Annotated in this window: 52 protein-coding genes and 6 pseudogenes (2 of these 58 only partly in view); 26 read left to right on the forward strand and 32 right to left on the reverse strand. The window is 67.6% G+C overall.

The annotated features are described in order from the left end of the window. The 5 genes and pseudogenes from L6444_RS07615 to L6444_RS07640 all read right to left on the reverse strand — a co-directional run. On the reverse strand, positions 1-729 hold the 5' portion of the coding sequence (locus L6444_RS07615) for an amidohydrolase family protein (protein WP_236981563.1). The gene continues 501 nt to the left of window position 1, outside the view; 729 of the gene's 1230 nt are visible here — the first part of the coding sequence; the start codon lies at positions 727-729; the stop codon falls past the left edge of the window. Positions 730-894: 165 nt separating this feature from the next. Continuing rightward, positions 895-2640: pseudogene (locus L6444_RS31005) on the reverse strand (serine/threonine-protein kinase). Between the two features lie 26 nt (positions 2641-2666). Further along, the gene (locus L6444_RS07630) at positions 2667-3530 is read right to left on the reverse strand and encodes a phytanoyl-CoA dioxygenase family protein (RefSeq protein ID WP_236981564.1); all 864 of its coding nucleotides are present in this window, start codon (positions 3528-3530) and stop codon (positions 2667-2669) included. Between the two features lie 52 nt (positions 3531-3582). Next, positions 3583-4371 carry a carboxymuconolactone decarboxylase family protein gene (locus tag L6444_RS07635; protein WP_236981565.1) on the reverse strand — a complete coding sequence of 263 codons (789 nt, stop codon included), beginning with the start codon at positions 4369-4371 and terminating at the stop codon, positions 3583-3585. 23 nt (positions 4372-4394) lie between these two features. Next, positions 4395-5168 (reverse strand): SDR family oxidoreductase, encoded by a 774-nt coding sequence (locus L6444_RS07640; protein WP_236981566.1) that lies wholly within the window; start codon positions 5166-5168, stop codon positions 4395-4397. A 168-nt stretch (positions 5169-5336) separates the two neighbouring features. Between L6444_RS07640 and L6444_RS30470 the strand changes: the two are divergent. From L6444_RS30470 to L6444_RS07665, 6 genes and pseudogenes are all read left to right on the forward strand, one after another. Then, positions 5337-5555 (forward strand): annotated as a pseudogene (locus L6444_RS30470) (aldehyde dehydrogenase family protein); the annotation flags it as partial. Positions 5556-5643: 88 nt separating this feature from the next. Then, complete coding sequence (locus L6444_RS07645) at positions 5644-6792, forward strand: aldehyde dehydrogenase (RefSeq protein WP_459551912.1); 1149 nt, start codon at positions 5644-5646, stop codon at positions 6790-6792. Continuing rightward, positions 6789-7592 (forward strand): SDR family NAD(P)-dependent oxidoreductase, encoded by an 804-nt coding sequence (locus tag L6444_RS07650; protein WP_236981567.1) that lies wholly within the window; start codon positions 6789-6791, stop codon positions 7590-7592. The genes L6444_RS07645 and L6444_RS07650 overlap by 4 nt, the downstream gene beginning before the upstream one ends. Then, positions 7589-8407 (forward strand): NAD(P)-dependent oxidoreductase, encoded by an 819-nt coding sequence (locus L6444_RS07655; RefSeq protein ID WP_236981568.1) that lies wholly within the window; start codon positions 7589-7591, stop codon positions 8405-8407. Before L6444_RS07650 ends, L6444_RS07655 begins: the two co-directional genes overlap by 4 nt. Beyond that, the gene (locus L6444_RS07660) at positions 8404-9054 is read left to right on the forward strand and encodes a TetR/AcrR family transcriptional regulator (RefSeq protein WP_236981569.1); all 651 of its coding nucleotides are present in this window, start codon (positions 8404-8406) and stop codon (positions 9052-9054) included. The genes L6444_RS07655 and L6444_RS07660 overlap by 4 nt, the downstream gene beginning before the upstream one ends. 43 nt (positions 9055-9097) lie before the next feature. After that, positions 9098-9802, forward strand: coding sequence for a zf-HC2 domain-containing protein (locus tag L6444_RS07665; RefSeq protein WP_236981570.1), 705 nt, complete (start codon positions 9098-9100; stop codon positions 9800-9802). A 22-nt stretch (positions 9803-9824) separates the two neighbouring features. Here the strand turns inward: L6444_RS07665 and sigC are convergent, their stop codons facing one another. Next, complete coding sequence (gene sigC / locus L6444_RS07670; protein WP_236981571.1) at positions 9825-10385, reverse strand: RNA polymerase sigma factor SigC; 561 nt, start codon at positions 10383-10385, stop codon at positions 9825-9827. A 115-nt stretch (positions 10386-10500) separates the two neighbouring features. Between sigC and L6444_RS07675 the strand changes: the two genes are divergently transcribed. Then, on the forward strand, positions 10501-12744 hold the full coding sequence (locus L6444_RS07675) for a heavy metal translocating P-type ATPase (RefSeq protein ID WP_236981572.1): 2244 nt from the start codon (positions 10501-10503) through the stop codon (positions 12742-12744). On the opposite strand, the pseudogene L6444_RS07685 reads toward L6444_RS07675, so the two are convergent. From L6444_RS07685 to L6444_RS07710, 6 genes and pseudogenes are all read right to left on the reverse strand, one after another. Continuing rightward, positions 12697-16790 (reverse strand): annotated as a pseudogene (locus L6444_RS07685) (AMP-binding protein). The gene L6444_RS07675 and the pseudogene L6444_RS07685 sit on opposite strands and share 48 nt — an antisense overlap. Further along, positions 16787-17026 (reverse strand): acyl carrier protein, encoded by a 240-nt coding sequence (locus L6444_RS07690; protein ID WP_236983906.1) that lies wholly within the window; start codon positions 17024-17026, stop codon positions 16787-16789. Before L6444_RS07690 ends, L6444_RS07685 begins: the two are co-directional and overlap by 4 nt. Before the next feature lie 4 nt (positions 17027-17030). Then, on the reverse strand, positions 17031-18596 hold the full coding sequence (gene fadD10 / locus L6444_RS07695; RefSeq protein WP_236981574.1) for a fatty acid--CoA ligase FadD10: 1566 nt from the start codon (positions 18594-18596) through the stop codon (positions 17031-17033). Between the two features lie 25 nt (positions 18597-18621). After that, positions 18622-19182: an FcoT family thioesterase gene (locus L6444_RS07700; RefSeq protein WP_236981575.1), complete on the reverse strand. Its 561-nt coding sequence runs from the start codon at positions 19180-19182 to the stop codon at positions 18622-18624. Next, positions 19179-20048: a (3R)-3-[(carboxymethyl)amino]fatty acid oxygenase/decarboxylase gene (gene scoE / locus L6444_RS07705; protein ID WP_236981576.1), complete on the reverse strand. Its 870-nt coding sequence runs from the start codon at positions 20046-20048 to the stop codon at positions 19179-19181. The genes L6444_RS07700 and scoE overlap by 4 nt, the downstream gene beginning before the upstream one ends. Before the next feature lie 54 nt (positions 20049-20102). Further along, a pseudogene (locus tag L6444_RS07710) lies at positions 20103-21540 on the reverse strand (PPE domain-containing protein). Positions 21541-21668: 128 nt separating this feature from the next. Here L6444_RS07710 and L6444_RS07715 point away from each other — a divergent pair. The 4 genes and pseudogenes from L6444_RS07715 (at position 21669) to L6444_RS07730 (ending at position 25605) form a co-directional block, all read left to right on the forward strand. Further along, a pseudogene (locus tag L6444_RS07715) lies at positions 21669-22479 on the forward strand (class I SAM-dependent methyltransferase). Positions 22480-22489: 10 nt separating this feature from the next. Continuing rightward, positions 22490-23371, forward strand: coding sequence for a TIGR03854 family LLM class F420-dependent oxidoreductase (locus L6444_RS07720; protein WP_236981577.1), 882 nt, complete (start codon positions 22490-22492; stop codon positions 23369-23371). 117 nt (positions 23372-23488) lie between these two features. Continuing rightward, the gene (locus L6444_RS07725) at positions 23489-25159 is read left to right on the forward strand and encodes a hypothetical protein (protein WP_236981578.1); all 1671 of its coding nucleotides are present in this window, start codon (positions 23489-23491) and stop codon (positions 25157-25159) included. Next, the gene (locus tag L6444_RS07730) at positions 25099-25605 is read left to right on the forward strand and encodes a hypothetical protein (RefSeq protein ID WP_236981579.1); all 507 of its coding nucleotides are present in this window, start codon (positions 25099-25101) and stop codon (positions 25603-25605) included. The genes L6444_RS07725 and L6444_RS07730 overlap by 61 nt, the downstream gene beginning before the upstream one ends. Before the next feature lie 86 nt (positions 25606-25691). Here the strand turns inward: L6444_RS07730 and L6444_RS07735 are convergent, their stop codons facing one another. Further along, on the reverse strand, positions 25692-26537 hold the full coding sequence (locus L6444_RS07735; protein ID WP_236981580.1) for a mycofactocin-coupled SDR family oxidoreductase: 846 nt from the start codon (positions 26535-26537) through the stop codon (positions 25692-25694). A 54-nt stretch (positions 26538-26591) separates the two neighbouring features. Further along, positions 26592-27167 (reverse strand): peptidoglycan recognition protein family protein, encoded by a 576-nt coding sequence (locus L6444_RS07740; RefSeq protein WP_236981581.1) that lies wholly within the window; start codon positions 27165-27167, stop codon positions 26592-26594. Positions 27168-27548: 381 nt separating this feature from the next. Here L6444_RS07740 and L6444_RS07745 point away from each other — a divergent pair, with 381 nt between their 5' ends. From L6444_RS07745 to L6444_RS07755, 3 genes are all read left to right on the forward strand, one after another. Next, entirely contained in the window at positions 27549-28169 is a 621-nt protein-coding gene (locus L6444_RS07745) for a hypothetical protein (RefSeq protein ID WP_236981582.1), read from the forward strand. Between the two features lie 8 nt (positions 28170-28177). Next, positions 28178-29017, forward strand: a complete 840-nt coding sequence (locus tag L6444_RS07750) for an NAD(P)-dependent oxidoreductase (RefSeq protein ID WP_236981583.1) — start codon at positions 28178-28180, stop codon at positions 29015-29017. 95 nt (positions 29018-29112) lie between these two features. Continuing rightward, positions 29113-30570 carry a phospholipase D-like domain-containing protein gene (locus L6444_RS07755; RefSeq protein ID WP_236981584.1) on the forward strand — a complete coding sequence of 486 codons (1458 nt, stop codon included), beginning with the start codon at positions 29113-29115 and terminating at the stop codon, positions 30568-30570. On the opposite strand, the gene L6444_RS07760 is transcribed toward L6444_RS07755, so the two are convergent. Beyond that, a complete protein-coding gene (locus L6444_RS07760; protein ID WP_236981585.1) occupies positions 30567-31220 on the reverse strand; it encodes a TetR/AcrR family transcriptional regulator in 654 nt (217 codons plus the stop codon). The two genes, L6444_RS07755 and L6444_RS07760, sit on opposite strands and share 4 nt — an antisense overlap. Before the next feature lie 172 nt (positions 31221-31392). Between L6444_RS07760 and L6444_RS07765 the strand changes: the two genes are divergently transcribed. Beyond that, complete coding sequence (locus L6444_RS07765) at positions 31393-32178, forward strand: spirocyclase AveC family protein (protein WP_236981586.1); 786 nt, start codon at positions 31393-31395, stop codon at positions 32176-32178. Positions 32179-32200: 22 nt separating this feature from the next. Here the strand turns inward: L6444_RS07765 and L6444_RS07770 are convergent, their stop codons facing one another. Then, the gene (locus L6444_RS07770; protein WP_236981587.1) at positions 32201-33907 is read right to left on the reverse strand and encodes an NAD-binding protein; all 1707 of its coding nucleotides are present in this window, start codon (positions 33905-33907) and stop codon (positions 32201-32203) included. A 373-nt stretch (positions 33908-34280) separates the two neighbouring features. Here L6444_RS07770 and L6444_RS07775 point away from each other — a divergent pair, with 373 nt between their 5' ends. Together L6444_RS07775 and L6444_RS07780 are read left to right on the forward strand one after the other, a co-directional pair. Then, a complete protein-coding gene (locus L6444_RS07775) occupies positions 34281-34751 on the forward strand; it encodes an LppP/LprE family lipoprotein (protein WP_236981588.1) in 471 nt (156 codons plus the stop codon). 188 nt (positions 34752-34939) lie between these two features. Next, positions 34940-35821, forward strand: coding sequence for a lytic transglycosylase domain-containing protein (locus L6444_RS07780; protein ID WP_459561274.1), 882 nt, complete (start codon positions 34940-34942; stop codon positions 35819-35821). A gap of 8 nt (positions 35822-35829) precedes the next feature. Here L6444_RS07780 and L6444_RS07785 read toward each other — a convergent pair whose 3' ends face one another. Beyond that, a complete protein-coding gene (locus L6444_RS07785) occupies positions 35830-36054 on the reverse strand; it encodes a hypothetical protein (RefSeq protein ID WP_236983907.1) in 225 nt (74 codons plus the stop codon). A 141-nt stretch (positions 36055-36195) separates the two neighbouring features. On the opposite strand from L6444_RS07785, the gene L6444_RS07790 reads away from it, so the two are divergent. From L6444_RS07790 to L6444_RS07810, 5 genes are all read left to right on the forward strand, one after another. After that, positions 36196-37116: an oxygenase MpaB family protein gene (locus tag L6444_RS07790; protein ID WP_236981590.1), complete on the forward strand. Its 921-nt coding sequence runs from the start codon at positions 36196-36198 to the stop codon at positions 37114-37116. Positions 37117-37131: 15 nt separating this feature from the next. After that, positions 37132-37383 (forward strand): hypothetical protein, encoded by a 252-nt coding sequence (locus L6444_RS07795; protein WP_373877415.1) that lies wholly within the window; start codon positions 37132-37134, stop codon positions 37381-37383. A 238-nt stretch (positions 37384-37621) separates the two neighbouring features. Continuing rightward, on the forward strand, positions 37622-38644 hold the full coding sequence (locus tag L6444_RS07800) for a TIGR03617 family F420-dependent LLM class oxidoreductase (protein ID WP_236981592.1): 1023 nt from the start codon (positions 37622-37624) through the stop codon (positions 38642-38644). Continuing rightward, positions 38641-39798 (forward strand): acyl-CoA dehydrogenase family protein, encoded by a 1158-nt coding sequence (locus tag L6444_RS07805; protein WP_236981593.1) that lies wholly within the window; start codon positions 38641-38643, stop codon positions 39796-39798. The genes L6444_RS07800 and L6444_RS07805 overlap by 4 nt, the downstream gene beginning before the upstream one ends. A gap of 8 nt (positions 39799-39806) precedes the next feature. Then, on the forward strand, positions 39807-40766 hold the full coding sequence (locus tag L6444_RS07810; protein ID WP_236983908.1) for an LLM class F420-dependent oxidoreductase: 960 nt from the start codon (positions 39807-39809) through the stop codon (positions 40764-40766). A 30-nt stretch (positions 40767-40796) separates the two neighbouring features. Here the strand turns inward: L6444_RS07810 and L6444_RS07815 are convergent. After that, a pseudogene (locus tag L6444_RS07815) lies at positions 40797-41878 on the reverse strand (NAD(P)H-dependent amine dehydrogenase family protein). A 13-nt stretch (positions 41879-41891) separates the two neighbouring features. Next, entirely contained in the window at positions 41892-42920 is a 1029-nt protein-coding gene (locus L6444_RS07820; protein ID WP_236981594.1) for a Rieske 2Fe-2S domain-containing protein, read from the reverse strand. Between the two features lie 91 nt (positions 42921-43011). Here L6444_RS07820 and L6444_RS07825 point away from each other — a divergent pair, with 91 nt between their 5' ends. Continuing rightward, the gene (locus L6444_RS07825) at positions 43012-43653 is read left to right on the forward strand and encodes a TetR/AcrR family transcriptional regulator (protein ID WP_236981595.1); all 642 of its coding nucleotides are present in this window, start codon (positions 43012-43014) and stop codon (positions 43651-43653) included. On the opposite strand, the gene L6444_RS07830 is transcribed toward L6444_RS07825, so the two are convergent. Beyond that, entirely contained in the window at positions 43646-44980 is a 1335-nt protein-coding gene (locus tag L6444_RS07830) for a phenylacetate--CoA ligase family protein (RefSeq protein WP_236981596.1), read from the reverse strand. The two genes, L6444_RS07825 and L6444_RS07830, sit on opposite strands and share 8 nt — an antisense overlap. Positions 44981-45006: 26 nt before the next feature. Continuing rightward, positions 45007-45618 carry a TetR/AcrR family transcriptional regulator gene (locus L6444_RS07835; RefSeq protein WP_236981597.1) on the reverse strand — a complete coding sequence of 204 codons (612 nt, stop codon included), beginning with the start codon at positions 45616-45618 and terminating at the stop codon, positions 45007-45009. Positions 45619-45708: 90 nt separating this feature from the next. On the opposite strand from L6444_RS07835, the gene L6444_RS07840 reads away from it, so the two are divergent. Together L6444_RS07840 and L6444_RS07845 are read left to right on the forward strand one after the other, a co-directional pair. Further along, a complete protein-coding gene (locus tag L6444_RS07840) occupies positions 45709-46689 on the forward strand; it encodes a tocopherol cyclase family protein (RefSeq protein WP_236981598.1) in 981 nt (326 codons plus the stop codon). A gap of 43 nt (positions 46690-46732) precedes the next feature. Next, a complete protein-coding gene (locus L6444_RS07845; protein WP_236981599.1) occupies positions 46733-47647 on the forward strand; it encodes a DUF808 domain-containing protein in 915 nt (304 codons plus the stop codon). Here the strand turns inward: L6444_RS07845 and L6444_RS07850 are convergent. From L6444_RS07850 to L6444_RS07875, 5 genes are all read right to left on the reverse strand, one after another. After that, complete coding sequence (locus L6444_RS07850) at positions 47623-48078, reverse strand: GAF domain-containing protein (protein ID WP_236981600.1); 456 nt, start codon at positions 48076-48078, stop codon at positions 47623-47625. The two genes, L6444_RS07845 and L6444_RS07850, sit on opposite strands and share 25 nt — an antisense overlap. Positions 48079-48114: 36 nt before the next feature. Continuing rightward, entirely contained in the window at positions 48115-49776 is a 1662-nt protein-coding gene (locus L6444_RS07860; protein ID WP_459561275.1) for a protein adenylyltransferase SelO, read from the reverse strand. Positions 49777-49798: 22 nt separating this feature from the next. Then, complete coding sequence (locus L6444_RS07865; protein ID WP_236981602.1) at positions 49799-50365, reverse strand: hemerythrin domain-containing protein; 567 nt, start codon at positions 50363-50365, stop codon at positions 49799-49801. 74 nt (positions 50366-50439) lie between these two features. Beyond that, complete coding sequence (locus L6444_RS07870; RefSeq protein WP_236981603.1) at positions 50440-51204, reverse strand: LLM class F420-dependent oxidoreductase; 765 nt, start codon at positions 51202-51204, stop codon at positions 50440-50442. 7 nt (positions 51205-51211) lie between these two features. Then, positions 51212-51826 carry a TetR/AcrR family transcriptional regulator gene (locus tag L6444_RS07875; RefSeq protein ID WP_236981604.1) on the reverse strand — a complete coding sequence of 205 codons (615 nt, stop codon included), beginning with the start codon at positions 51824-51826 and terminating at the stop codon, positions 51212-51214. A 70-nt stretch (positions 51827-51896) separates the two neighbouring features. Here L6444_RS07875 and L6444_RS07880 point away from each other — a divergent pair, with 70 nt between their 5' ends. Then, on the forward strand, positions 51897-53087 hold the full coding sequence (locus L6444_RS07880; RefSeq protein ID WP_236981605.1) for a spirocyclase AveC family protein: 1191 nt from the start codon (positions 51897-51899) through the stop codon (positions 53085-53087). A gap of 70 nt (positions 53088-53157) precedes the next feature. Here the strand turns inward: L6444_RS07880 and L6444_RS07885 are convergent, their stop codons facing one another. The 6 genes in view from L6444_RS07885 to L6444_RS07905 are tightly spaced (at most 34 nt apart) and all read right to left on the reverse strand, a layout consistent with a single transcriptional unit that may run on beyond the window. After that, positions 53158-54228, reverse strand: coding sequence for an NAD(P)H-dependent amine dehydrogenase family protein (locus L6444_RS07885; RefSeq protein ID WP_236981606.1), 1071 nt, complete (start codon positions 54226-54228; stop codon positions 53158-53160). Further along, positions 54225-54653, reverse strand: a complete 429-nt coding sequence (locus tag L6444_RS07890; RefSeq protein ID WP_236981607.1) for a hypothetical protein — start codon at positions 54651-54653, stop codon at positions 54225-54227. The genes L6444_RS07885 and L6444_RS07890 overlap by 4 nt, the downstream gene beginning before the upstream one ends. A gap of 34 nt (positions 54654-54687) precedes the next feature. Further along, positions 54688-55389 carry a hypothetical protein gene (locus L6444_RS07895; protein ID WP_236981608.1) on the reverse strand — a complete coding sequence of 234 codons (702 nt, stop codon included), beginning with the start codon at positions 55387-55389 and terminating at the stop codon, positions 54688-54690. Next, positions 55386-55517 carry a hypothetical protein gene (locus L6444_RS30060; RefSeq protein WP_255731148.1) on the reverse strand — a complete coding sequence of 44 codons (132 nt, stop codon included), beginning with the start codon at positions 55515-55517 and terminating at the stop codon, positions 55386-55388. Before L6444_RS30060 ends, L6444_RS07895 begins: the two co-directional genes overlap by 4 nt. Before the next feature lie 14 nt (positions 55518-55531). Then, on the reverse strand, positions 55532-56329 hold the full coding sequence (locus tag L6444_RS07900) for a CbbQ/NirQ/NorQ/GpvN family protein (RefSeq protein ID WP_236981609.1): 798 nt from the start codon (positions 56327-56329) through the stop codon (positions 55532-55534). A 16-nt stretch (positions 56330-56345) separates the two neighbouring features. Then, positions 56346-57671, reverse strand: the 3' portion of a protein-coding gene (locus tag L6444_RS07905) for a nitric oxide reductase activation protein NorD (RefSeq protein ID WP_370653156.1). The gene runs 177 nt beyond the window's last position; 1326 of the gene's 1503 nt are visible here — the last part of the coding sequence; its start codon lies beyond the right edge, outside the window; it ends in the stop codon at positions 56346-56348.

Here is a 57671-nt window from a genome sequence, read left to right on the forward strand (position 1 = left end):
GCCGGGCTCCCAGTCGTTGAGGTATTCGGAGTAGCCGCTGTCCGAAGCGTGCATCGACACCGGGATCCCGGCCTTGACGCAGGCATCCCAGAACGGGTCGAATTCCGGCAGTCCGAGCGAGCGGGTGCCGCGGAAGCCGGGCACCGGCGCGGGCCGCACCAGGATGGTCTTGGCGCCGCGCTGCAGGCACCAGTCGAGTTCCTCGAGGGCGCGGTCGACGATGGCCAGGTTGATCACCGGAGTGGAGAAGATGCGGTCCTCGTAGTTGAACTGCCAGGTCTCATACATCCACTGGTTGAGCCCGTGGATGATGTCCAGAATCAGTTCGGGATCGTCCTTGAGGCGTTCCTCGACCAGCGAGGCCAGCGTAGGGAACATCAGCGTGTAGTCCAGGCCGAGGCTGTCGAGGACCTCGAGACGGGCCGCGGGATCGCGGAACGCCGGAATGGCCTTCATCGGCTTGCCCATCACCTCGCGGAAGCTCTTGCCGCCGCTGCCGTGCCGGAAGTACTCCTCCTGGGCGCCGGGCCGGGCGACCACCTCGAACGTCGGGTTGGGGATGTAGTCGCTGACCACGTTGCGAACCATGATCTTGGTGCGGCCCCGGACGTCGATGTAGTCGATCACACCTTTGCGGTGGTCCGGCAGGAACTGGGTCAGCGCTTCCTTGGGCTCGTAGAAGTGGTTGTCGGCGTCGAACACCGGGTAGGGAAGGTGGCGTGACGGCATGGCTGTCTCCTGGCGGTCTTGATGGCGCGGAGCGGTAATGGCTGGACGCCGCTCCGGTAATGAGGTTACCACTCCGGGTGGCGATGCAATGCGGGTGTAGGGCAATTTCCGAACGCTATTGACGTAGCGAGAATTGTGTTACCGGCGGATGACCGGTCGGGGGGTTCAGCCGGCGGCCTGCAACGTGATCTCGGAGATCTGCGTACGGCTCTGGCCGTTGGTGGTGCCCAGGGTGGAGATCCATACCAACACGTTGGAAGAAGTCTTGACGCGGCCGTGCACTTCGATCCGGTTGTGGCCCGGCTGCAACGTCGTCGTCGGGGTCAGCTCGGTGGTGTCGGACAGCTTGGCGGGGGACTCCGACGGCGAGGAACGGATCTGCACCTGGGTGCCGGTGCTGGGGACGTCAATGGTCACCACACTCAGCGCCGTCGGTTCGGACAGGTGCAGCAGCAGGCCCATTCCCGAGATGAATTTCGGGAACGGAACGCTGTCCTGATAGGTGACCGTCGACCAGGCCGTGTCGGGGTTTCCGTCGATCGCCAGCTTGGCGTCCTGCGGGTTGTCGGGGGCGCCGTCGGGGGAGAACACCGTGGCGCTGACCGGCTTGACCATCGGTCCCGGACGCGCAGCGGTGCCGAAGAAGTCGGTGAAATAAAGCACCGCGACAGCGGTCAGCGCAAGCACTGCGACGACGGCGCCGACGACCGCGATCCGGGTCCCCCAGCGCGTCGGTGGCTTGCGCGGGGCGTCGTCGGCCGGCGGGAGCCGCGGTTTCGAGCGGTCGGCGGCGGAGAGGTTGACGACTTTATCTGCGTCGAGGGTGTCGCCGTCCCAGACGCCGCTGACCTCGATCTGGTCACCGTCCTCGAGGCGGCCGCCCAGATCGGTCGGCATCTCGACCGGCAGGGGAGCGCGGCGGGATCCCGGGAGATCGTGCTGGACGATCTGGAACGTCAGGACCCCGATCTGATCGTGGCCACCGACGGCGCTCTGCTGCACGTGGCGGGCGGTGCCCTGCACAACGACACGCTCGAGGGGTTGGGTGTGCGGACGGTCGGCGCGGGCGCCACTGCGCAGCGCCGCGGCGAACTCGACGCAACTGGGGTAACGGTCGTCGGGGTCTTTGGCCAGCGCCCGCGCCAGCACCGCGTCCAGATGCGCGAGTTCGGGCCGGCGGTCCGATATCCGCGGCGGCGGCGTGCTGAGGTGGTGGCTGACGACGACGGCGCGATTGGTGTCCTGGAACGGCGGCGCCCCGGTGAGCAGATGAAACGTCGTCGCCGCCAGCGCGTACTGGTCCGCGCGGCCGTCCAGCTGCTCAGCTGCTTGCCCAGCAGCTGTTCGGGCGCCACGTAGCTGATGGTTCCCATGGCGACGTTGGCGTCGGTGAGGTTGCTGACGTCGTCGATCCGGCGTGCGATGCCGAAGTCGGTCAGCAGCACCCGGCGGCGGTTGCCGTTACCCGCGGTGACCAGGATGTTCTCCGGTTTGACGTCGCGGTGCAGCAGTAGCCGCTCGTGCCCGAAGTCGAGTGCCTCGGCCACCGCCGACACGATTTCGACGACGTCGTTCTCCGGCATGCCGTCGCGGTAGTGCTCCCGGATGAGCCGGCCGGCGTCGGTGCCGTCGACGTATTCCATCGAGATCCACAACCGGCCGTTGAACTCGCCGCGGTCCAGGACGCTGACGATGTGTGGTGGGTTCCACAGCGTGGCCGCCAGTTCGGCTTCCCGGTTGAACCTGGCCCGGAACTCCACATCGTCGGTGGCGGCCAGCGACAAGACCTTGAGGGCGTCGTGTCGGGGGAGGCGGGGATGGTGGGCCGAGGTACACCTCGCCCATGCCGCCGGCGCCGAGTAGGCGCTCGATGGTGTAGCCGGCGAAGACCTCGCCGTTGGTCAACGGCATGCCCGAAAGCCTACAAACCGGCGCGGCTACGCGTCGGGGCCGGTTTCCAACAGCCGTAACGGGTGCAGGCCGTCGACGGCGCCGACGAACGGCGGGTGGATGCTGTAGCCGATCATGCGGCGGATGTCCGCGGAGACCGTTCGGGCGATGTCGCGTGAGATCGACAGGGTGTAGGCCTCCATCGGTCGCAGCCACGGCTGGCAGTACTGCGCGGTGATGGCAAGACGCTCACGGTCGGTGGCGTTGGCGCCGCCGCCATGCCAGAGGGTGCCCACGAAGAAGACGCAGGACCCCGCGGGCATCACCACCGGGACCGCGCGGTCACCGGCGCCCGGACGGCGCTTGCCCCAGCGGTGGCTGCCCGGATACAGCACGGTGGCGCCGTTGTCCGCGGTGAAGTCGTCGATCGCCCAGATCGTCGCCGCCGCCAGCGGCCCGCGCGGCCGCGGAATCGGGTAGAACCCGTCGTCGTGGTGGGCCAGCTGCGCGGCCTCGCCGGGCAGGATGTTGATCGCCTGCAACGCCGACAGCAGGTAGTTGGGCATCAACAACCGGTCGAGGCAGGCCAGCACCCGCGGATGGTCGGCGAGCCGGTCGCAGACCCGGGTCCGGCTCAGCACGCTGTAAATGCGCTGGGTGCGCCGGCCTTCGAAGGAATTGCGTCCGGTATGTCCCAACCACGGGCCGACCACCGCGCGGATCTGCCCGCACTGATCGGCGCTGAGCAGGTTCTCCCAGATCACATAACCCTCGCGGTCCAGGGCGGTCAGGTCGGCATCGACGATCGCGGTGTCGACAGAGCTTCCGCCCGTTGGCGTCCGCCGGTGGCGCTGCGCCAGATCGCCGCGCAGATCCTCCAGTGTGGTGACGGGTTCGTCGTCGATCGTCATCGTCAGTCCTACGTCGCAATCAACTGCTCTCCTGCGACCACACTAGGCCCGACTACGGCTTGGCGGTGCCCGCCACGGCGACCAGCAGATCATCCAGTCGCCGCGCCAGGTTCCAGCCTTGATAGACGGCGAAGTGAATCACCAGCTCCGCCAAATCCTTTCGAGTCATATCGCCGAGTTCCAGTGCCGCGCGTAGATGCTCGCGGACCTCTTCGTCGATCGCGCTGGACGCCGCGCTGCAGATGCTGATGATGCGCCGGTCGCGCCGAGTCAGGTACTTGTCCCGGCTCCAGACCTCGCCGTAGAGGTAGTCCAGGCGGGCGCACCCCTGGAAGGCGGTCGAGGCGTCGGGTGGCAACGCGCCATGGACCTGCTGGTAGGCCGCGATCCCGCGGGCCCGGCGCACATCGTCGTCCACCGGTTCGGCCCAGAGCTCGAAGTCGTTGGGGCCCAACGCTTGTCCGGATTCTTCCTGGATCTTATAGGCCGCCATCATCCCGTACATCTGCAGCACCGACGCTTTGGGCCAGCCGGCCTGGGTGGCGAAGTGCAGCACGAACTCGTCGTACTCCGGGTAGCTGACGTCGCCGCTTTTCAGGGCGGCGTAGACGTGCGTCTCGATCGGGACGACGGCGCCGGCCAGCCCGACGCAGGTCAGGGTGATCCAGCGGCGGTCCCGGGGCGTCAGGACGCCTCGGCGCCACATCTCACCGAAGACGAATCCGATCACCCCCGACTCGATGTAGGCGCCGCTGGGCTCGGGGCTCGGGGTGGTCATGATGTGCTCGTACTCGGCTCGCGCGACCGCCTGCCGCTCTTCGCGAGTTGTCCACTCCGCCAACGTTTTTCCTTTCCTAGAAGCCCTCAGAGCCGCATGATCCAGCCGCCGTCGACCGAGATGGTCTGCCCGTTGATCCATTCGCCGGCCGGGGAGCACAGCAACAGCATGGTGCCGACCAGGTCGGCCGGCGGCCCGGAGGTCTTGCCGGGGATCTGCGCGGCGAGAATGTCGCGGAACGGCGAATCCCTGGGCAGGCTGACGTATCCGCTTTCGCTGGCCACCAGACCCGGCGCGATCCCGTTGACGTTGATGCCGCGCGACCCGAGTTCGGTGGCCAGGTTGCAGGTCAAGCCGTGCAGCGCATACTTCGACACACCGTAGATCCCGCCCGGCATGAACGCCCCGGCCGACAAACCGTTGACGACCCGCCCGCCGCCGCGCCGGGTCATCGACTCGATCACGGCCTGTGTGCATACCAGCGGTCCGCGCAGGTTCACGTTCAGCACCCGGTCCCAGTCCGGCATCGGCATGTCGGACAGGCCGAACGGAGGCAGGTCGGTCATGACCGCCGCGTTGTTGATCAGGATGTCGATGCCGCCGAAGGCCGCTACCGCGGCGTCCGCCATCGCCGCCGCCGACTCCGGCGACGTGACGTCCAAGCGCACGGCGATTGCCGAAAATCCCTGTTGCACAAGCCCGTCGGCGCATTCCCGGGCGGCGTCGAGGTTGATGTCGGCGACCACCACCGATGCCCCGGTCGCGCACAGCGCCTCGGCGTAGGTCCGGCCGATGTCGCCGGCGCCGCCGGTGACCACGGCGACCTTGCCGGTGAGGTCGAACAGTTGCGTCACATCCATTCGAGCATTAAGCACCCCTTGACCAATGAAGTCAAGTGCCTTAATGATAAGTAATCTGTCTTAAAAACCGTCCGTTGATTCTGCGCCGAGGGCGTGCTCCATTCGCACCTTTGCGCCGTAGCCGCAGAGTCAACGGCCTTGAGCCCCCTGGGATCGGAGGACCGAACGATGACCGTTGACCTGACCGTTCCCGAAGTGCATCTGCACATCGGCGGCGAGGCACGAACGCAGGGCTCGGGCGGCGTGCACCAGCACGTGTTTCCGGCCACTGGTCAGATCCAGGGACCGGTGCCGTTGGCCGGTCCCGACGACGTCGACGCCGCCGTGCGCGCCGCGCACACCGCGTACCCGACGTGGCGCGGCTGGCGGCCTGCGCAGCGGGCCCGGGTGCTGCGCCGGCTCGGTGAGCTGATGGAGCGCGACGCCGCGGAAATCGCCCGGCTCTCGGTGCTCGACAACGGGGATGTCGGTGACCATGAGCCGGCCCCTGGTCGACATCATGGCCAACTGGACGTCCTACTACGCCGGCTGGGCCGACAAGATCGAGGGCCGGGTCACCTCGTTCCCCGCCAACCAGCGCGAATTGGCCTACTCGATGCCCGAACCGTATGGCGTCGTCGGCATCATCCTGACCTGGAACGGCCCGGTCGTCTCGATCGGCATGAAACTCATCCCGGCGCTGGCCGCCGGCAATACCGTGGTGATGAAACCGTCCGAGCTGACGCCGTATGCCACCGAGCACCTGATGGGCCTGATCAAGGAGGCCGAAATCCCGGACGGCGTGGTCAATCTCGTGCTCGGTGGCCCCGACACCGGCGACGCACTGGTGCGCCACCCGCTGGTGCAGAAAGTCAGCTTCACCGGCGGGCCCGCCACCGCCCGCAAGATCCTGGCCGCCTGCGCCGAATCGCTCAAGCCGGCCGTCCTCGAACTCGGCGGCAAGTCCGCCAACGTGCTGTTCCCCGATGCCGACCTGGACACCGCGGTCGCCGTCAACGCCTTCAGTGTGCTGGGCACCCTGGCCGGGCAGGGCTGTGCGATTCCGTCGCGGATGATCGTGCACGACGACATCTACGACGACGTCGTGGGGCGGGTGCTGGGGATCGTCGCGGCCATGCGCTGCGGTGACCCGTTCGACCCGGCGGTGGTGATCAGCCCCGTGGTGACCCGCGCCGCCCAGCAACGGATTCTGGCCATGATCGAGCGGGCCGAGTCCGACGGCGCGAAGCTGCTGACCGGGGGCCGGGCTCCCAGCCAGCTACCGGATGGCTTCTTCGTCGAACCGACCGTGCTCGGGGACGTCGACCCCGATTCCGAACTCGGTCAGGTCGAGGTGTTCGGGCCGGTGCTCTCGCTGATGCGGTTCGACACCGAGGAACAGGCAATCGCGATGGCGAACTGCACCGACTACGGCCTGGCCTCCTACCTGTACACCAAGGACGTGGACCGTATCCAGCGGATGGTGACGGCGTTGCGGGCCGGCGGGGTGTACGTGAACGGCGCCAGCCCGGTGGTCGGCTGCGAGCTCGCATTCGGCGGCATCGGCATCTCCGGGTTCGGCCGGGAAGGCGGGCAGGAAGGCCTGTTCGAATTCCTGCGCACCAAGGCGGTCGGCATCGCATGAGCAGGCCACTACAGCTCGACGGCGCGGTGGCCGTGCTGACCGGCGCAGGCAGCGGCATCGGCCGCGCAACCGCGCTGGAATTCGCTCGGCGCGGCGCATCGGTGGTGGTCAGCGACCTGTCGGCGGACCGCGTCGCCGAGGTCGTCGAGCAGCTCCGGGCGCTCGACCGGCCGGTCGCCGGGCTGCCGGCCGACGTCACCGTCGAAGCAGATCTGGTGCGCCTGCGCGACGCGACCCTCGGCCGCTTCGGCTGCATCGATGTGGTGATGAACAATGTCGGGGTGCTCGCCATCGGCGCCCCGGAAACCCTGCCCGACGAGGCGTGGAACCGCACTCTCGACGTCAACCTGCTCAGCATCGCCCGCAGCAACCGTGTGTTCCTGCCGGGACTGATCGCCCAGGGCAGCGGTCACGTGGTCAACACCGCCTCGGCCTCGGGGCTGCTCAGCTACGGCTTCGACCGGCTGCCCTACCTCGCCTCCAAACACGCGATCGTCGGGATCACCGAGGCGCTGGCGACCTACCTCGGACCCAAAGGCATTGGTGTGACCTGTCTTTGCCCCTCCGGGGTGATCACCAATATCCTCGAGGGCATCACCTGCTACGGGGACGCACCCGCGACGCCGCGGGCTCCGGCGCACCGGATCGTGAGTGCCGAAGACGTTGCAACGCTCACCGCCGACGCGGTCGAACAGGGCCGATTCCTGGTGCTGACCGCACCCGAGGTGCGCGACGAACTGCTGCAGCGGGCCACCGATATCGAGGCCTACGTACGCGCGGCCATCGAGGCGCAATCATGACCGGTCTTCGAATCGGCTTCGTGGGCTTGGGATCTCAGGGCGGCCCGATGGCGCGGCGGATTATCGAGGACGGGTTCCCGACCACGTTGTGGGCGCGCCGGCCGGAGTCGCTGAAGCCCTATGACGGCAGCGGAGCCCACTACGCCGCGGACCGCCGCGCGCTGGGCACCGCCTCGGATGTGTTGTGCCTCTGCGTAGTCGGCGACGTCGACGTCGATGAGGTGTTGCGCGGCGACGACGGGGCGTTGGCGACGATGGCGCCGGGCAGCATCGTGGTGATCCACAGCACCGTGCATCCCGAAACCTGTCGTCGATTGCAAAAAGATTATCCTGCAATACATTTCGTCGACGCTCCGGTCTCCGGCGGCGGGCATGCGGCGGCCGCCAGATCGCTGCTGGTGATGGTGGGTGGCGACGACGAGCCGATCGCGCGGTGCCGCCCGGTGCTGGACACGTTCGCCGACCCGGTGGTCCGGTTGGGACCGTTGGGTGCGGGCCAAGCCGCCAAGCTACTGAACAACTCGCTGTTCACCGCGCAGCTCGGCCTGGCCGCCAGCACCTTCGCGGTCGCCCGCGACCTCGGCGTCGACCTGGACGCGCTGACCGAGATCCTGTCCACCGGCAGCGCCCGCAGCTACGCCGCGGAGGTGATCGCCAATTCGGGCCACACCCTGGCCGTGATGGCGGAGCTGGCCGGAACACTGCTGGCCAAGGATGTCGGGATCCTCACCGACGTGGTCGGGGACCAACCGCCGCCCGAGTTGATCCGAGTAGCCGCCGCCACCATCGCCGCCATGCAGTTGGACGGCCGGTGACCACCCGGACGCCCCCGGCGACGGCGCTGCAGTTGCTGTTGGCCGCCGAGCGGTTGTTCGCCGAGCACGGCCTGGCCGGGGTGTCGCTACGGCAGATCTCGGTGGAAGCGGGCTCGTCGAACAACTCCGCGATCCGCTACCACTTCGGCTCCAAAGACGAGCTGCTGCGCGCGATCTTCGCCTACCGGCTGGGCGACCTGACCCAGCGCCGCGCCCTGCTCAAGGCCCGGGCGAACCCCGATGACCTGCGGGCCCAGCTCGAGGCCCACATCCTTCCGCTGCTGGAGCTGGCCGAGTCGCCCGACAGCTCGTACGTGTCGTTCATCGAGCAACTGCAGCGCGCGGGCGCGGTCGAGGTCTTCCTGCACCAGGCGAACGCGATGAAGTCTCAGGACGAGTTCGGTTCGGTGCTGCGCCGGCTGCTGGCGCACCTGCCGGAACCGGCCCGTACGCTGCGCATCCAGCAGGTCCAGGACCTCGGGGTGCACCTGGCCGCCGAACGAGAGCGCGCGGTCCGCCGCGGCGACGCCGTCGTGCCGTTCGCGTTGTTCGTCAGCGGGGTCGTCGACGGCCTCGCCGGCTTCCTCGGCGCGCCGGCCTCCGCAGAGACCGAACGGCTCGTCGCGCGCGACAATCCGGGGCCCTGACTCGGCGGGAACAAACCACCGGTCGTGCGCGACTATTAGAGACGTGTACTGCGAGGTGGCCCGCGAAGCGCTCTCGGCGCGGCTGGACGGCGAACGCGAGCCGGTCCCGGCGGCGCGGGTCGACGAGCACCTCGAAGGCTGCGCCGAGTGCCGCGCCTGGTTCGAGCAGGTGCAGACCCAGGCCGACGAGCTGAGCCGGATGCTGCAGTCGCGGCCGGTCATCGCGCCGCTCGCCCCGCTCGACCTCGGTCCGGTGCGGGCGCGGCGACGCGTCGGGCTCGGTTGGCGGCGCTGGGCGCTGCTGGGGGTCGGCGCGGCGCAGCTCGCGTTGTCCACTGTGCAGGGGCTCGGCCTCGAGCTGGGTCTGACCCACGAGCACGGCATGGGTCCGGGCCATCATCTGCTCAACGAGTCCACGGCATGGTCGCTGGCGCTGGGCGTGGTCATGGTGGTGGCCGCGCTGTGGCCGGCGGCCGCGGCCGGTCTCGCCGGCGTCCTGACCGTGTTCGTCGGGGTGCTGGCCGTCTACGTCGTGGCCGACGCCCTGTCCGGCGCGGTCACCCTCACCCGGATCGGCACCCACATCCCGGTGCTGCTGGGCGCGGTGCTGGCCACCCTGGTGTGGCGGCGCGACACCGCGCCGCCGCCCGACGGCGTCACCTCAGAGCCCGATATCGTGTTGCCGCCCAACGCATCTCGCGGCCGGCGTCGTGGCCACCTGTGGCCGACGGACGGCTCGGCGGCCTAGCTCGTCGAACCGGCCCGCCTGCTCAACCGACGTCGTCGGTCGCCTGAGCCGCCTGCAGCAGATCGCTGCGGGCCCGCGCCACCCGCGACCGGATGGTGCCGATTGGGCACCCACCGACCTCGGCCGCCTCCGCATAGGACAGGCCCAGCACCTGCGTCAGCACAAAGGCCTCCCGCCGTTCGGGGTCCAGCCCGTCCAGCAGCATCCGGATCTCCACGACGTTCTCGATCCGGCTGGCGTAGCGGCCCTGGCTCAGCACCTCATCGAGATCGCGGACCTGCGTGGTGCGGGGTCGGGCGCTGTTGTGCCGAATCTGGTCGACGACCACCCGCCGCGCGATCGACAGCAGCCAGGTCCGGGCGGTGGACCGGCCGCTGAACCGGGGCAGCGACCGGATCGCCCGCAGAAAGGTCTCCTGAGTCAGGTCGTCGGCGCTGCCCGGGTCGGCCAGGTAGGCCACAGTGCGCCAGACGTCGCGCTGGGTGGCCGCGATGAACTGCGACAGCGCGACCTGGTCGCCCCGTCCCGCAGCTTTCGCGAGCTGCGTGATCAGGTCCTCCTCGCCGACCGTGCCTGTCGCCACGGATACTGAGGGTAGGCCATGGATGGCTGGAACTTATCGCCAGCCCGCAACGACTTATCTCTCTGGATCTCTTTGGATCCGGGATCAGAGGAGGTGGACGGCCACGATGTCGTCGATGACCGCGGCAACAGACGAGCTGCCCGCGCGTGTTCAGCGGGTGCAACTCGAGGTCAGCGGTATGTCCTGCGCCGCGTGCGCGCGGCGGGTGGAGTCGGCGCTGAACAAGGTGGCCGGGGTGCGGGCCTCGGTGAACTTCGCCACCCGGGTGGCGACCGTGGACGCCGGGGAGGACATCGGAGCCGACGAACTCTGCGCGGTGGTGGAGCGTGCCGGATACCGGGCCGAGCCGCGCCGCGCCGGTGCGTTCGACGCCGACCCTGACGCCGACCAGGCGCGCTACCTGCTGATCCGGCTGGCGGTCGCCGCGGTCCTGTTCATCCCGTTGGCGCATCTGTCGGTGATGTTCGCCGTCGTGCCCAGCACCCGGTTCACCGGCTGGGAGTGGGTGCTGACCGCGCTGGCGCTCCCGGTGGTGACCTGGGCGGCGCTGCCATTCCACCGGGTCGCGATGAACAACCTGCACGCCGGCACCGCGTCGATGGAGACGCTGATCTCGGTCGGCATCATCGCCGCCACCGTCTGGTCGTTCTACACCGTCTTCGGCGAGCACCCCCATGTCGAGCATCGCGGCGTGTGGCAGGCGCTGCTGGGCAGCGACGCCATCTACTTCGAGGTCGCCGCCGGCGTCACGGTTTTCGTGTTGGCCGGCCGGTTCTTCGAGGCCCGCGCGAAGTCGAAGACGGGCAGTGCGTTGCGCGCGCTGGCGGCGTTGAGCGCCAAGGACGTCGCGGTGCTGCAGCCCGACGGGTCCGAGCTCGTCATCCCGGCCGACGAGCTCGAGGAGCAGCAGCGTTTCGTGGTGCGTCCGGGTCAGACGATCGCCGCCGACGGCCTGGTGGTCGACGGGTCGGCCGCGGTGGACATGAGCGCGATGACCGGTGAGGCACGCCCGGTGCGGGTGCAGCCCGGCGCGAACGTCATCGGCGGCACCGCGGTGCTCGACGGCCGGCTGATCGTGGAGGCGGCCGCCGTCGGCGCCGACACCCAGTTCGCCGGCATGGTCCGCCTCGTCGAGCAGGCGCAGGCGCAGAAGGCCAATGCGCAGCGGCTGGCCGACCGCATCTCCGCGGTGTTCGTGCCGTGCGTCTTCGCCGTCGCGGCGCTGACGACGCTGGGCTGGCTGGTCGCCGGCGGCGGGCTGGACCGAGCCTTCTCCGCCGGGTTGGCGGTGCTGGTCATCGCGTGCCCGTGCGCGCTGGGACTCGCCACCCCGACGGCCATGCTGGTCGCTTCCGGGCGTGGCGCCCAGCTCGGCATCTTCCTCAAGGGGCACAGTTCGCTGGAGGCGACTCGCGCGGTGGACACCGTGGTGTTCGACAAGACCGGCACCCTGACGTCGGGCCAGTTGGCGGTCGGCGCGGTGGTGGGCGCGCCGGGCTGGGATGCGGCCGAGGTGCAGCGGTTGGCTGCGGCGGTGGAGGCGGCTTCCGAGCACGCGGTGGCGCTGGCGATCGCCGCGTCGACGACGGCGCCGGGGGCACCCGAACCCGTCACCGACTTCCGGGCGGTGCCCGGCCGCGGCGTCAGCGGCACCGTGGCCGGTCGTGCGGTGCGGGTCGGCAAACCGTCCTGGATCGCCCCGGCCTGCACCACCGCCGAACTTCTCAACGCCCGCCGGGACGCCGAATCACGAGGCGAGACACCGGTTTTCGTGGAGGTGGACGGTGTCCCCTGCGGGGTGATCGCGGTGTCGGACGCGGTCAAGGAATCGGCGGCCGGTGCGGTGGCGGCGTTGCATCGGCACGGCTTCCGGACGGTGCTGCTGACCGGTGACAATCCAGCCTCGGCGGCCGCGGTGGCCGCGCAGGTGGGCATCGACGAGGTGATCGCCGATGTGCTGCCCGAAGGCAAGGTCGACATCATCGAGCAACTGCGCGACGGCGGGCGGGTGGTCGCGATGGTCGGCGACGGCATCAACGACGCGCCCGCGCTGGCGTGTGCCGACCTGGGAATGGCCATGGGCCGTGGCACCGACGTGGCGATCGAGGCGGCCGACATCATCCTGGTCCGCGACGACCTGGACGTGGTGCCGCTGGCGCTGGACCTGGCCGCGGCCACCATGCGCACCATCCGGATGAACATGGTGTGGGCGTTCGGCTACAACATCGCCGCGATCCCGGTGGCCGCCGCCGGGCTGCTGAATCCCTTGATCGCCGGTGCCGCGATGGCGTTCTCGTCGTTCTTCGTCGTGTCAAACAGCTTGCGGTTGCGCAACTTTGCTACGTCCGCGCGCCAGTAGGGCGCGCAGTGGCTGCGGCTGAGCGTTGACTTCGGCGACGGTATCGATGGCCAGCTCGACCGTCGGGCGGTCCGACAGGTATTGGGCGTAGCTGCGCTCACCCAAGCGTGCGCCCAGGCTGACCCAGCCGTCCAGCACCGACCACTGCCGCGGGTTGCGCCGGGCCCAGTCGCTGCGATCGAGCCGCGCCTTCCATTCGGCGACCCCGACTTCCTCGAGCCCGTACCCGTCAAGAAATCCGTTGTAGGACACCGGCTCGCCGCGCAGTACGGTGAGCCCGCCGCCCAGCGCGCCCGATCGGGACGCAAGGTCCACGATGGCCGCCGCCGCGGCCGCGCCGGTGGTGATCTCTTCGGTCAGCGTCAGGGCAGGGTAGGCGCCCACCGCCAGACACGCGTCGACCAGCGACACGAATATGTCGGTGGAATTGGCCAATTGGTGTTCGTCACCCAGCACCCGGGGCAGGCGCACGAGGGTGAAATCCAGCGCGGGCGCTGCCGCGGTCACCACGAGTTCGGCGAGCGACTTGGCAGCCGCGTACGGATACGGTGCGTGCCGGGGATCGGTGACGCACGGCTGGGTGACGTCGGCGTTGACGACCAACGTCGACAGATGCACCAATCGGGCACCCTGCCGTGTGCAGGCTGAGGTGAGGGCAGTAACGAATTCGACGTTGGCCGAACGGAGTTCACGGTAGGGCACCAGCACATTGGTGTTGCCGACGCAGTTGATGACGGTGCGCGCGCCGCGCAGCAACGCGTCGAGTTCGTCGGAGTCGAACCGGTCCAGCGGTTGCAGCCGGATCCGGTCGGCGCCGCGCAGCGAATCCCACGGCTCGCGATGGGGGGAGGGCGGATCTGGCGGCGAAGACCACGTCGGGCAGGGACGCCCCCCGACCGCGTCAGGTCGAGGACCGCGCGCGCGAATCCGGTGCCGAGGATGCCCGAGGCGCCCAGCACCACGATCGACCCCGCGTCGCGATGCTGTGCAAGGCCGGCAGTTTGCGGTCTGCGCAGCAATGCGAGATCGCACTCGATCTGGGCTGCGGTGCCGGCGTCCAGCCAGCCCTGCGCGGCTTGGTCCTCGATCAGGTTGGCGGCGGTGTCGGCGCTGATCAGATCCAGCAGGGTGAGCGGGCGCCCCAGGTATGCGCGGGTCTGCGGCAGGATCCGGATCAGGTCCACCGAACCGACACCCGCCGCGAGCAGCGACGTGTCGGCCCGGATCGGCTGGTCGAGCTGCCGACTCCACATCCCGGCCAGCGCGGCCGCGGTGCCTGACGCGGTATCGGTTGCAGCGCAGTCATTTTGGGGCAAGTCGGGTAGGTTTTCGCTGTCCACCTTGCCGTTGGGCCGGCGCGGGAGGTCGGCGACGGCGACCACGAAGAACGACGGCACCCCAAGGTCGTGCAGCAGCAGCCTGATGCGGGCCGCCGCCGCGGAGTCCGTGCCGGTGCTGCGGGTCTGTCCGGTTTGGAACCAGACCCCGAGCCGACCGTCACGGGGCTCGACCGCAAGGTCGGATACCGCGGGGTCGGCGCAGACGCGCGCGAGGACCTCGGCGGTGTCGACCCGCTTGCCGCCGATCTTGACGATCGCGTCTTTGCGCCCGGAGAAGACCGGGAACCCTGCGGCGTCAAGCGATACCCGATCGGCGGTGGCGAAGGCGCGGCGCAGCGTCCCGTCGGCGGCGGCGACGATGCCGAAGCCACCGCCCTCGATCCCGAGGTAGCCCGCCGAGACCAGGTCGCCTACCACGACGACTTCGCCGAAGGCGGTGAACACCGAGCCGGGCAGCATGGGACGACCCACCCGGTTGCTGCCGGCACCGGTGATCGGCAGGTAGGTGACGACGACCGTCGTTTCGGTCGGGCCGTAGCTGGACACCAGCGAAATCCGCTGTGCTACAGCGTGCGCCAACCATTTGTCGATGGCGGTGGCGCGAACGGGTTCGCCCCCGACGACGAGCTGCCGCAGCGTCGAGCGACTGAGCGCCTCCAGCGCCGCGTCGTCGTCACACAGCAGCTGCCACCCGGCGGTCGGTAGGTCGGCCACCGTCACCCGAAAGGCGAGAAGGTCCCGGATCAGCGTGTCCAGCTCGCCGGACTTCATGCCCGCGGAGCGCACCAGTTCCGCCCCGCAGGACGCGGCGCCGAAGATCTCCTCGACACTGATGTCCGATGTCAGTGGGGCGCTTTGCAGGATGGTGTCGTTCGGCCCCCATCCGTAGGCGCGCCGGACCGCACGGCAGAACGCACCAAGGGAACCGTGCGTCACCCGCACCAGCTTGGGCTGCCCGGTTGATCCCGAGGTGGGCATCACGTAAGCGGTTCCGGTGGCGAGCCCCGGCGCGCGCCGCGCTGTTTCGAGGCGCCCGTCGACGACTTCGCGCCGGGCATCGTCGAGGACGGGCAGAGCAGCGGTTTGCAGATCGACGACGTGTGCGGTGTGCCCGGCGGCGGTGATGGCGGCGGCGCGCGGCGGCAGCTCCTCGACGCGGTCGCACACGCTGTAGCCGCAACCGGCGAGGTGGCAGGCGACCAGCAGGTCGATGGTCCGGTCGGTGTCGTCGTCGCAGCACACCACGACGTCGCCGAGTGCGACGCCGTGGTCGACCAGCCAGCCGACCCAGGGGCGCACGAACATTCGCCGTTGCACGAATCGGTCGACTGCTGGATCGGTGAACCATGCGGTGGCCGTTGGTGTTTCGGGTGGGCTGGCGTGGTTTCCCGGCCGCCGGGCGCCGTCGGCGTCGATGATGAACCAGTCGTCGACCGTCATCGCGATCGGCTGGCGCCACAGCTTGGGCATCGCCTGCAACGCGTCGGCGAGGCGTTGGGCGACCGCGGGTGGTCGCCCGTCACCCGACAGGTCCGCCCGGTCCCAGACGGCCAGCTGCAGGCACCGCTGCGCTTCGTCCTGTACGCATGCCACGGTCATGCCCTCGACGGGGCCGATGCGGGTCGCCACCGGCGCCTCGGTCAGCCACGGTCGAAGCTGCGGCGCGCACGACTGGCGGATGAAGTTGAGCGTCAACGCTTGCACCCCGGTGGTGCGGTTGATCGCCAGGTACATGCGGCGGTACTGCTCCTCGCGCAGCCAGCGCCGCCGGACCGCCTTGACATAGCTGCGGTCCAGCATCGCGACCACGTCGGCGACCGAGGCGAACGGCTGGAACCGGACCGGGTGCGCCACCGAGTTGACCAGGCATGTCGCCACATTCAGCTCGGGATCGCCGAACCGGTTGTCCACTGCGTGGACGACCAGGGATTCGGTGCTCTGGTGCAGGCTCGCGTCCACGGCCACCGCGGCGGCGGCCACCAACACGTTGAGCGGAATGTGCTCGGACTCGGAGAGGGCGACAAGCTCGTCGTAGCGGTCACCGCAGATCTGCACCGATTCGCGCAGCACCGCACGGCCGGCCGACACCGGCGCCCCACCCGGCACCGGCGGCTCCTGGGCCAGTTCGCGCTGCACCGTCGCGGACAGGCGCTGCAATGCGTCCACCACTTTGGTCGCTTCGCGCCGATGAGCCGCCGCAACCTTGGTCAGACCATCTGTGGCGCAGGGCTTCTCGGCGGCCTGCGCCAGGTGGCGGGCCAGGTCGGCCTCGATGATTCCCGTTGCGCCCCCGTCGAGCAGAATGTGGTGGGAGTCGACGTCCATCCCGCACACAGCGCCGTCGCCGTCGGTCCGCACGGTGTACCGCACCAGTGGCCGGCCCAGAATGCCGGACCGCCAGGTGCTGCTGAGTTCGTCGTCGTCCTGCGCGAACCGCACCAGGTCGGCGACCCCCAGCCGCGGCACCAGATCGGGGAAGCCGTCCCCGCCGGGCGCGGCCTGCAGAACGCAAAGCTGAATCGGATTGTCCAGCACCGAGGCTTCCAGCGCGGCGAGGAATCGGGCGGCCGGGAGGGGGCGGAACCGGTACCGCTTGCCGATCAGATACAACGAAGGATCGGCGTCCTGCTGCACCCCGTGATAGATGTTGCGTTGCGAGTAGGTCAGTGGAATGCGTTGCGCGCGAGCATGATCGGATTCGATCACGGCGCGGCTTCCAGCTCGGTCCCGGCCAGCTCCGCGACCCAGCCGGCGATCGACAGATTCTCCGCCAACCGGGCGGGCAACGCCGACTCGCGATCCACCCCAAGCCTTTTCATCAGCAGCACGCATCGCACCGAATCCAACCCGAGATCCCGCAGATCAGTGGCGTCGCCGTCGACGAGGTCGGTTTCGTCCACGTACAGCACCTCACAGACGGCGGCAAGGATGGTGTCGCGCAGGCGCTCAGCCACGGGCCATCGCTCCCACTGGTGCGTCGATCACCTTGGCCGCCAGCGAGGTTCGCATGACTTTGCCGGACTGCGTCCGGGGGATGTCGCTGACCAGCACGATGGTCGACGGACGGGCCGCCGCCTCGGACTCCTGCCGGAAGCGGGCTGCGATGGCCTGCTGCAGCTGTCGCCGGCCGGCTTCGTCGCATGCCGCCGCGGGTACCACCGCCAAACCGACCAGCGCCCCGAATTCGGCGTCGGGAATCTCGTAGCACGCCGCCTCCCGCACGCCCGGCACACACTCCGCGATCCGGTCCACTTCGTCGGGCGCGACGTTCACCCCGCCGCAGATGATCATCTCCGACGAGCGGCCCTTGATGTAGAAGAAGCCGTCGTCGTGGCGCTCCAGCAGGTCGCCGGTGTTCACCCAGCCGTCGCTGAGTACCTCGGCGGTGCGGTCCGGATTGTTCCAGTACCCCAGCATGTTGGCCGGGGACTTGATCCACAGCGTGCCGAACGAAGCCGAATCGGCGGCCCCGAAGCTTGGTGGCCGTTCGCCGTCGGCGGCGAGATAGACCTCGACGCCCGGGTAGGGCCGACCCACGGCGCCCGCCTCGATCCTGGTGATGGAACCGTCGTCGGTGGGCAGACACAATGCGGTGCAACCGGTTTCGCTCAGTCCATATACTTGCGCGGTGCGGACGCCGGTGGCCTCGACGAATCGCACATCGGCCGCGATCGCGCGGGAACCGCCGTAGCCGAGCAGCCGCAGCGACGGCAGCGTCGCGTCGTTAGCCTTGAGCTCCGAGACCAGTTTCGCCAGCAGCGTCGGCACCAGGCAAGTCGATGCCACGGCATTGCTAGCAAGGATCTGCAGCAATGACGTGGTGTTCTCGCCGCCGGTGATACAGCATCCGCCGCGTATCAGGCAGGTCAGAATCCACCAGAGTCCGCCGATATGGGTGGCGGGTAGCGGCGAATACGTGGTTTCGCCGTCCACCCAGCTGATCCAGTTCAATCCCTCGTTGCGCAGAATGTCCGGGATGGCATAGAACGTGCGGTTGGCCAGCAGCACCGCCTTCGGTTCGCCGGTGGTGCCGCTGGTGAAGATCATCGCCAGCGGATCCTCCGCCCCGAGGTCGGGGTAGTCCACGTCCGCGAAGTCCCCGGAAGAGGCGGAACCGGTTTCCACCGCGACGGTCGGCAGGTCGGCCAACGCGTCGGGCATATCCCTGGCGCCGGGGGTTGCCAGAACCGCGGTGGGCCCGGTGATTTCGGCGAAGCGGGTGATGGTTGCCGGCGGCAGGTTCGCATCGACCATGACGGCGATGGCCCCGAGCCTCGCGCAGGTCAGCACCGACAGGTAGGTCTGCGGCCCGTTGTCGGAGACGACCAGCACCCGGTGTCCTCGAGAGACACCTTGCGAGGCAAGGGTTTCAGCGTACCGCTCCAGTTCGGTGAACAGTGTTCCGTAGCGCAACACGGCGGTGCCGTCGACACGGCGCAGCGCGATCGCCTCGGGTCGTAGTCGTGCCTGATCGCGGACACGTTGCAGCACGGTGGGTGCTAACTGGGACATGACGTTTGACTTTTCTGCCGGAGGGTCAGGGGATGTTCAGGGCGGCCAGCTCGACCTCACCGGAGGCCGAACCGCCGTACTCGTCCCAGAACTCGATGGCGCACGGGACCGACAGGTAGCGCAAGGTGCGGTCGATGACTTTGAAGTTCTGGCACAACAGCCGCGCGGAGAACTTCTGGGCGTTGATCGGCCTGCGGAACCGCGAGGCGGTGTTCTTGATAAGCATGCTGGGCAGCTGCAGGTCGAAGTAATCGGAGATCGACCAGCCCCGCAGCACGGGAATCTCCTCGTTGAGGATGGCCGGCGCGAAGGCGCTGTAGGCGAGCTGGTTGAAGCACAGGATCAGCTCGGCGGCGTTGAAATGCCCGGTGCTGCGGATATAGGCGGATTCCTCGATGCGAAAATTGCCGACGGCGTAGACCGAGTCGGCGGTCGCCTGATATTCGGCGTCGAGCAGGTAGCGGCAGCCCTTGTAGGAATACGGCTCGAGTACCCGGACCAGCAGATCCTCGGGAATCGGCGCCGTGACTGCGGATTCCGGCGAAATCGCGGGCTGCGCGGTGGCCGGCACTTCGATGTGAGTCATGCCGCGTACCCCGGCGTCGCAAGGCCGTCCAGCATGGTCAGCCGGTGGGTGGTCAGCGTTCCCGAGGCGGTGCCGTGTTTGGCCCGGTGCATCAGAACCCGGTTGTCCCACAACACGATGTCGCCGACTTCGTAGTGCTGGGTGTGGATGAAGGGGGACTTGTATTCGGTGTCGAGCTGGCCGGTGGCCTCCATCAGCTCCTGCAGCACCGCAGGATCGAGCGGGTCGCCGTTGCGGTCCTCGATCTTGGTGGTGCCCGAGGCGCAGATGTAGAGAATCTCTTCCCCGGTCTTGGGGTGCCGGATGATGGTCGGCCACTTGATCGGCGGTGTGGTCCGGCTGATCTCGGCCCAGACTTCGCCGATCGGCCGGTATACGTCGCTGGGTCGAATCTTGATGTGGCGCCGCGGATCATGGGTGCTGACCGTCCCGCGGACCGGCTGCTGCTTGGCCGCGGGCAGCGACTCCCATACCTGGTTGAGGTCGATGAAGTAGGTGCCGCGGTCGTGGCCGGGCACGGCCAGCGGAACCACCATGGAGAAGGCGAACGGTTCCGGCATGAACATGTAGTCGATGTGCCAGAACGCCCCGGTCTTGGGAACGCCATGGCCTTCCTCGGTGGAGGAGACAAAGATCTCGGGATGCTGCGCGTGGTGGTACATCGGCTCGTAGTAGGGCACGATTTGTCCGACGATCCGTCCGAGCCGGATGAATTGCTCCGGGGTCGGGTGCACGTCCTTGAGGATCACCAGCTTGTTTTGGTAGACGATGTCGCGAATCTCTTCGGTGCTGATGTCGTCCAGGTTGCTGGGATCGATACCCGTGACTTGCGCCCCGAGTCCCTTGCCTTTCACGTTGAGCGTCATATCGTTTTTAACTCCTCGTTTGATTCCGGTTCATCTGCGTAGCGTTTGTGGTGGTCAGCCGGTCCTCCTGTCCGCCGATGTCTCGTCCGGGCGCCAGCCGGCGGGCAGCAGGGGAACGGTGACATCGGTTGCCGTCGAGGATGTTTGGACAATTCCGGTGGCCTGTGCGCCCGGGGCGGGGACGGTTCCGGCGAAACCGAGCGGGCCCGCGCCCCGATCGCTTCCGGTGGGTGCGGCAGCGGGTTGCGAGGCGGGAAGGTCGGCGGCGGCGTCGACGGTCGCGTCCAGGAATTCGTCGCGATGTCCGCGCACGCCCGCCCGGGCGCGCTGCCGGCGCCGGGCACGGACCGCAGCCTGGCTCGTCGTCGCCGCGGCGGCGGACCCGATGCGGTCGGCAACGTCGTCGGACGCTTTCGCCCCGGCCCGCGGGCCGAATCCGGTGCCCGGTGGCGCCAGGCCGGCGACGGCGTAGCTCAGCTCCGGCGGGGCGGGCGGTGTGCTCGCCGAAGCCGTGCCGGGTGTGCCGGGCGCGGAGTTACCGGCGCTGGAGCCGGGGCCCGACACAGTCGAAATACTCTGTACCACAGCGATATTCGGACTCGGCCCGCCGTGCCCGGCGGTCCCCGCCACGGCGGGGGCCTGCAGCGGCTCGGTCACCGGGCTCACATCGAACCGATGGGTCAGCAGGCTCAGGGCGCTCAACGCGCTGAGTGCGGGCGTGAAGAAGGGCAGCAACAGCAGCGAATACGACGCGTAGTACGGGTACCAGAGCACGTCGTACAAGAACAGCGCGATGACCGCCAGCGCGATGGTGGTGGCGGGGCTGAAGCCGAATTGCTGGAAGAAATCCAGGAAATGCTGGTACGGATCGGCGATGAAGTTCGTGATGTTCTGGACCAGTTGACCGAGGCCGCCGACGAGCTGGCTCGGGTCGGCCTGCGCCTCGGCAGCCGGCTTGAGGATCTGCGGTGCGGGCTGAGCCGGCGGGCTCGCCGCGGTCGCCGCTTCGGTCACGGCCTGATACGCCGCCATGGTGTCGGCCGCCTGAACCCACATGCGGGCGTAGTCGGCCTCGTTGACCGCGATCGGGATGGTGTTGATGCCGAAGAAATTCGTGGCCACCAAGGCGCCGTGCAGCAGGTGGTTGGCGGCCAGTTCGGCCAGGGTAGGCATCGCGGCGAGCGCGCTGCCGAACGCGGTGGCGGCCGTCTGATGAGCGGCAGCCCGCAGTGCGCTGTCGGCCGCGGATTGTTCGAGCCAGGCCAGGTAGGGGGCGTGCGCCGCCGCATATGCGGCACCCGAGCTGCCCGCCCAGCTGGCGCCGTGCACCTCGGCCAGCAGGCCGCTCAACTCGGTGGCCGCCAGCGTGTACTGCATGCTGAGCTGCTGCCACTGATCGGCGGCAGCAAGCAGCGCCCCCCGGACCGTGCCCAGCGCTCAACAACGCCGAATGCACCTCCGGGGGCGACGCCATCCAAATGGGGGCTGTCAGGACCCGACCTCACTCTCCCGTCTGCGAGGTAGTCGGCCCGGACGAGCAGAAAGTTCCCGGCTTGTCGGTCTCGCGGAGAGTTGCACGCATGTTCCGGACGGCCTCTCGGCGCTCTCTATAGTGCAGCCATGCCAGTGATCGACGCCCGCCATCTGGCAGGCATCTCCGAGACCGCCTTGCTGACGCTGTATCAGCGCGCGAGCGAGGCGGCCCGGCCCGACGGCATCATCGAGGACCCCCTTGGCCATCGCACTGCGCGACAGCCTCGACTACGACTACCAGAACTTCGGCAAGACCCATCAAGCAACGGCGTGGCGGTCGGTGATCTTCGACAACGCCGCTCGCGAGTATCTGCAGGCCTATCCCAAGGCCCACGTCGTCGCGTTGGCCGAAGGGTTGCAGACCAGCTTCTGGCGTCTGGACAACGGCGAGTTGTCTTGGTTGTCAGTCGATCTGGAGCCGATCGTGCGGCTTCGCCAGCAGTTGCTGCCCAGTTGCGAACGGCTGCATCATTGCGCGCAGTCCGCGCTGGACTACACCTGGATGGACCGGGTCGAGCGCACCGGCGGTGTGCTGATCACCGTCGAGGGCCTGCTGCAATACCTGCAGCGGGACACCGCTTTCGACCTGATCGCGGCCTGCGCCAAGCGGTTTCCCGGTGGCCGGCTGATCTTCGACAGCGTGCCCCGCTTGTTGAGCGCGTATTCGCGGCGATTCGGCGTCAAGCTCAGCGAGCACTACACGGCTCCGCCGATGCCGTTCTGGTTCACCGCGCGGCAATATGACGAGCTGCGGGCGCTTGCGGGTGTCCGGGCGGTGCGCGAGCTGCCGGTGCCGGCGGTGCGTGGCCGATTCCTGGCGCCGGCTACCGCGCTGCTTTACCGGCGGCCGCAATTCGAACGGTTCCGGGCCGCTCATACACTCGTCGAATTCGGCTGAGGGGTCCGCGGTGAAGGTGCGTTTCGGGGTGGGGCTGGGCGCGGACACCACGCCGGGGCGACTCGCCGACGTGGTCGACGCCCTGGAGTTCAGCGGTGTCGACTCGCTGTGGTTCTCCGAGCTGGTCTACTCACCGGCGGTCGATCCGATCGTCGGGATGGCCTACGCGCTGGCCCGCACCAGCCGGCTGAAGGTGGGCACCTCGGTGGCGGTGCTGCCGGGGCGGCATCCGGTGCTGGTCGCCAAGCAGTTGGCGTCGCTGGCGGCACTCGCCCCCAAACGCGTGTTGCCGGTGTTCGGTCTGCGCTCGGCGATTCCGGCGGAGCGGGAGGTGTTCGTCGTCCCCGACGGCCAGCGCGCGGCGGTGTTCGACGAGTCGCTGCGGGTGCTGCGCGCAGTGCTCGTCGAGGAATCAGCCAGCTACCACGGCAGGTTCTTCACGGTCAGCGCGGCCGCGGTCGCGCCCCGGCCGCAGCCCCCGCTGGACATCTGGGTGGGCGGTTCCTCGGCCGCGGCGTACCGCCGCATCGGCGCCCTGGCCGACGGCTGGCTGGGCAGTTTCCTGACGCCGGCCGAAGCGAGGCAGGGACGCGAAGCGATCCAGCGGGCCGCCGAGGACGCGGGACGGGAGATCGACCCGGACCACCTCGGCATCTCACTGGCCGTCGCCGACGGCGAGTTGCCCACTGAACTGGCCGCGGCCGTTCGGGCGCGCCGCCCCGACGTCGACCCGGCCGAGCTGGTCGCCGCCGGCTGGGATCGGCTGCACCGGCAACTGGACGGCTACCTGGACGCCGGGCTGACCAAGTTCGTCATCAGGCCGGTCGGCCGGGCCCCGCTGGACGGCTTCATCGACCGTTTCGTCGCCGAGTTGGTCGGCCGCCAGAACTGACCGTGGGTGGCACGCCAACGGCGTCGAACGATTCGGCCGGCCGGGCGGATCCGCCGTTGATCGTGGTGCGTTTGCGGGTACAGCATCGGCAAGCGCCGGCCAGGATTGGAGTCAGTCATGCAACGCCCCGACACCATGATCGAGATTCATCGTGAGCGCGTCCAGGATCAGACCGTCGAGATGTTCAGCGGCGACCGGTACACCGAGTCCGTCGACGGCACCGGCTACTCCGCCACCGCCACCCTGGACCTCACCTTGGACCGGGTGTGGTTTCTGCTGGACGCGGGTCAGCGATTGTGGCAGGAGCAAACCGAGGGCGAAACCCGGGATCCACTAAGGCATTTCGCGATCGACCTGGCGATCTTCGACTCGAAAATCGTGATCGACTCGGTGACCTGCATTCCGCTGGTGCAGCTGCCGCCGGCGACGATCACCGTCCCAGACGGTCCGCGGGCCGGGAAGGCACGCGAGATCCCGTACAACGAGATCCCGTTGTTCGGCCGGCTGACCATGCACGACCATGTCGAACCGCACGAGCTGGAGCCGGGTAAGCAGACGATCGCGCTGAACTTCTCCGCGCAGGACGCGCCGGTGCTGGTGGCGCCCGCCCCGGCCGACCCGTACGCGCCACGGCTGTTCGGGCGCGACGTCGAGCGCCTGCCCGACGGCACCACCGCGTTCGGGGGTCAGGACCCGCGGATCTGCTGGGAACTCGACCACGCCCAGGCTTACTGGATCACCCACAGCATCGCCGGGGAGCTGCTGGTGAACCTGGAGAAGGTGCAGCATCCCACCATCTCCGACGACGAAGCCCGGGTCAGGGTGCTCGATTCGCTGGCCGCCCAGATCGCCGACGCGGTCCGCCCGAAGCTGGCCGAGATGGGCGAGGACGGCATCGTGGCGCTGTTGCCGACTCCGGTCGAGGTGGACCCCGACGCGCAGGACGACAGCACGTTCAAGGCCCTCGACGCCGTCGTGCAGCGGTTCGACGTCGGCGAGACCACCCACGAATCGTTGGTGGTCCAGTTGCAGACGTTGCGCTCCCTGCCGGCCGGCGAGGAGTTGCCGGCGTCGATTCTCGCCGAGAACCCCGATGAGAAGGCCGGGTTGGCGGTCACCGGCTGGAGCATCCTGCGGCAGGTGCGCGACAGCGTCCAGAACAGTTTCGGCCTACAGGACAGCGACTTCGCCGCCGACGAACCGTGCCTGCTGGCGGGACCGAAGACCATCAGCGTCGGCGGTCAGGATCGCAGCCTGGACGCCTTGAGCGCCGACATCGTGCCGCGCACTGCGGACGGCCGGTTGGTGATCAACGGCACGGTGAGCGCCGAAACCAATCTCTACGATTTCTCCGCCGCGTTCGAGGTCGTCTACGAGATGGGTCTGGACGACATCCCGCGCGACTGGAAGGAGGGCGAAAACCCGCCCGCCGATCCCGATTCCATCGAAAGCCTCGAGCAGGCGCTGGGCGCCGCCCGCGACAGGAAGCGTGCGGGCGAACTCGGTGACCAGGACTACGAGGCAGAAGTCAAGCGGGTCAACGAGCGGTTCCAGGCGCTACCGCGGACGGTCGGGGTGCGACCGACGCAGCATCCCGCTGAGCCGAAGGTGAACTCGGACTTCAGCCTGACGGTGGCGGGCAAGGCCGCCGCGGCCGTCGGCGCCGCGGCCCTGGTGGGTCTGCTGGCGCTGCCGGTCACCTGGGCCGCCGGGGCCGCCGGGGTGGGGTGGCCGGCGCGGGCGGCCTGCTCGGCCTGGCGATCGTGCAGTACCTCACCACCGTGCTGAGCATCGACTGGTTCGGCGCGGGAATCGGTTCCCGGCAGGTCAAGAAGTCGCTGGACGACCGTCCCGAGGGCACCTCCCTGCCGCCGATCGGGATGCCGGTGGATGTGGATCTCAACCGTCAGCGGCTGGCCGTCTACTTCCGGCCGGTGCCCGCCAAGTTGTGGCTCGGCTGCGCAGTTCCCGCCGAGGGGCCCGACGCCGATCCCAACGACCTGAGCCTCGTCGGCGGCCGCTGGCCGTCAGATGGGTTGCCCTGGAAGCTTTCTCACGACGACGCGATGTTGTACGTGGATTCTGGGGAGCTGCAGCTGCGCGTCGATCCCGACTGCGTTGACGGCGCGGAGTTCGACGTCCGGGTCGTCACCACCGCCGAGGGGCGCCGGCAACTGCGGGTGGACGGCCAGGCACCCGATTTGTTGCGCGGGCTTCCGCGTTGCCAGGACTGAACCGGGCCCGAACGGCCCACGCGAGTGTGAATCCCACCACGCCGCAACGTGTCGCGTCGTGGAATTCCCGCTCGGCAGGGCGAGTTTCAGAATTTCGCCACGGCGCCGGCGTCGACCGGCAGGGCCGCCCCGGTGATGTACTGCGCTTCGTCGGAGGCCAGGAAGAGCACGGCGTTGCTGACGGCGCGCGCCTCGATCAGTGGTGTGGGCAGCAGGTGGAACTGCCCGATGATCTCCGCGGCGTCGTGCACGGTCGGGTTGGGCAGATCGGGCCGTAGTGTGCGGCAGAACGGCTCGTTGTCCAGCATCGGTGTCAAGATGTTGCCCGGATGAATCGAGTTGACCCGGATCCATTGCGGCGCAAGCTCATTGGCAAGCGAATTCATCAGCCCTACCACCGCGTGTTTGGCCGCTGCGTAGTGGGCCATGTAGCCGCCGCCGCGGATCCCCAGCATCGAGCTGACCAGGATGATCGATCCGCCGCCGTTGGTCATGTGCGGCAACGCCGCTGTCACGGTCTGCCACACCCCGGTCAGGTTGATGTCCAGCATCGTCTGCCACGCGGACCGCTCGATCTGCGCCGCGGGGGCGGGCGAACCGCTGATCCCGGCGTTGGCGACCACGATGTCGACCGGGCCCACGCCGGCCACGCCCTGTTCGAGTGCCGCGCGCAGGCTGTCCAGGTCTCGGACGTCGGCCTTGGCGGTGACGATGCGCCGGCCCGCCGTTTCCACGAACGCCGCGGTGTCGGCCAGGTCGGCGTCGGTTGCGCCCGGGTAGGTGACACCGTCGATGTCTTCGCAGACGTCGACGGCGATGATGTCGGCGCCCTCCTCGGCCAGCCGGATCGCGTGCTCGCGACCCATGCCGCGCGCCGCGCCGGTGATGAATGCGACCTTGCCGGCGACTCTGCCGACACCGTTGCCTGACATTGGCGACCTTCCACTCGGAAGGACTCATCGTGCCACGCGGGCTACAACGTGCCCTCAGTTGCCCGCCTCGATGGCCCGCACCCGGGCGACCGCCTCGGGCCCGCAGAACGGCTGCAGGTCCACCCCACCGGCGGCCAGCAGCGAGTCGATTTGCGCGCGGAGTTCACCCGAGGACAGCTGGGCGTAGAGATTGGTTCCCGGACAGGAGGTTTCGGCGAAATCGCGGTGGCCCTTCAAGGTGCCGGTCGCAATGCGGTAGGTCTGGGCGGCCCAGGCGAAGGCGATCGCGATGCCACGCACCTGGGCCGGCGATACCGACTCCTGGTTGAAATCGCCTTCGCAGATCACCAGGAAGTGACCCGTGGTGTCGTAGTCGGTCGCGGTGTCGCCGGCGATGCCGGGGTCGCGCAGTTGGTAGATGTTGCCGTTACGGTCGATGCCCAGGTGGTAGGCGATGTCGATCCAGCCGAGCTGGTCCTGGTGATAGCGCTGGTCCTGGCGCAACCGGCCGGGTGCGTTGCTGTTGGCGCCCAGCACCACGCCCGCATGGTGCAAGGTCAGCCGGTTGGGGGTGTGCGGTTTGCCGCCGGGCCGGGCGGCCCGGGCGCCCCAGGCGTCTCGGCAGAGCAACTGTGCCGCGGTCGCACGCGGGGCGGGCGGGCTGGGCTGGGGTTGACGGTGGGTGGCGTGGGAGTCGCGGCGGTCGGTGTGTCAGCCGAACTCGGAGAGGATTGTCCGGGCAGCGGGCTGGCGGTGGTCTTGGTCGAACATCCGGCCAATGCGCCCGTGAGCCCGACGCCGCCCACGAATCCGAACAGCTGCCGCCGGCTCACCGGTAACGCGTGCTCTGCGGATCGCTCGGGCGGCGCGTTCACAGCCTCACCATAGTGGCCGGCCAGTGGATACGACACGAACAAGACAGGCCAACTCGTAGACACGCGTGTCGCGGTCGAGTCAAATAGGGACTGGATCGGCGACGCCCAGCTGCCGGTTCAGGAGAGGAGTCAGATCATGTCAGCGTTGTCGTACGCGGGGACTGCGAGTTCGGGATCGCCGACTCTGTTGCCGTCGCGGCTCGAGGTCGGGACCCGGACGCGGGTGCTGGCCGTGGTGGCCGCCTTGACAGCGGCGATCGCGCTGGCCGGTGCCCTCTGCCGGCCGCCGACGGCGTCCGCGGCCGGCGGGATCAACCTCGCGCCCGGCATCTCGGTCACGCCGGCGCCGGGTTGGACGGTCGGCGACCGGGGTCGCGGCTGGGTTTCACTGCACAACGCATTCTCCAGCGCTGAGCTGGAAATCCGGGTCAAGCCGGCCGCCGGGTCCGATCCGGTCGCCGCACTGCAATCGGACATCGACCAATTGAGCAGCGTGTCGACGACGGGTCTGACCAATGTCAGGGACCTCAGCGTGCCCAGCCCCAAGCCGGCGCACGGCAACTTCAACGAGGGCGCCTCCATCGACTACACCGCCGACGGGACCTCGCGGATGGGTGCGATTCCCGTCACCGGCTCCTTCGTCGAGTTGCTGAACACCTCGACCCGCCAATCGGCGTTCGTCGTGTACGCCGAGAACGGCGACGCACCCCCCGGCGCGGATGGCGAGGCGCAGCTGATGCTTGACTCGTTGCTGTGACTTCGCCCGTGAGGACGCCCGTACGTGCCGGCGTGATCGGTCTGGGCGAGATCGGCGGCGGGGTCGCGGTCAGCATGGCCCGGCGCGGACGGGTGCCGAGCGTCTACGATGTGCGTCCGGATGCCGCCGCGGATCTGGAAGGCGTTCTGACGCAATTGGATTCGGTCGCCGACGTGACACGCAATTCCGATGTGGTGCTGATCGCGGTGGTCACCGCGGATCAGGCCCGTGATGTGCTGGTGGGCTCCGGGGGACTGCTGGCCGCCGCCGAGCCGGGATTGATCGTGGTGCTGTTGTCGACCGTGTCGATCGCCGAGCTGCACGAACTTGTCGAGCTGTGTCGCGACGCGGGCGTCACGCTGCTCGACTGCGGAGTCACCAACGGCGACAAGGCCGCCCACAACGGCATCGTCGCAATGATCGGCGGTCCCGACGACCAGGTGGCCAGGGCCCGTCCGGTGCTCGACGACTTCGCCAAGGCGGTCGTGCACTGTGGCCCGGTGGGGGCGGGAATGGCGACGAAGATCGCTCGCAACCTGATCCAGTACGGCTGTTGGGCGGTGGTGGACGAAGCGGCGAACCTGGTTGCAGCGCAAGGTGTTTCATTGAGCACTCTGCTGTCGGTCATGCGGGAGGCGGATGCGGACGGCAAGCAGGCCTTGCGGCTGCTCGACGTGCGTGCGGCCGGTATCGCGGTTCCGCCCGACTACGCCGACCGCGTGGCGGCACTGGCCGACAAGGACCTCGATGCCGCGGCCGACCTCGGCGTTGCCTGCGGCGTGCCGACTCCGCTGGCCCGCGCCATCAAGCCGACGATGCGCGACGTCTACTCCGGGCACCGCGCCTGACCATTGCGGCGTTCGTCACGCCACGACATAACCACGGCGCCTAACGGGTAATAAGTCGACATGTCCGCTACCAGCCTGCAGCCGGAAGGGTCCGCGTGGGCGACGAGCGACTGCTGAGGGCTGGGCAGACGTGCTGGCAGGTCGCTCCAGCCGACCGGTTCGCCTGCATCATCGACGCGGCCGACTATTTCCGGCACGTCAAGGCGGCGATGTTGGGCGCCCAGCACCGGATCGTGCTGATCGCTTGGGATCTGGACGCCAGGATGACGTTCGAGCGCGGCGCCAAGACGCTGGCCGGCCCCAACCAGCTCGGGGTTTTCCTGCTCTGGTTGCTGCGCGAGCGACCGGGGTTGGAGATCTACCTGCTGAAGTCCAACCTGCGGCTGCTGCCGGCTTTCGGCGGCATTTGGAATGGGCTGACCCCGGTGTCTCTGCTCAATCAGATCAGCAGTAAGCGAGTCCATTTCGCCGTCGACGGTGCCCACCCGGTCGGCTCGGTGCACCATCAGAAGATCGTGGTGGTCGACGACGCGGTGGCGTTCTGCGGCGGTATCGATCTGACCGTCAACCGGTGGGACACCCGCGCGCACCTGCACGACAGTCGCGGACGACGGACGCTGGGGCGAAGTTACGGACCGCGACACGACGTCGGCGCTGCGGTCGACGGTGCGGCCGCGCGCGGTCTCGCCGAACAGGCCCGGCTGCGCTGGCAGACCGCCACGGGTCGAACTCTGGAACCCGTCACCGATGTGCGCCCGGCCTGGCCCGCTGACTTGGCGCCGACACTGCGCGACGTCGAGATCGGAATCGCCCGTACCCTACCGGAATTGGACGGTCGCGAGGAAGTCCGTGAGGTCGAGGCGCTGAACCTGGCCGCGATCGCCGCGGCACGCCACAGCATCTACCTGGAAAATCAGTACCTGGCGTCGCGGCGCATCGTCGATGCGCTGGCCGCTCGGCTCAGGGAACCCGACGGGCCGGAGATCGTGGTCGTGCTGGCCCGCCGGGGCAACAACCCGATCGAGCGCGGAACGATGGACAGCGCTCGCCACAAGGTCATTCAATTGCTCTGGGCCGCTGACGAACACAGTCGGCTGGGAGTCTATTGGCCGGCCACCGACGGCGGCGCTCCGATCTACGTCCACTCCAAGATCCTGGTGGTCGACGATCGGTTGCTGCGCATCGGGTCGTCGAACCTCAACAACCGATCGCTGGGTTTCGACAGCGAGTGTGACATTGCCGTCGAAGCGGACCCCGGCGACTCCGATCGGGATGCGGTAAGTCAGCAGATCCGTTGTGTGCGTGACGAATTGGTTTCCGAACACCTGGGTGTGTCGACGGCCGAGCTGGACACGGCGATGCGGCGGTACGGGTCGCTGCGCACGGCGATCGAGCAACTTCGCGGACACGGCCGGACGTTGCGCCCGATCACCGGCCGGACCGTCACGAACGAAGCCGGTCCGCTCGCCGAGAACGACCTCGTCGATCCCGACCATGTGCCGAGGTCGCTGACCCGGGGCCTGCAACGGTTGATCGCCGAACTCAGAGCCTAGCCCGGCCGGTGCAGGAACCCGTGCAGGCTCGCCTGGACGAGTTCGTCGACGATCGCATCGCGGCTGGGTTTCTGCTCGGCGAAGAAGGCCGACCGTAGGGCGACCATGCCGACGATCATCGCCACCGTCGAATGTGCGGGCAGCTCCGGACGATTCGAGCGGAGCCCACGCAACTGCATACCCTCCGTGCTGATCCGGCCGAGCAAGGCGATGGCGCGGCGGATGTCGGCGATGCCGGAGTCGGTGATCTCGTCGTCGCTCAACGACTCCGCGGCGGCCAGCGTCAACAGCAAGCCGCGATGTTCGGTGAGCACGTCGTAGAGCTGCCCGACGAACCGGCGGGCGAATTCGTTCTCGTCGGTCTGCTCGGGCACGATGGCCTGCCACGTCCGCCCGAACTCGTCGACGAAGTCCGTAAACGGAACCACGAGGGCCTCGCGGAACAGGCCGGCCTTGGAACCGAAGTTGCGAAACAGCAGGTATTCACTGACGCCGGCCGCCTCGGCGATCTCCCGCGTGGTGGTGGCGCGGTAGTCCTGACGGGCGAACAGCTCGCGGGCGGCCTCGAGCAACAGCCGGCGCGGCTCGCCGCGGGGCCGGCGTGCCGGCTGGGCGGGCGCCTTCGCGGAAGTTCGGTGGGGCAAGCGCATTCACTCCTGGTCGGCCTTGACCTCGCTCTTAGAATAGTATCCACTATTAACCGGGCTTTCGAGGAAGGGCGTGCAGGGTGGGCGCGGTCATCATGCTCGGCACACTGTTCGGTCTGATCGCGCTGATCTATGGCGTGGTCATCTACTTCGACCCCGAGGCGCGGGAAAAGCGGTGAGCAACGAACTGACCCCGTTGCTCACCGGAGCGGTCATCTTCGGCTGGGGCAGTGGCATCGTGTTCACCGCCATAGCGGTGTATCTGAGCATCCGCGATCGACGTATCCACCCGATGCTGCTGCTGTGCATCTCGGCGATGTCGTTCTCCTGGATCGAGGCGCCGTACGACTGGGCGATGTACGCGCAGTTCCCGCCGGCGCTGCCGCGGATGCCGTCGTGGTGGCCGCTGAACATGACCTGGGGTTGGCTGCCCTCGTCGGTGCCCGTGGGCTACATCGGCTATTTCGTGCTGCCCGCGGTGATCGGCGCCGCGATCGGACAGCGGCTCAGTGCCCGGTTTGGATTACGCAGGCCGACAACGCTTCTCACGGTCGGCTTGATCGTGGGATTCTGCTGGGCCTTCGTGTTCAACGCGTTCGTCGGCGCCCGGCTCGGCGTGTTCCACTACGGCTACGTGATTCCCGGGCTCGCCGTGTTCGAGGGGACCACGCATCAGTACCCGGTCTATGACGCCATCGCGATGGGCGTGCAGATGATGGTCTTCACGTATCTGCTCGGGCGCACAGATGCCCGGGGACGCAACGTCATCGAGAGCTGGGCCGAGAAGAAGACGGCCGGCCGGCTGCAATCGTCGCTGCTGTCCGTCGTCACCGTCATCGCGGTCGGAAACCTGATGTACGGCGCGGTCTTCGCCCCGCATCTGGTGACGAAGCTGGGTGGCTGGGTCACCTCGGGGCCCAGCGGACAGCTCTTTCCCGGCGTGCCGAACCAGCCGAGATAGGACGCGGGGTTATCCCGCCGGTTCAACTCGGCACAGCCGACTTGCCCTTACTCAAGGTGTCCAGCAGCTGCCGGTAGGGCCCGAGGAGATAAACGGTGTCACCGGCGCGCAGAGTCGCGTGATGGCGTGGGTGCACGGTGGGTGCGGCGTTGGCCCGCTCGACCGCGACGACCCGGGTGTGGGTGGGCAGTTCGGACAGCCGCACTCCGTCGAGTCCGCTGTCGGGCGCCACGTGAATAGCGCCGACCACGAATGACCGCAGCCCCACCGAGAAGGTGTCCACCACCTGCAGGCCGATGGCGGCGCCGATGAACCAGGGTGCGGCCAGCTCGACCGTGGAGCGGGCATTGACGAAGCCGAATCGGCGCGCCAGCGCGAACCCCAGGGAGCGGTCGAAGACCCGCAACACCAGCGGAATCTCGGGCCACCGATGCAACGGGCCCACCCGGCGGCCGTGCAGCTGGGCCAGGATCATCCCGGTTTCGATGTTGACCATGTCGTCGTGGGTCAGCACGGCGACCGCGCGGGCTCGATCGACCCGCGCGGACAGCAAGGTCTGAGTCAGCTTGGCGTCGCCGATGATGACCGGGACGTCGAGGTCGTGCGCCTCGGCCAGGTACGGGTTTTCCTCGTCGATCTCGATTACCGCGACGTCGTGGCCGGCGGCTACCAGATCGCCGACCACGCGTATCCCCAGCGCGCTCAGACCGATCACGACGATGTGGTTGCGCAGCCGAGCGATCCGGCGGCCGCTGGCGATCCGGACGAATCGGCGCGACAACAGCACGTCGGCCACGAAGGAGACCAGCAGCGCGACGGTGATCAAACCGACGAACATCATCCCGGTGGCGAACAGCCGGAGCCAGGTCGGTTGGTGCATGAAGCTGTAGTCGCCGTAGCCAGTGGTGCTGATCGACTCGACGGTGAAGTACATCGCGTCGATCCACCCCATCCGGGGGTTGCGGTAGCCGAGCCGCAATACCACGGTCGAGGCCAGCATCAGCGCGGCAATCACTCCCACCAGGGGGTAGAACGCCGGGTTGATGTCGTTACGGAACGCGCGGACGCTGTCGACGGCGCGTCGCAGCGCCACCAGATGAGGGCGTTCCCCAGGCGGGCGCGGGACGTCGAAGCCATGAGCGGCCACCTCCTCGGCGGTACCGATCAGCACTGTCCAGTCTCCGCTGTGGACGCTGAGGTCGCGGTCCGGGCATGCCTCCAATTCCCCTGGGGCCGGCGACTTTTCGCCTCGGATGACTGCCACCGGTGTCAGTTCGCCGTAGAGTTCGCGCAGCGTGGCGTTCTTCCTCGCCGAGAGACCGACGACGACGAACCCGGTCCCGGCGATCGTCAGTGGGTGGCAGCCGTGGCCCACGCAGGCTTCGACCACCGACGGCGCCGCGAGTTCGGCCACGTCGAACATCGCCCCCGAGACGTCGCTGTCGGCGAACGCCTTGCGCAGGATGTCATCGGATAACCGGGCCACCACACGGATATCGGGGTTGGCTTTGTCCGCGAGCAGCGCCACCTCGAGATTCACTGAATCGTCACTGCCTGCGCAGACGACGGCGCGCGCCTGCGTGATACCCGCTCGGCCCAGGCCGCTCTTGGTGCCGGTCCGCGTGGTGTCCTCGAGTCTGACGACGGTCGCACCGGCGGCTTGCAGCTCATCGACGATCGTCATGGCCAGCGCGTCGTCGCCGCTGACGATGATGTGGTCGGTGCGCATCTGGAAGCCGCTCTTACTCCCGCCAGTGCGGAGCCGAAGTTGGGATGGGGGCCTCATCGTTTGATGAATTGAGAACCTGACTTTACACCTGCCGGCCCAGCGGTCGCCGGGAGCTGGGCAACTACAACGTCGTGCTGGTCGGCACGAGAACGCCGTCCTGATCGTGGTGGGCGATGTCGACACCAACTCGCTGGTCGGCGAGGCGCTCGGATCGGTGCCCGGGGCCGTCTCCACGCGCCAAGGCCGAAGTGCCGACCGAAGACCGAGGTCACTTCTTCGACACAATCTCGCTACGGTCCTACCCCGCCGGCAGCACTGGGCGCCACCATGAATGCAGCCGACAGGGGAGGCATTCTTGATACGGAAAGTGATCTTGGCGACGCTCGTTGCCGGCTGCCTGCTGAATCCACTGTCCGCGCCGGCCAAGGCGGACCCGACGTGTGCGGTGAACCTCGCCGCTCCCGAGATCACGGCGGCGATCAAGACGCTGCCGGCCCTGCCGAACAACGCCCCGTGGGATGCCAAGCCAAACAGCTTCGACCCGAGTAGCAACTACAACCCTTGCTCCACCTTGTCGACGGTGATCATCACCGTCACCGGTGCCACCGGGAGTTCACCCGATCTGGCGTTGCTGTTCCACAAGGGCGCCTTCGCCGGCGTCGCCACCTCGAAGGCCTACCCGTTCACCTCGCTGAACAAGGCCAAGACCACCGATGACACCGTCGCCCTGGACTACAAAGACGGCAGCAACGTCTGCACCGCGTGTCCCGGACCCACCACCACGGTGCGGTTCCAATGGCGTGGCAGTCAGGCGGTGGCGCTGGACCCGCTGCCGACGTGGTAGAGCCACCGGCCTGACCCGGCGCTTGGACATTCGGTCCGGGCCGGACAAGATGTAGGCGGAATGGATGCATGTGCGCCTGACGGTGTCGGGCGCACACCTGCCGCAGCGCTGAGGTCAAGATCATGTACGTTCGCCACCAAGCCCGACCGGATCGGAGCCTACTTCAGCGTGTGAGGCGTTGCAGCGCAGTGCTGTCCGTGGCCGTCGCCGCGCTGGGGCTGATACCCCGGGCGGAATCGGCCGCGACCACGCTGCCCGCTGCCCCGCCGCCGCCCGGCGCCCCGGCCGTCCCTGCCGCCCCCGCCCTGGCGTCGGACCCGGCGCTGCTGGCCCGGGACCTGGTGGCAGACGAGCAGACGCTGCGTGACCCGTCGGCGTCGGAGGCCGCGCTGCAGGCGGCGGCGATCCGTGAGCAGGCTGCCTACCGTGCCATCGGGCGCCACCCCGAGTGGGACTCGACGGTGCGCTCCGTCGTTCCGGCCTCGCTCTCTGGAATCTACGACCTCAACATCGATGCTCGTCACCACCTGCAGGCCCTCAACGCCGGTGAAGCCAAACCCACCCTGCCCGCGTGGCGCATCGACCCGCCGGCCCCCGCCGACGAACTGCTGGGTTACTACCGCGCCGCGGAGGCAGCCACCGGCGTCAACTGGAATTACCTGGCGGCGATCAACATGGTCGAAACCGACTTCGGCCGCATCTCCGGAACCAGCACCGCCGGCGCGCAGGGCCCTATGCAGTTCCTGCCCTCGACGTTCGCCTCTTACGGCGACGGCGGAGACATCCATTCGCCGCGGGACAGCATCATGGCGGCCGGTCGCATGCTGGCGGCCAACGGTTTCGCCGCCGACCACGACCGCGCCATCTTCAGCTACAACCACTCGAACAATTACGTCGGAGCGGTCGACGACTATGCCGCCGCGATGGCCGCCGACCCGGCCGCCTTCGCCGCCTACCATCGCTGGGACGTCTACTATCTGACCACTTCGGGTGACGTGCTGCTGCCGGTGGGATACGTTGCATCCGAGCGGATCCCGGCGACCGACTACCTCGCGTCACACCCGCAGTAGTCGTGCGGTCAGGTCATGCAGACGTTGGAGAACAGCAGCACCGGCCACGACACGATCGAGCCCAGGAAGGAGACAACCAGGTCGGCGCCGTGCATCTGATGCAGGTGCTCGGTGTGCGTCGACGACCAGATCAGTCCCACGATGAAGTACGGGATGCCGAGCATGATGGCCAGGCCTATCAGCTCGGCGATGGTCAGCTTGTAGTTGAGTAGGTCACGAAGCCTGCTGAGCATGGTCTGCATCGGTGCACAATGTCCTGATCTGCGGCGGTCAGTTTCTATGTTAATGATAATTCCGCAGGCTGATTGCTCGCCACCCCGCGCTCGCGATAGGTTTGATCAGTCCGAAGTGTCGTCAAGCTGGGGGTTGGGTTAATGACTGTTTCGCGCGAGCCCGCCGATCCCGCAGCTCCCGCTGTCGCGCGGTCCGCGCTCACCCTCGAGGAGACGCGGATCCGCGCCAGGCGGCAAACGGCTCGCTGGACCGACGCGCCGGTGGACGTCCGCGAGGCGATGGACTTCTGGGCGTTCGCCGCCGGGGCTGCGAACGTGATCATGCAGCTGTCGTGGCCCGAGGTGGGCCACGGCGTGGTGGAGTCGAAAGTGGATTCGGGCAACCTGCTCAAGCATCCCTGGAAGCGCGCCCGCACCACTTTCCAGTATCTGGCGGTCGCGGTCTTCGGATCCGAGCGCGATCGAGCCGCGTACCGCGCTGCCGTCGACGGGGCGCACCGGCAGGTCAGGTCAACGCCGGACAGTCCGGTTCGCTACAACGCGTTCGACCCCGAACTGCAGATGTGGGTGGCGGCGTGCCTTTTCGTGGGGCTGGAAGACACGTATCAGCTGCTGCGCGGACCGATGAATTCCGAACAGGCCGAACAGTTCTATCGATCCGCCTGGACGCTGGGTACCACCCTGCAAGTCCGCGAGGAGCAGTGGCCACCGACGCGCGCGGCCTTCGACGACTACTGGGTCAACGCCTGCGCGCGTGTGCACATCGACGACGTGGTCGGCGACTATCTGCGGCAGCTGATCGACCTGCGGATGATCAACCCGTTGCTGCGGTTGCCTTTTCACCGTTTACTGAAGTTCCTCACGGTCGGCTTTCTGGCCCCGGTGTTTCGGGAGGCACTCGGGGTCTCATGGAGCGTTGCCAAACAACGGCGCTTCGAATGGCTGTTCCTGCTGGTGGCTTTCGTCAACCGCTTCCTGCCGCCGTTCGTCCGGCAGGGCGGCAGTCATGTGTTGTTGGCCGACGTCCGCCACCGGGTGCGCCGGAACCGTCGGTTGATCTGAATGGAGCACGCGACGATGGATCGGCTCCGCCGGATTTTGAGCTACCAGGTCAGCATCGCCGCGCTGATCGAGGTGGCACTGTGGCTGGCGCTGCCCTACCTGACCATCGGGTTGGTCTGGGCCGCACTGCATCCCACGCAGGTCGAGCAGATCGAGGAGCGGCTGGCCAGGGTGGCGCCGGCCGGTGCCGACCTCGGCGCGTTCGGGTTGGTGACGGTCTTGTGGCCGGCTTCGCTGCAGATCGCTGCGGCCTGCCCCGCGTCCTGAATTCGGTTGGTAGAAGGAATACAAACTAACGACCATGTTCGCGGGGATGCCGTGGCGGGCGCCGTCGTCGTGAAGTGCTGCCGTTGCTGCGGAATCGTCTCGATTGACGGCTACTTGGCATAGTGTGACGTCACACCGACCCTCGGGCTAGCGCTGATTGCCGTCATCGCGATCATTGTGGTGATGTACGCCAGCAGTATCTTCCACTGAGCGGCACGTCAGTCGAGGAGAGGCGGGGATGAAAGTACATCTGCAAGTCGAAGGCCACCCGGACAAAGTCCGTGCCAGCGCCCGGGCGATCGCCGACACCGGAGCCGACGGTCTGTTCACCTTCGAGGGCCCGCACGACGTCTTCTTCCCGCTGGTCGTGGCGGCGGGGGAGACCGAGCTGGAGCTGATGACCAACGTCGCGATCGCCGGCCCGCGCAGCCCCGTTCATCTCGCGCATTCCGCTTACGACCTGCAGGTTTACAGTCGCGGCCGGTTCCGGCTCGGCCTGGGCTCGCAGATCCGGGCGCACATCGAGAAGCGGTACGGCAGCCAGTGGGGTAGGCCGGCGGCCCGGATGGCCGAGACCGTCTCGGCGATCAAGGCGATCTTCGCCAACTGGGAGGGCCAGGCGCCGCTGAAGTTTCGTGGCGAGTTCCACACCCACACCTTGATGCCACCCAACTTCAATCCGGGCCCGAACCCGTACGGTCCGCCGCCGGTGCTGCTGGGCGCGCTCGGTCCGGTGATGACCCGTAAGGCGGCCGAAGTCGCCGACGGGCTGCTGATGATGCCGTTCAACAGTGCGCGGCACCTGGCGCAGCGGACTTCGCCCGCACTGGCCGAAGGCCTGCAAAGCTCCGGGCGAGCCCTGACCGACCTGCAGGTGATCGCGCAGGCGATGGTGGCCGTCGGCGGTACCGAGACCGAGCTGGCGACTGCGATCGACGGCGTGGCGACGCTGATCGCCTTCTACGGTTCGACGCCCAATTATCGGCCGGTGCTCGACGTGGAGGGCTGGGGGGAGCTGCAACCGCGCCTCAACGCACTGTCCAAGGTGGGTGATTACGCTGCCATGCGCGCCTTGATCAGTGACGACATGGTGCGCACCATCGGCATCGTCGGCACCCCGCACGACTGCGCAGCCGAGATCGAGAAGCGGTTCGGTGCAATGGCTTCCGATATCTGTTGCTACTTCCCGGGCTACACGCCCAGCGCGCGGGACCTCGCCGACCTGGTCGCCGGGCTGCACGCCGGCCAGGTGCTGACATGAACCCGGCCAACCCGGAGCCGCCGACGGATCGCCGGGACACCGAGATCGAGCGGCTCGCCGAGAAGATCGCGCTGACGGCCCGGGAGATGGCGCCGCAGATCGACCGGGAGCGCCGGCTCCCGTCGCCATTGGTGACGCAGTTGACCGAGGCCGGGTTGCTGCGGGCCACCATGCCGCGCGAAGTCGACGCGCTGGAGCTCTCGCCGGCGACGGCACTGCGGTGTGCCGAAACCCTCGCCCGCGGTGACGCGGCGACCGGCTGGTGTGTGTCGATCGCAATCACCAGCGCGTTACTGGTCGCCTATCTGCCGGACGGCACCCGCGGCGAGATGTTCGGTGGCGGCGGGGGTATCGCCGCCGGGGTGTGGGCCCCACGCGGCACCGCGACGTCGGTCGACGGCGGGGTGCGGGTGACCGGCCGCTGGCCCTTCTGCAGCGGAATCACCCACGCCGACATGATGTTTGCCGGCTGCATCGTCGACGAAGCGCCGGTCCCGTCGGTCGTCGCACTGCCCAAGGCGGATTTGCAGGTCCTGGACACCTGGCACACTCTGGGCCTGCGCGGCACCGGCAGCCACGACACCGTCGCCAACGACGTCTTCGTGCCGGCCGACCGGGTGTTGTCGCTGTTCGACGGCCCGGTGCTCGACCGTCCGCTCTATCGCTTCCCGGTCTTCGGGTTCTTCGCGTTGTCGATCGGTGCGGCGGCGCTGGGCAATGCCCGGGCAGCGATCGACGACCTGGTCGAACTGGCCGGGGCGAAAAAGGGACTCGGGTCGACCCGCACCCTGGCCCAGCGCCCGGCAACGCAGGCCGCCGTCGCGACGGCCGACGCGGCCCTGAGCGCGGCACGGCTGTTCTACTACCAGGCGATCGAGGAGGCGTGGCAGGCCAGCCAGCAGCCCGGCCCGGTGTCGGTACAGTTGCGCAACCGGTTGCGCCTGGCAGCCACCCACGCCACCCGGACTGCCGCCGACGTGGTGCGCAGCATGTACGAAATGGCAGGTGGCACAGCGATTTACGACACTTCTGCGCTGCAGCGACGGTTTCGCGACGCCTTTACCGCCACCGCGCACTTTCAGGTCAACGAGGCGTCCCGCGAGCTGCCCGGACGTATCCTGCTCGGCCAGCAGGCCGACGCTTCGATGTTGTGAGACATGTGATGAACGCCGTCGAGGTTGTGCTGCCGTTCTGGCTCGACCGACCCGACCGGGAAGCACTCGAGGTGGCGCAATCCGCTTCCGACAACGGTTTCGGCGCGCTGTGGATCGGGGAGATGGCCACCTACGATGCGTTCGCGCTGGCGACCGCGATCGGGTTGCGTGCGCCGGATTTGACGCTGAACATCGGACCGCTGGCGGTCGGGGTGCGCGGGCCGGTGACCCTGGCGCTGGGCGCCAGCTCGGTGGCCTCCCTCACCGGCAACCCGGTGCACCTCGCGCTGGGGGCGTCCAGCCCGATGATCGTTGCCGGCTGGCACAACCGCGGCTGGGCGCAGCACGTGTCCGTCATGCGCGAAACCATCGAATGTCTGCGCCCGATGCTGGCGGGTGACCGCGTCGACTACACGGGCCGGCATGTCGGCAGCCACGGTTTCCGGCTACGCACACCCATCCCTGAGGCGCGAATCGCGTTGGGGGCGTTCGGCCCCGCCATGATCAGGCTGGCGGCGCAGCTGGCCGACGAGGTGGTGCTCAACCTGGCGTCGCCGGCGCGTGTCGCGCAGGTCCGGGCGGCGATCGAGGAGGCCACCTCGCCTGGTCGCCCGGCGCCGCGGCTGACCGTCTGGGTGCCGGTCGCACTGAATCCGGGCGCCGCTGCTCGCGCGCAGCTGGCCGGACAGCTGGCGGTGTACCTTGCCCCGCCGGGTTACGGAGAGATGTTCAGCGACTTGGGTTTCGGCGATCTCGTCGGCAAGGCCCGGGCCGGCGCCGCCCGGCGCGAAGTGGCGGCTGCGGTGCCCGTCGAACTGCTGGATGCGGTGTCGGCCTTGGGCTCAGCCGAGCGGATCGCCGAACGGCTGGGCGCCTACGCGCAGGCCGGTGCCGACTGTGTCGCGCTGGTGCCCGCCACCGCGGAAGATCCCGGCGCCCGGGCAACGCTGAGGACGCTGGCGCCCTGAAGGGTGCCTACGTGGTGCCGCGACACGTCGTCACCTGTCGATCTTGAAGCGGCCGGCGAACGCGCGCAGCGGCAGGTCGGCGCTGGTGATCAGGCCGGGGGGAGCGGCGACGACCGACTTGATGGAGTTCAGCGCGGGCAGGCCGGTCACGGTCATGCCGATCGAGGCGAAGTTGTCCGGGTTGGACAGGTCGACGCCCGGCTTCGGGAAGATCATGTGCTTGTTGTAGATGCAGGGGTCGCCCTTGATCTGGGTGATGTAGCAGCCCTTGATATCCCAGTTCGGGTCGGTGTGCGGGGTCATCTGCCATTCCAGGTGCGTCTCGACCCTGGGGATGCCGTCGACCATGCCCTGGTACTTGATGTAGTTGCCGCCCAGCGAACCCTTGGGCAGCGTGTACCAGCCCAGGTCGACGTCTTTGGTGCAGGCGCCCAGCTCGTAGCTGAACTTCACCTCGTCGAGTTCGATTTCGAAGCAGTCGGCCATCATCAGCACGCTGTCGGCGAACACCCGGGTGTACTTCTCCAGCTTCGAGGGGATCGACGGATCATCCACCGGCAGGCCGTAACCCACCTCGATCCAGGTGTCCTTGGAGTGGTGGCAGGACACGTCGACGGATTCGATGGTGGTGACGTTCTCGATCTCGGCGACGTCGGCCGAACACACCACCCCCCAGGATCTGGTTGACGCCGGGGTTCATGCCGGTCCCGTAGAACGTCGTGCCGCCCTTCGCGCAGGCTTCTGCCAAGAGCTGGGTGACCGGCTTGCCGGAGTGGTGCGGGTGATTGCGGTCCCGGTGCCATCCGGTGATCCAGTCGGCGGTGGTCACGATGTTGATGCCGGCCTCGAGGACTTTCACGTAGAGGTCTTCGTCGGGGGAAGACGCCGTGGAAGGTCAGCACGTCGGGTCTGGCGGCGATGATCTCCTCGACGGTGCCGGTGGCCTTGACTCCGTTGGCCGGCAGGCCGACCAGCTCGCCGACGTCTTTGCCGACCTTCTCCGGTGAATAACAGTGCACGCCAATGAGTTCGAGATCGGGGTGGGTGGCGATGCGCTTGATCATCTCCGAACCGACATTGCCGGTGGCAACCTGGAAAACCTTGATCGTCATGGGTGGCCCTTCACTAGGAGTTGGCTGCAGCCAGTTCGGCGGCGGTGCCGCCCTTGCCGTCGGGATAGAACCTCTTGGCCCAGTTGCGAATTGCGGTGAACCCTTCGTACTCCGCGGACGCCAGGGCGGGTGGGTCGGAGTAGCGCTGGTGCGCCCAGATATGGATGTCCTGGGTGAACTGCCGGATCACTTCCGCACCGAACGAGCGGGCGTTGGCCTCGTCGCGTTCGGCGCGCTCCGCCGGCCGGCCCGGGACCCGCCCGATGTAGACCATGAACCGGACGTCGGAGGTGCGCTCGTCGACCGGCGTGATCGCCGAGATGGTGCGGTTGTCGATCATTCCCCAACTCTTGGTGACCGCGATGCCCAGACCGCCGTTGATGGCCTCCACACCACTTTTGACGTCATCGATGCTCTGCTGGTCATCGCCTTCGAAGGTGATGGTGAAGTCCACGTAGGACACCGCGTCGTCGAAGTCGTGCCGGGTGAAGACGGGCACGATCGGCGTGTTGTGGACGTACTTGAAGTGGGCGAAGTCGACCCCGTTCTCCAGCACGTACTGCGGGTGCATCTCCAGGCCCTGCCGAAACAGCCGCTGCTGCGGATAGTAGTCGGCTGGCCCGCTGCCGTCGGCGAAGCTGGCGAAGACGTCGGGCGCGTCGAAAAACGGTGGGCGGCACTCGATGTCGTGCCAGATGTAGACCGACTCGTTGCGCTCCACCACGGGGTAGGTGCGGATGCGACGGCCGCGGTTGGGGCGGTCCTGGTAGGGGATGCAGACGTTGCGTCCCTGCTGGCTCCACTGCCAGCCGTGGAACGGGCACTGCAGCACGTCGCCGACCACTTTGCCGCCGTAGCCCAGGTGGGCGCCCAGGTGTTCGCAGTAGGCGTTCATCACGGTCAGCTGACCCGATTCGGCGCGCCAGGCGACCATTTCCTGGTCGAAGTACTTCATGGTGTGGACATCGCCGATGCCGATCTCGTCAGACCACGCAACCTGGAACCATCCGGTTGGTTTCATCGACAACGGCGGCTTGGCCATACGTGCGGTCCTCCCGATTCGTCACGGAGAACTCTAGGAAAAAGTCATAAAGGTGTCAACGAAACTTCTCTGGTGGCGTTACGATGCGGGGATGGCGGTGGCGGACAGCGCGGGTCGCAGATCGAACAGGCGAGGTGTGGCCACCCGCGAGGCGATGTTGCAGGCGGCGGTGAGCGCGCTGGCGTCCGGCGATCCCGGCGCGGTTTCGGCCAACCGCATCGCCAAGCAGATCGGTGTCACCTGGGGCACCGTGCAATATCAGTTCGGCGACGCCGACGGATTCTGGGCGGCGGTGCTGCATCACACCGCCGAACGGCGGGCCAACGTGTTCACCCAACCCGATACCGGGGCGCCGTTGCAGGCGCGGGTCGCGCAGATCATCGACACCCTCTACGACGGCCTGAACGCACCGGACTCCCGGGCCATCGAGAACCTGCGCGCAGCCTTACCGCGCGAGCCCGGCGAGCTGGATCGGCTCTATCCGCGCACCGCGGCCGAACTGCGCTCCTGGGGGCAGGGCTGGCATGCGACCTGTCAGAAGGCGTTCGCCGACCTGCAGGTCGATCCGCAGCGGGTGCGCGAGATGGCTACGCTGATCCCCGGCGCGATGCGCGGCCTGGTGTCCGAGCGGCAATTGGGCAGTTACGCGGACCTGGACGAGGCCCGCCGCGGGCTGACCAACGCCATCGTGTCCTATCTGGCTGAATCTGTTGTGGTGCAACGTATTAAATAAGGGGGACAAAGCGGCGCAACTTGCCGCTGACGGGATGACGATCAACCCGGTCCACCGCATGGACGGTCACCTCGGGGCGGTTCAGGCCGGCATCGACCAGCGCCCGGCGCAGCCGTCCCGCCAATCCGTACTGTACCCGATCGTCCTCGAAAATCGCGAAAACTTCTATCCCACATACAGTTTGGTGTACCTGGTAATCGGTCACCCCGGGGGTTGTGGCCAGCACCGAGCGGATGGCAATGGGGTGAATGGTGGTGTGCTGGTATCGCAGCACGTCGTCACTGCGTCCCTGAACACGAGCCCGCAGATGGCCGTGTTCGTCGGCGTCGGGCTGGCGGGTGAAGATGTCGGTGAGCTCGTAGCGGATCAGCGGCTGGACGAGATTATAGAGATTGGTTACCAACACTTTGGCCGACGGGACGCCGGGTGCCACGGGCCGGTTGTCGGCATCGACGAGTTCGACGATGCACATGTCGGTGTTGAACGCGAACACGTCATCGTCCGGGCCGGTCTTGCCCACCAGTCCTTCCGTCGAGCCGAAGCCGTCAAAGACCGGTACCCCGAACGCTTCCCGGATCGAGACACGCATTTCGGGAAGCAGCGTCTCGCTGGTGGTGTTGACCTCCGTTGGTGCGATCCGCAGTCGGCCCGCGCCGGCCTCGACGGCAAGGCGGACCAGCATGCTCGCATACCCGCCCAACACCTCGGGCTGCCACGCGTTGAGCCGGTCGACAATTTCCCAGATCGGTTGTGTCGCGGGCACGAGATCGACATGGGCGGGTGCATCGCCGCCCTCGGTCAGCGCCGCCAGTAAACCCGTGGCGTGCACGGCCGACGGCGCGGCCACCATCGCGATGCGCGGCGGCTTGGTCGGCGCCGTCGCGCAGCGCAGTGATTCCACCGGCGGCCGGGCAAGAGCGGAGAGGAACCCGGCGGTCGCGGCACGATCGTAGACGAACAGGCCGCGTCGCCCCGAGCATCCACCCGTGCTCAGTGCGATGTAGTCGTCGAGGATCGGCACCGGCCGTTCTACCGTTGCCGCAAGCGATGATTCGATGTCGCCGCGCCTGAGGCGAGGATCGGTGAAGACGTCGTCTAGGGCTTCCATCATCTCGGCTTTTGTCATCACCGGCAGCGCCGAAAGGTCGGTGGGGTCGATGTCGGTGACATCGATGTCGCCAAGCCGGCGGCGATGAAACGGCGAGTGCTCGACGGCGTGCGACAGCAACGTGTGCAGGCTGCGACGCTGTGCAGCGAGGATTTCGTCGGTGCTGAAGAACAGGGCGTTAAACTGTTCTGGCGCAGCGATATTCACGGCGGTGATCACGTCGTTGCGGAACCGGTGCCATGGGGTCACTTCGAGCTCCCGTCCTCGGCGAGTCCGAGGGCACGGATCAACAATTGCGTGGCGTGCTCGTCGGGTATCGCGTCCGGATTGGCGGCACGCTCCAGCGCCAGGCCGGCGGTGCCCGCTTGAAGAAACTCGGCGACCGACCGTAACGGCACCGTCGGTCGCACACCGGTCGGCTCGAAGAGACGTTCCAGCGCTGTCGCGATGCCCTCGATCGTGCGGGCGTGAGCTTCGGCGTATCGCCGGTTCAGCTCGGCATCGCGAAGTGCCAGGGCGCGGAATTCGACCAGTAGCTGGGCCCAGCCGGGTTCCGCGGCGGCATCTCGTTGCCCGGCACGAATCAGCTCCCGCAGCCCTTCGGCCCCGGCGAACTCTTTGGCCAGGCGCTCGTTCTCGGCAGCCCGCTCGGTAATCCGTCGCTCCAGCAACGCTAAGAACATGTCGGCTTTGCTGCCGAACTGCGAGTAGACGACGCCCCGGGAGAAGCCTGCCTCGTCGGCGATGGTCTCCAGGCTGGCGCCGCCGTACCCCCGTGCCACGAAGACCCGCTGTGCGGCGACGAGCACCTTTTCGCGATTCCGTTCGACCTGTTGGACCCTGGTTAACCTGGGCATATCCGGAATTAGATACTGATGTTATTCGAATGTCAATGGTATCTAATCTGGTGACGAGTCAAAGCGAGTGGCCGTGGGTAACACACTGCTGTGAATATCGTCGACGCTGTTGGTCAGCGCCTGGTCTCTCTATATCGCCGTACCGGGGCCGATGTGCCGTTCGGCGATCCGACGCCCTCGCACGGCACCGAGATGGAGGGCTGGTTCTGGCGACTGTCCGATCCGGCCGACGGTCGCGTGGTGGTTGCTTTGTGCAGTGAGAACCGCCATCCCGACGGCAACTGGTCCACGGCGGCGATCGCGCTGCACCCCGGCGGGGTGGTGCGCTCGGCGGCGGTCGACGGCGTACTGGCCGATCGGCAAGAATTCTCGGTGCAGGCCGACGCCGCCGGCAATGTGATCGATGCGACCCGCGACCGGCTCAAGATGGTGCTAGGCGACACCGCCGTCGATCTGAAATTCACTGATGCGTTCCAGTGGCCCAAGGCATTCGGCGGCGGGGGAGTGTTCTCGGCGGTGCCGTTTCTGAACCAGTACTGGCACCCCTACCGGTTGGACGGCAAGGCCTCCGGGACCGTCACGCACGGCGACCAGCGCTGGACGTTCAACAACGCCACGCTGTACTGCGAACGCAACTGGGGAGCGGGTTTCCCGGTGCGGTGGTGGTGGGGCCAGGCCCACGACTTCGGTGACGCCGATGTGTCGGTGGCTTTCTCCGGCGGCCTGCTCGAGCTCGGGCCGCTCAAGCGAGACGTCGGCGGAGTCGTTGTGCGACTGGGAAATCGGGTGCTGCGCGTCACGTCCCCGGCGTTGGTGTCGTCGGAGTGCGACGTGGAGCACTGGCACGTCGACGCGCGCAACGCACGTTTCCGGGTGGAGCTGGACGGACACGGAACGGGCGACGGTCCGCACGTGCTGCCAGTGCCGCTGCCGGCCGAGCGCCGCAACATCGACACCGACTACGAGTACCTGGCGGGGACGCTGCACTGCCGGGTCCGGGAATGGGGTCGCACCATCTTCGAGGGCACCTCGACGCTGGCCGGGCTGGAGGTCGGCGACCGACCCGCATGACGGGCCCGACGGCGGTAGTCTGCAACGCCATGGGGCAGACGCGATGAGTGGGGGTCTGTTCGCCCTGCTCGACGACGTTGCGATGCTGGCGCGGCTGACTGCGGCCTCGCTGCACGACGTGGGTCCCGCGGCCGGCCGCGCCACCACCAAAGCCGCCGGCGTGGTCATCGACGACACCGCGGTGACGCCGCAGTTCGTCGAGGGAATCTCCGCCGAGCGCGAGTTGCCGATCATCAAGCGCATCGCCCTCGGTTCGCTGCGCAACAAGCTGGTGTTCATCCTGCCAGGGGCCATGTTGCTCAGTCAGTTCGCGCCCTGGCTGCTGAGTCCGATCCTGATGCTGGGCGCCACGTATCTGTGTTACGAAGGCGCCGAGAAGGTTTGGGGCAGTGTGCGTGGCCACGGCCATGCCGCCGACGAGCCGCAGAGCGAGCGACACGTGGTGAGCGGCGCGGTCCGCACCGACTTCATCCTGTCCGCCGAGATCATGGTGATCGCGCTCAACGAGGTCGCCAAGTCCGCGTTCGTCCCGCGCTTGGTGATCCTGGTGATCGTCGCGTTCGTCATCACCGTCGCGGTCTACGGGGTCGTCGCCGCCATCGTGAAGATGGACGATGTCGGCCTGCATCTCACCCAAACCGGTTCCCGCCTGGGCGGGGTGGTCGGTCGGGCTCTGGTGGGCGGGATGCCGAAGCTGCTCTCGGCGCTGTCGGTGATCGGGACGGTGGCGATGCTGTGGGTGGGCGGTCACATCCTGCTCACCAACAGCGAGCACCTGGGCTGGCATGCCCCGCACGCGCTGGTGGCGCACGCGCAGGAAGCGGTCCGGCACGGACCGGTGGGTGGTGTGCTGGCGTGGTTGGTCGACACCGGGATCTCGGCGGTGATCGGCGCGGTGGTCGGCGCCGTCGCGCTGGCCCTGGTGCATATGGTTCAGCGGCTGCGACGACGGCGCTGATCGTCCCAGATCCGTTGTGTCTCTTGGCTGACCGACGGGTGGTGGATCCGCTGAAAGTTGCGACCCCCGCGGCCGAATGTCGCGACCACTGCGTCGGGAACCTCAGGTTCCAGCAGCGGTTCGGAAAGCCAGTCGCAGGGCCGCACGTGCACCAGATCCGCGGCTGAGGCGGTGTCGACATCGTCGTAGAAGTAGGGGCCGGCGATCCGCCCGAGCCAGAACAATCCGTCCGGATCCCGGGTCCACACAAAAGAGCCGTTCTCCACCTCGGCGAAGCGGGCAACCCGGCGCTCCAGCCGGCCGGACTCGGCGGGGTCGCGCAGCAACCGACCGAAGCCGCACAGGCCCAGCCGGCGGGCGCGTTCGATGGTGAGCCCAGGGTCGACGTCGTCGCTGCGGGACCGCAGCGGAGCGCGATACACGTCGGTCATGGCCGCGTTATGCTCCGAAGGCCCAACGGGCGGGAGTCAACAACACGGTGTCCACCTTCCGGCGCTACCTCGTCGTCCAGTCGATGACCTTCGTGTGCGGCATCGTCGGGCCCGTCTTTTTTGATCATGTTCTTTGCCTCCCAACCGGATCCGCAACTGAAGTGGGCATTCTGGGCCGGCCTGTTCGTCACCTATGCCGACATCATGATCGCGCTGGGTATCACCGCTGCCACCCGTGGCGTTCAGGTGCCGCAGAAGGTGCGGTAGGTTCCGAAATCCGCTGGGGCGGGTTTGGCGTAGCGTTCCAGTCCGGTCCGTTCGGTATAAGGGGGCGCGGATAGCCTCGAGAAGCCGGTGGACCGGATCAAGGTCTCCCGTCGTCGCCGCTTCCAGCGCCTCCTCGACCAGGTGGTTGCGCGGGATGTAGACCGGGTTGACCCGTGCCATCAACAGCGGGTCGGGTTCCAGCGCCCGCCACCGGGCGGCCCAGTCGTCGAACAAGGCGGGGTCGACGAACAGGTCGCGCGCTGGTCCGGAGTCCCCGCGCGCGGCGTCCGCCAGCCGGGTGAAAAACGACGTGTAGTCGACGTGACTCTCCTGCAGCAACGACAGCAGTTCTTCGAGCAACGGCGTCAGTTCCTCGATGTCACCGGTGAACCCGAGCTTGGCGTGCATACCCGAGCGCCACGCTGCGTGGTAGTCGTGGAATCCATCAAATGCGTTCTCTACCAATGAAACTGATTCCTCGACATCGTCGCCGATCAACGGGAGCAGGGTCTCGGCGAAGCGGGCCAGGTTCCACGCCGCGATGGTCGGTTGATTGCTGTAGGCGTAGCGGCCCCACGCGTCAATCGAACTGAAAACGGTGTCGGGGTCGTAGGCCTCCATGAACGCGCACGGTCCGTAGTCAATGGTCTCCCCGGAGATGGTCATGTTGTCGGTGTTCATCACGCCGTGCACGAACCCGACCAGCATCCACCGCGCCACCAGCGTCGCCTGGGCGCCGACCACCGCTTCGAACAGCGCGAGATAGGGCCGCTCGGCGTCGGCAGCGCCGGGGTGATGGCGCGCGATCGCGTGGTCCGCCAGGCGTCGCAGCAGGTCGAGATTGCCTGTGGCAGCAGCATATTGAAAACTGCCGACCCGTAGATGGCTGCTGGCCACGCGGACCAGCAGCGCGCCCGGCAGCAGCGTTTCGCGGGCTACCGGGCGCCCGGTGGCCACCACGGCCAGGGAGCGTGTCGTCGGCACGCCCAGCGCGTGCATCGCCTCGCTGATGATGTATTCGCGCAGCATCGGTCCGGTGGCGGCCAGGCCGTCCCCGTTGCGCGCGAACGGAGTGCGTCCCGAGCCCTTGAGGTGGATGTCGCGAAGGCGTTGCCGCTCGTCGAGCAGTTCGCCCAGTAGCAGCGCGCGACCGTCACCCAACCGCGGCACGTACCCGCCGAACTGATGACCGGCGTAGGCCTGGGCCACCGGCGTGGCGCCGTCGGGTACCAAATTGCCCACTAAGAAACGCAGGCCGTCGGGGCTGCGCAGCCAGTCCGCACTCAGTCCGAGTTCGTCCGCCAGCGATTCGTTGAGCACCAACAACTTGGGCTCGGGCGTCGGCTCGGCCTGCCACGCCACCGCCAGCTCGGGCAGCTCTCGGAAGAACCGATCCTGAAGGGCGACCGGGCGGTCAGATGTGACGCTCACGCCACTGAGCCTACGGAGCGACTCAGCCAAGCGCTTGGTGCATCAGGTCGCGGGCACGGTCGAGCATCGCGGCGAACGGTCCTACGGCGAAATTCAGCTTCGCCGATTCCACGCCGGCGTGCGGCCGAGTGGGCGCGATAGCTTCGGCCACCTTCACCGCCGTGCCCATCCGCTTCTGCTCGTTGGCGTCGAGGTTGCGCTGCAGTTTCGTGAACTCCTCGAGTTCTTCATGCTCGGCGTGGGCCAGCACCGCATCCCGCAGCTTGGTCAGTTCGTCGACGAACTCCTGGGAGGTGATGTCGAGGCTTTCGATCTTCGTCAGCTGCTCTTTGGCGTCGTGCTCTTCGTGCAGCAGCTCGTCGACGATCGCGTCGCCGGCGTCGAATTCGCGACGCACGCGGGGATGCACCAACATCTCCTCGGCCGTCTCGTGCACGGCCAGCAGCTGACGGAGTGCGACGAACGGCTCGTCGCGCGCCTGGGGGTCGGAGGCCAGCAGTACCTCGTCGAACATGTCCTCGATCAGCGCGTGCTGCGCCTTGAGGAAGGCAACCACCTCGTCGGGTGTCTGAACAATCATCTCGGTCACCAGCGTGACCTCCAATCGGGAAAGCGTTTGAACTCGGGCTGCGCTCCTGTTTCGCATACCCGAGCAGACATTTGCTAAACCGCGCGCCGGGCCGCCACCAGCCGCTCCACTGCGCCGAGGTCATACGGTGCACGCAAACCCAGGATCAGATGGTCGGCGCCGGCCTCGACGAGTGATGCCACCAGGTCCGGCTCGACCCGCTCGATCCACACAGTGCGTTCGATCTCGCCCGGATCCCGGCCGATTTCGCCGCACCAACGGTCGATGGCCCGGTTCTTGGCGCGGATCGTGGCGGCGTCGCCGTAGCCGTTCCACATGTCCGCGTGTTCGGCGACCAGGCGCAGGGTGCGCCGCTCGCCGTTGCCGCCGATCAGGATCGGCAGCCGTCCGAGGGGGCCGGGCTGTAGTAACCCGATCCGGCGCCGGATGCGCGGCAGCGCCTCGCCGAGCGCATCGAGACGTTGTGCGGGTGTCCGCACCGGATAGCCGTATTCGATCTCGTCGCGGTCCATCCATCCCGATCCGATTCCCAATACCGCCCGACCGCCGCTGAGGTGATCGAGTGTGCGGGCCATATCGGCCAGCAGGTCGGGATTGCGGTAGCAGCAACCGGTCACCAACATGCCGATCTGGGTGACGTTGGCGGTGGTGACGGCCATGGCCGCCAGGATCTGCCAACCTTCGAAGTGCGATTCCGCGGCCGACCCGTACAGCGGCGGGAAGAAGTGATCCCAGGTCCACAGGCTGTCGACGCCGAGCTGGTCGACACCCTGCCAGCCCGCGCGAAGCGCCGCCATGGTGGTGTTCTGCGGGTGGATCTGGACGCCGATCTTGACCATGCCGGTCCTACTGCCGCGGCGAGGGCAGTTTGATCGCCGACACATACATCTCGACGATCGGCCGGTAGAGGTCGATGTCGTCGAGCTCGCTGCCCAACATCACCGAATCGCTGGTGGCCACCAGCACGTGCGCGAACGTCAGCGGCGGGATCCGCAAAGCCCCGCCGAGCCGTTCGACGCCGGCAACGATGAATTCCGCTAGTGCCGCAACGACTTCCAGCCTTTTGGCCGCAACCCGCTCGCGCGCTTCGGGATTCCGCAGAAGATACAGCGTGAATTCGTGTCCCAGCGCGGCGTGCTCGGCGCCGCGGTCGCGGCCCAGTTGGCGCCAGCGCAGGGCAATGTCGTCGAGTTCACGGTCACCGACCTGGGTCGCCGTCGACATCACCTCGGCGAAGTTGTCGAAGTAGCGGCGCCAGTACCGGTCGCTGACCGCCAGGAACAGGTCCTCCTTGGTGGCGAAATGCTTGTAGATGGCGCCCTTGGTGTATCCCGCAGTGTGTGCGATGTCGTCGAGAGTCGCCGGCGTGAAGCCCTTTTCGGCAAACACGGCTTCCGCGGCATCGAGCAACAACGTGCGGGTCTGCTCTAGTCGCCGTTCGCGGGTGAAGCGCTCTACCACAGCCCGATTGTGCCAGAGTAACTCTAGATTCCGGCTCGACTCTCAGATACCAGCTGGTATATTCGCTGCGATGAGCAAAGAGGGAAACCGAAAAGGCGCATCCGCCGTCACCGAGCCGCCCGGTCGCGCAATCCAGCCGGGCGCTGGGGCCAGGCCCGCTGTGCAGCCCGTCCGGACGGTCAAGCCCGTCCAGATCTGGGCCGCGATCGGTGGTGCGCTGCTCGTACTGGAGCTCTACGTGTGGATCCGCTGGGTCAGCGGGCCCTATTTCCAGCGGGTGCCCGCCGGCCCCTCCGAGCCGCCGTGGCTGATGAAAGTGCCGCTGATGGCCAACGCGATCATTCTCTGGATAGCCGCGCCGTTCGCCTTGTGGTGGTTCATCATTCGGCCGTGGCGACGCGAGAGACGGATCACCCTGGACGGGATGCTGCTGGCGTCAATGGGTTTGATGTTCTTTCAGGATCCGCTGCTGAACTATTTCAACACCTGGTGCACCTACAACACCTGGCTGTTCAACCGGGGCTCCTGGTCATCGCACATTCCGGGTTGGGTATCACCGGAGGAACCGGGCCGGCAGGTCGCCGAGCCGCTGTTGACCAATGCGCCGGGTTACGCGTACGGGGTGCTGCTGATCACGATCGTCGGCTGTTGGGTGATGCGCAGGATCAAGGCGCGCTGGCCCGACATCAGCAACCTGCGGTTGATCGCGGTGACCTACGCATTCACCTTCGTGCTGGACCTCCTCATGGAGGGCTGCATTCTGCTGCCCATCGGCTTCTACACGTATCCCGGTGCGATTCGCGCTGTTTCGCTCAATGCCGGCCATTATTACCAGTGGCCGGTCTACGAAGGGCTGATGTGGGGCGGCGTCCAGGCCGCGCTGTGCTGCCTGCGCTATTTCACCGATGACCGCGGCCGAACCGTCGTCGAGCGCGGATTGGACAGTGTGCGAGGCGGCGTGGTGCAACAGCAGTTCATCCGCTTCCTGGCGATCTTCGCCGGGGTCAGCGCGTGCTTCTTCGTTTTCTACAACATTCCGGCCCAATGGTTCGGCATGCATGCCGACCCGTGGCCCGAGGACGTCCAGCGGCGCTCTTACTTCAATGGTGGTATCTGTGGCGACGGCACCCGTCAGCCGTGTCCCAATCCGGTACTGCCGTTGCCCACCAAACGCTCGGGCTATGTCGACTTCGACGGCCGCTTCGTCCCCCCCGACGGCGCGCAGTTGCCGACGAGTGTTCCGTTCGAACGCGGGAAGTGACTGTCGCACAACGTTGTTCGACGCGCTGAGATCGGCCCACGCACACCCCGGCATCGCCGGACACTCGAACTCAACCGAGCCTGTTCGACAACACCCCGCGTCCCACGATCGTGGGTAGGTCGAGGAAGGTCCGGATGCCCGGCGGTGCGGCGCACACCGGTGCGATCGCATGCACCGCGTGCATCGCGGTGCCGAGGCAGCCCTGGTCGGTGTCGTCCTCGCCGTGGATGGCGATCCGGGATTCCAGAACCATGGACGGCGACCCTTCCACCGTCACCTTCCAGCCGCGTCCGTTGGGCCAGTCGGATGCCTGCTCGGCGCCCAGCCTGGTGATGTGCTCGACGGTCAGTGCCGGCCGGCCGCCGATGATCGCGGTGTAGCTGAAGCGCTGGGCTGACACGGTGCCCTTCTCGACGCGCCCGGCTTTCACTTCGATCGGTGCGTCGGCGACGGCAACCTCACGGTGGTAGGTGAATTCGTCGATCGCCGCGCCGAGTCCGTCGGCCAGCAGCATCAGCGGAGCCTTGAAAGCCATGGCGCCCACGGCCGGTTCGGACATCGGCACCGGCTCGTCCGGATGCTTGCCGAAGCCCATCACGTCGAACAGCACGAACCCCACGTCGTAGGTGCTGTAATCCATCAGCTCCTGCACCACTAGCGAGTCGATCCGCCGGAACAGGCCCGACATGGTCAGGGGCAAAACCTCAGCGGCCCAACCAGGTTCGATGCCGGTGCCGTGGAACGACGTCGTTCCCTCGGCGCACGCGGCCTCCAGCTGCTCGGCCACCGGCCCGTCGCAACTCTTCGGATAGATCAGCGCGGTCACCGCGGTGGACACCACGTTCTTACCCGAGGCGAGGAGCCGGCGGATGTCCCCGACCGCGGCCGGTGGATTCCAGTCGCCCATCGCGTTGTACAGCACACAGTCGGCATCCAGGGCGAGGATCTCCTCGACGTCTTTGGTTGCGACGACGCCGATTTCACCGATGCCGCAAATCTCACCGACGTCTCTGCCGGCCTTGTCGTCGCTGTAGACCAGCGCGCCGATGAGTTCCAGGTCCGGGTGCTCGTGCACGGCGGCCACCGCGTGCCGGCCGACATTGCCGGTAGCCCATTGGATGACCCGCAGCTTCCCGGTCACGGCTTCGGGGCCTGCTGCGCGTGCTGGGCCTGCTGGCGGGCGATTCGCGCGTCGTGGATTCGCACGAGTTCACGAAAGCCCAGCCGGTGATACCGGGGCACCGGTTGGATGCCCCAGTCGTCGCGCGCGGTGCCCTTGCCGGCGACCCCTTCCGGTGGCCCGAGTGGCGGGTACGGGTACTTGCATTCCAGGGTGTCGTTGGAGTACCGGACTTTGAGCAGTTCGCTGCAGATTTCGGTGAGGCTCAGCGTCGGATAGCCGTAGTAGACGGCCATGAACGGCAGCGTGAACGCGCCCTCGAGGACCAGTGCCACCAGGCAGACCAGCACGGCGCGCTTGATCCACTTGTGCATGCGTGCGTAGTACGGCGTGGTGCCCGGCGGAAGTTCTTCGGCGGCGGTGTCTTCCGATGACGGTGTGGTCACGGGTCTGCTCCTTGGTGGGCTCGTGGGTCAGTCTTCAGTCGGAGAAGATTTCGCGATTGACGGTGTGCAGGTAGGGGATGGCCAAAAACGGGGTGATGTAGAAGATGTCGTAGAGCCACCAGCCGATCACCGGGAACACGACTCCGGCGTAGCGCACGTCGGCGTACATGGTCATGTTGAACACGTAGGCCATCCAGATCATTACGCCCATCCAGCAGGTGACCACCATCCACTGGTGACCCCAGCGCTTCATCTGCAGGAAGCCGATCGCCGCGGCGACCCGCATCGAGAACACCGTGAGGATCAGGCCTGCGACATAAGACTTTTCACCCGGCCCGGCTGCGCCACCCACCCACAGCTCGTTGTAGTGCCAGAAGTAACCGGCGTCGAACATGTTGCCCCAGCCCACCATCAGCACCCGGTTGATCAGGGTGTGATTGGCGACCAAGTCCAGCGCCCAGCCCAGACTGTTGAGCATGCCGTCGATCAGCACCAGATAGCCGATCAGCGTGACGATCATCGGCCGAACCGACAGGCCCGCGCGCAGCGCCTGACGTTGCAGCCATACTCCGCGCATGAAGATGGGGAACCCGAGCAGTCCGGGAGCCCAGCAGCCCATCAGCCCGGCGCCGACGATCATCCACCTGTCTGCCCGCCGCTGGGCCTCGCGCGATGCATCGTAGTGCTCGTCGAGACCGGGCGTGTCCGAACGGCGGTGCAACAGCGGCAGATTCATAGATTCCACCAGCCCCGGGCGAACGACATGTACAGCTCGATGCCGAACATCACCAGCAGGTACCCGTAGATGAAGACCTGGAAGACGATGAGTGCCCGCTTGCGCTTGCGCTCTTGCTGATCGACCATGCTGGTGCCTTTCTCTATCGGTTCGCGGGGTCCTGGGACGCGAGCAGGGTCGCCGCGGCGACTTCACGCAGACCGTCGTTGACAGCGCCGTCGGTGCTCAGCGGTGCGAGTATGCAGGCTTCGGCCGCGTCGATCTCCGAGGCTCCGGCGGCGATCAGCTTGGCCGCGGTGACCAGCACCCGGGTCGACGGCGGCTCGAAGTGAAACGCGTCGTCGGCAGTGCGAATAGCGTTGGCGCATTGCACCAGTCGCTGGGCGGTTCTGATCTCGACGGCCGCTTCGGCGACGATCACCTCGGCTTCACGGTCGGCGGGCAGATAGTTCATCGGGAGGGTGGCGAAGCGCTGCCGGAATGACGGCTTCAGCTCTTTGAGCGAGCTACGGTAGGCCGGATTGTAGGAACACACCAGCATGAACGATTCCGGAGCATGCACCACCTCGTCGGCGCGATCAAGGTACAGGGCGCGACGGTGGTCGGTGAGGGAGTGCAGGATCGCCAGCGAGTCATGTCGGGCTTCCACCACCTCGTCGAGATAGCAGATCGCCCCGGCTTTGACGGCTCGGGTCAGCGGACCGTCGTTCCACACCACGTCGCCCCCGGTGACGATGAACCGGCCGACCAGATCGGAGCTGGTCAGGTCGTCGTGGCAGCTGATGGTGACCACCGGCTGGCCGAGCAGGGCGCCCATATGCTCGACCAAGCGCGTCTTTCCGCAGCCGGTGGGGCCGGTGAGCATCACCGGAATGTGTTCGCGGTGAGCCTGTTCGAACAGCTGCACTTCGTTGCCACCGGCGATGTAGGTGTCGGTCATCTTCCCCCTCGGTCTCCTACGCGGCGACGAGTTCGCGGTGGACGTGGGCCAGCACGCGCGGCAATTCCTCGATGCGCTTGATCCGCCTGGACCGGCGTGCCCCGAACACCTCGGGTAGCGGGTCGACCCGCGTCGGTCCGACGCCGACGTAGTACACCGAGACGCCGGCATCGTTGGCTTCGTCGACCGCGTGTGCCACGTCGGCCCAGGCGTAGCGGCCCTCATAGCCTTCGTCGGACATCAGACCGTCGCCGATCACGATCAGCAGACGCCGCTCCGAGGGTTGTGCCAGCAGGCGCGACGTCAGGTGCCGAATCGGCGCGCCGAGTCGGGTGTAGCCCGCGGTCTGCAACCCCAGGCTGCCTGGCGCGATGAAGTGGCCGTCACGAAAGTCCTTGAGACAGTGCACTTCCACCCGATGGCGGGTATTGCCGGTGAACACGAAGATGCCGTGTCTTTCCCGCGCCAGGGTCATCGCGCGCGAGAGTGCGTCGGCGCATTGCAGCTCCAGCCGGAAGATCTGTCCAGCGTGGACGCCGAGTGATGAACTCCCGTCGAGCAAGAGCGCGGTGGTGACGTCGCGGCCGCTGGGCCGCAGCTCGCGGAAGATCCTGGGTTCGGTGGCGCGCTGTATGGTCGAGTCGACGTAGTGCCGGACGTACTCGTCGACATCGAGGTCGGACCCGTCGTCGAGCCGGTTGGTCATCGCGCGATGGGTGTGTTCCTCGAACCATTTTCGCAGATTCGCCGCCACCGGCGCAGGGTGACGGTCCTGGGTTCGCGGCGGGATCTCAAGGACCGCAACGTGATTCGGCAGAAACGCGTTGGTCCAAGCGTTCCACTCCGGATACGGGATGCCATGGCGCCGTTGCGGGCTGATGTCAAGGTCGTTGTCCTCCGGCCGGCTCGGCGGCGGCAGGTTCGGGTTGCGCACGCCGCCGTCGCCGCCCACCGGCACCGAGTAGGGACGCGGGTGGCGCTGCTGGGTGCTGGTCCACGGCATCCTGCCGAATCGCTTGATCGCACTGGCCAAGCCACGTTCAGTCGCACTGGTGCGGGGCAGCATGCCCAGCAGCGGGTGTTCAGCGATCGGGTGTCCGGTCCGGGCCAGGTCGATCGCACGGTCGAACATCGAGGGGGCGTCCAGATCCGGGTCGCCGACCGGTACGTCGGGTAGCAGCCTGTCGATCTCCGGCATCAGGCCAGGCCATCGCGAGGCGATCCAGCCCACCGCGACACCCGCCTCGATCAAGGTGAGGGCCCGGTTCTCGCGCGGGGTGAGGTCGGTCAACCGGTAGTGCGCCAGGCGTTCCTTGGACGGCGAGCATTGCAGCGCGACACC

The sequence above is a fragment of the Mycobacterium kiyosense genome (genome assembly GCA_021654635.1).
Lineage (GTDB): Bacteria > Actinomycetota > Actinomycetes > Mycobacteriales > Mycobacteriaceae > Mycobacterium > Mycobacterium kiyosense.

Coding starts and splice junctions, on each gene's coding strand:
- L6444_RS07630 (WP_236981564.1), bottom strand. CDS start 3,530: ATGACGATCGACGACGAACCCGTCACCACACTGGAGGATCTGCGCGGC.
- L6444_RS07640 (WP_236981566.1), bottom strand. CDS start 5,168: ATGGATGTGACGCAACTGTTCGACCTCACCGGCAAGGTCGCCGTGGTC.
- L6444_RS07645 (WP_459551912.1), top strand. CDS start 5,644: ATGAGCCGGCCCCTGGTCGACATCATGGCCAACTGGACGTCCTACTAC.
- L6444_RS07650 (WP_236981567.1), top strand. CDS start 6,789: ATGAGCAGGCCACTACAGCTCGACGGCGCGGTGGCCGTGCTGACCGGC.
- L6444_RS07655 (WP_236981568.1), top strand. CDS start 7,589: ATGACCGGTCTTCGAATCGGCTTCGTGGGCTTGGGATCTCAGGGCGGC.
- L6444_RS07675 (WP_236981572.1), top strand. CDS start 10,501: ATGACCGCGGCAACAGACGAGCTGCCCGCGCGTGTTCAGCGGGTGCAA.
- fadD10 (WP_236981574.1), bottom strand. CDS start 18,596: ATGTCCCAGTTAGCACCCACCGTGCTGCAACGTGTCCGCGATCAGGCA.
- L6444_RS07700 (WP_236981575.1), bottom strand. CDS start 19,182: ATGACTCACATCGAAGTGCCGGCCACCGCGCAGCCCGCGATTTCGCCG.
- scoE (WP_236981576.1), bottom strand. CDS start 20,048: ATGACGCTCAACGTGAAAGGCAAGGGACTCGGGGCGCAAGTCACGGGT.
- L6444_RS07725 (WP_236981578.1), top strand. CDS start 23,489: ATGCAACGCCCCGACACCATGATCGAGATTCATCGTGAGCGCGTCCAG.
- L6444_RS07735 (WP_236981580.1), bottom strand. CDS start 26,537: ATGTCAGGCAACGGTGTCGGCAGAGTCGCCGGCAAGGTCGCATTCATC.
- L6444_RS07745 (WP_236981582.1), top strand. CDS start 27,549: ATGTCAGCGTTGTCGTACGCGGGGACTGCGAGTTCGGGATCGCCGACT.
- L6444_RS07760 (WP_236981585.1), bottom strand. CDS start 31,220: ATGCGCTTGCCCCACCGAACTTCCGCGAAGGCGCCCGCCCAGCCGGCA.
- L6444_RS07770 (WP_236981587.1), bottom strand. CDS start 33,907: ATGCGCACCGACCACATCATCGTCAGCGGCGACGACGCGCTGGCCATG.
- L6444_RS07785 (WP_236983907.1), bottom strand. CDS start 36,054: ATGCTCAGCAGGCTTCGTGACCTACTCAACTACAAGCTGACCATCGCC.
- L6444_RS07790 (WP_236981590.1), top strand. CDS start 36,196: ATGACTGTTTCGCGCGAGCCCGCCGATCCCGCAGCTCCCGCTGTCGCG.
- L6444_RS07795 (WP_373877415.1), top strand. CDS start 37,132: ATGGATCGGCTCCGCCGGATTTTGAGCTACCAGGTCAGCATCGCCGCG.
- L6444_RS07800 (WP_236981592.1), top strand. CDS start 37,622: ATGAAAGTACATCTGCAAGTCGAAGGCCACCCGGACAAAGTCCGTGCC.
- L6444_RS07805 (WP_236981593.1), top strand. CDS start 38,641: ATGAACCCGGCCAACCCGGAGCCGCCGACGGATCGCCGGGACACCGAG.
- L6444_RS07810 (WP_236983908.1), top strand. CDS start 39,807: ATGAACGCCGTCGAGGTTGTGCTGCCGTTCTGGCTCGACCGACCCGAC.
- L6444_RS07820 (WP_236981594.1), bottom strand. CDS start 42,920: ATGGCCAAGCCGCCGTTGTCGATGAAACCAACCGGATGGTTCCAGGTT.
- L6444_RS07825 (WP_236981595.1), top strand. CDS start 43,012: ATGGCGGTGGCGGACAGCGCGGGTCGCAGATCGAACAGGCGAGGTGTG.
- L6444_RS07835 (WP_236981597.1), bottom strand. CDS start 45,618: ATGCCCAGGTTAACCAGGGTCCAACAGGTCGAACGGAATCGCGAAAAG.
- L6444_RS07845 (WP_236981599.1), top strand. CDS start 46,733: ATGAGTGGGGGTCTGTTCGCCCTGCTCGACGACGTTGCGATGCTGGCG.
- L6444_RS07850 (WP_236981600.1), bottom strand. CDS start 48,078: ATGACCGACGTGTATCGCGCTCCGCTGCGGTCCCGCAGCGACGACGTC.
- L6444_RS07870 (WP_236981603.1), bottom strand. CDS start 51,204: ATGGTCAAGATCGGCGTCCAGATCCACCCGCAGAACACCACCATGGCG.
- L6444_RS07880 (WP_236981605.1), top strand. CDS start 51,897: ATGAGCAAAGAGGGAAACCGAAAAGGCGCATCCGCCGTCACCGAGCCG.
- L6444_RS07895 (WP_236981608.1), bottom strand. CDS start 55,389: ATGAATCTGCCGCTGTTGCACCGCCGTTCGGACACGCCCGGTCTCGAC.
- L6444_RS30060 (WP_255731148.1), bottom strand. CDS start 55,517: ATGGTCGATCAGCAAGAGCGCAAGCGCAAGCGGGCACTCATCGTCTTC.
- L6444_RS07900 (WP_236981609.1), bottom strand. CDS start 56,329: ATGACCGACACCTACATCGCCGGTGGCAACGAAGTGCAGCTGTTCGAA.